The 56,193-nt window shown below is 34.3% G+C and carries 68 protein-coding genes, 2 pseudogenes and 1 riboswitch (2 of these 71 only partly in view); of the genes and pseudogenes, 43 read left to right on the plus strand and 27 right to left on the minus strand.

All coding sequences use genetic code 11. The features are described from left to right. From DN408_RS02985 to DN408_RS03005, 5 genes are all read left to right on the plus strand, one after another. Positions 1–106: the 3' end of a 6-phospho-beta-glucosidase gene (locus DN408_RS02985; protein ID WP_002125662.1), read on the plus strand. 1,334 nt of this gene lie to the left of the window's left edge; the window shows 106 of its 1,440 coding nt (coding positions 1,335–1,440); its start codon lies off the left edge, out of view; the stop codon is at positions 104–106. 416 nt (positions 107–522) lie between these two features. Beyond that, entirely contained in the window at positions 523–1,083 is a 561-nt protein-coding gene (locus DN408_RS02990; RefSeq protein WP_002125663.1) for a GNAT family N-acetyltransferase, read from the plus strand. Between the two features lie 392 nt (positions 1,084–1,475). Next, positions 1,476–1,934 carry a MarR family winged helix-turn-helix transcriptional regulator gene (locus DN408_RS02995; RefSeq protein ID WP_002125665.1) on the plus strand — a complete coding sequence of 153 codons (459 nt, stop codon included), beginning with the start codon at positions 1,476–1,478 and terminating at the stop codon, positions 1,932–1,934. A gap of 45 nt (positions 1,935–1,979) precedes the next feature. Beyond that, positions 1,980–2,513 (plus strand): CDP-diacylglycerol--serine O-phosphatidyltransferase, encoded by a 534-nt coding sequence (pssA, locus tag DN408_RS03000; protein WP_002125668.1) that lies wholly within the window; start codon positions 1,980–1,982, stop codon positions 2,511–2,513. 38 nt (positions 2,514–2,551) lie between these two features. Then, positions 2,552–2,923, plus strand: coding sequence for an ATP synthase subunit I (locus tag DN408_RS03005; RefSeq protein WP_002125670.1), 372 nt, complete (start codon positions 2,552–2,554; stop codon positions 2,921–2,923). 260 nt (positions 2,924–3,183) lie between these two features. Here DN408_RS03005 and DN408_RS03010 read toward each other — a convergent pair whose 3' ends face one another. Continuing rightward, positions 3,184–3,285: a YjcZ family sporulation protein gene (locus tag DN408_RS03010; RefSeq protein WP_000505688.1), complete on the minus strand. Its 102-nt coding sequence runs from the start codon at positions 3,283–3,285 to the stop codon at positions 3,184–3,186. A 286-nt stretch (positions 3,286–3,571) separates the two neighbouring features. Between DN408_RS03010 and DN408_RS03015 the strand changes: the two genes are divergently transcribed. Together DN408_RS03015 and DN408_RS03020 are read left to right on the plus strand one after the other, a co-directional pair. Further along, entirely contained in the window at positions 3,572–3,772 is a 201-nt protein-coding gene (locus tag DN408_RS03015) for a hypothetical protein (protein WP_002158997.1), read from the plus strand. Positions 3,773–4,032: 260 nt separating this feature from the next. Continuing rightward, entirely contained in the window at positions 4,033–4,491 is a 459-nt protein-coding gene (locus tag DN408_RS03020; RefSeq protein WP_000389113.1) for a putative iron-sulfur cluster-binding metallochaperone, read from the plus strand. Between the two features lie 119 nt (positions 4,492–4,610). Here DN408_RS03020 and DN408_RS03025 read toward each other — a convergent pair whose 3' ends face one another. Further along, a complete protein-coding gene (locus DN408_RS03025; protein WP_002064068.1) occupies positions 4,611–4,934 on the minus strand; it encodes a hypothetical protein in 324 nt (107 codons plus the stop codon). A 999-nt stretch (positions 4,935–5,933) separates the two neighbouring features. On the opposite strand from DN408_RS03025, the gene DN408_RS03030 reads away from it, so the two are divergent. Then, on the plus strand, positions 5,934–6,239 hold the full coding sequence (locus tag DN408_RS03030; RefSeq protein WP_002134718.1) for a hypothetical protein: 306 nt from the start codon (positions 5,934–5,936) through the stop codon (positions 6,237–6,239). Positions 6,240–6,300: 61 nt separating this feature from the next. On the opposite strand, the gene DN408_RS03035 is transcribed toward DN408_RS03030, so the two are convergent. Further along, positions 6,301–6,522, minus strand: coding sequence for a hypothetical protein (locus DN408_RS03035; protein WP_016093184.1), 222 nt, complete (start codon positions 6,520–6,522; stop codon positions 6,301–6,303). Positions 6,523–6,534: 12 nt separating this feature from the next. After that, positions 6,535–6,738 (minus strand): hypothetical protein, encoded by a 204-nt coding sequence (locus tag DN408_RS31870; protein WP_078179223.1) that lies wholly within the window; start codon positions 6,736–6,738, stop codon positions 6,535–6,537. Between the two features lie 156 nt (positions 6,739–6,894). Between DN408_RS31870 and DN408_RS03045 the strand changes: the two are divergent. Beyond that, a pseudogene (locus DN408_RS03045) lies at positions 6,895–7,082 on the plus strand (N-acetylmuramoyl-L-alanine amidase C-terminal domain-containing protein); the annotation flags it as partial. Between the two features lie 78 nt (positions 7,083–7,160). Here DN408_RS03045 and DN408_RS31875 read toward each other — a convergent pair. Next, positions 7,161–7,283 (minus strand): hypothetical protein, encoded by a 123-nt coding sequence (locus DN408_RS31875; RefSeq protein WP_003187628.1) that lies wholly within the window; start codon positions 7,281–7,283, stop codon positions 7,161–7,163. A gap of 93 nt (positions 7,284–7,376) precedes the next feature. Then, a complete protein-coding gene (locus DN408_RS03050; RefSeq protein ID WP_002125679.1) occupies positions 7,377–7,718 on the minus strand; it encodes a YolD-like family protein in 342 nt (113 codons plus the stop codon). 155 nt (positions 7,719–7,873) lie between these two features. Here DN408_RS03050 and DN408_RS03055 point away from each other — a divergent pair, with 155 nt between their 5' ends. Both DN408_RS03055 and DN408_RS03060 read left to right on the plus strand, forming a co-directional pair. Beyond that, positions 7,874–8,179 carry a barstar family protein gene (locus tag DN408_RS03055; protein WP_002064072.1) on the plus strand — a complete coding sequence of 102 codons (306 nt, stop codon included), beginning with the start codon at positions 7,874–7,876 and terminating at the stop codon, positions 8,177–8,179. A 119-nt stretch (positions 8,180–8,298) separates the two neighbouring features. Then, positions 8,299–8,562, plus strand: coding sequence for a DUF3937 family protein (locus DN408_RS03060; protein ID WP_002169007.1), 264 nt, complete (start codon positions 8,299–8,301; stop codon positions 8,560–8,562). Positions 8,563–9,177: 615 nt separating this feature from the next. Here the strand turns inward: DN408_RS03060 and DN408_RS03065 are convergent. Continuing rightward, on the minus strand, positions 9,178–10,353 hold the full coding sequence (locus DN408_RS03065; protein ID WP_078178440.1) for an MFS transporter: 1,176 nt from the start codon (positions 10,351–10,353) through the stop codon (positions 9,178–9,180). Between the two features lie 287 nt (positions 10,354–10,640). Next, entirely contained in the window at positions 10,641–10,952 is a 312-nt protein-coding gene (locus DN408_RS03070; RefSeq protein WP_002011018.1) for an ArsR/SmtB family transcription factor, read from the minus strand. 194 nt (positions 10,953–11,146) lie between these two features. Between DN408_RS03070 and DN408_RS03075 the strand changes: the two genes are divergently transcribed. Continuing rightward, positions 11,147–11,731: a CGNR zinc finger domain-containing protein gene (locus DN408_RS03075; protein WP_016126648.1), complete on the plus strand. Its 585-nt coding sequence runs from the start codon at positions 11,147–11,149 to the stop codon at positions 11,729–11,731. A gap of 166 nt (positions 11,732–11,897) precedes the next feature. After that, positions 11,898–12,452 carry an HPP family protein gene (locus DN408_RS03080; protein WP_002125693.1) on the plus strand — a complete coding sequence of 185 codons (555 nt, stop codon included), beginning with the start codon at positions 11,898–11,900 and terminating at the stop codon, positions 12,450–12,452. A gap of 167 nt (positions 12,453–12,619) precedes the next feature. Here the strand turns inward: DN408_RS03080 and DN408_RS03085 are convergent, their stop codons facing one another. From DN408_RS03085 to dhaS, 3 genes are all read right to left on the minus strand, one after another. Further along, positions 12,620–12,727: a YjcZ family sporulation protein gene (locus DN408_RS03085; RefSeq protein ID WP_000505673.1), complete on the minus strand. Its 108-nt coding sequence runs from the start codon at positions 12,725–12,727 to the stop codon at positions 12,620–12,622. Positions 12,728–13,021: 294 nt separating this feature from the next. Continuing rightward, on the minus strand, positions 13,022–14,020 hold the full coding sequence (gene dhaQ / locus DN408_RS03090) for a DhaKLM operon coactivator DhaQ (RefSeq protein ID WP_078178441.1): 999 nt from the start codon (positions 14,018–14,020) through the stop codon (positions 13,022–13,024). Between the two features lie 19 nt (positions 14,021–14,039). Beyond that, positions 14,040–14,606 carry a dihydroxyacetone kinase transcriptional activator DhaS gene (dhaS, locus tag DN408_RS03095; protein ID WP_061689901.1) on the minus strand — a complete coding sequence of 189 codons (567 nt, stop codon included), beginning with the start codon at positions 14,604–14,606 and terminating at the stop codon, positions 14,040–14,042. Between the two features lie 178 nt (positions 14,607–14,784). Here dhaS and dhaK point away from each other — a divergent pair, with 178 nt between their 5' ends. Beyond that, positions 14,785–16,536: a dihydroxyacetone kinase subunit DhaK gene (dhaK, locus tag DN408_RS03105; protein WP_078178442.1), complete on the plus strand. Its 1,752-nt coding sequence runs from the start codon at positions 14,785–14,787 to the stop codon at positions 16,534–16,536. A gap of 55 nt (positions 16,537–16,591) precedes the next feature. On the opposite strand, the gene DN408_RS03110 is transcribed toward dhaK, so the two are convergent. Both DN408_RS03110 and DN408_RS03115 read right to left on the minus strand, forming a co-directional pair. Further along, positions 16,592–17,143, minus strand: a complete 552-nt coding sequence (locus tag DN408_RS03110; protein ID WP_078178443.1) for a DUF4352 domain-containing protein — start codon at positions 17,141–17,143, stop codon at positions 16,592–16,594. A 222-nt stretch (positions 17,144–17,365) separates the two neighbouring features. Beyond that, positions 17,366–17,572 carry a hypothetical protein gene (locus DN408_RS03115; protein WP_002186538.1) on the minus strand — a complete coding sequence of 69 codons (207 nt, stop codon included), beginning with the start codon at positions 17,570–17,572 and terminating at the stop codon, positions 17,366–17,368. A 266-nt stretch (positions 17,573–17,838) separates the two neighbouring features. Continuing rightward, a riboswitch (SAM riboswitch) is annotated at positions 17,839–17,944 on the plus strand. 82 nt (positions 17,945–18,026) lie between these two features. On the opposite strand from DN408_RS03115, the gene DN408_RS03120 reads away from it, so the two are divergent. The 3 genes from DN408_RS03120 to DN408_RS03130 all read left to right on the plus strand — a co-directional run bounded on the left by DN408_RS03120 (position 18,027) and on the right by DN408_RS03130 (position 22,845). Continuing rightward, on the plus strand, positions 18,027–19,085 hold the full coding sequence (locus DN408_RS03120) for an LLM class flavin-dependent oxidoreductase (protein ID WP_078178444.1): 1,059 nt from the start codon (positions 18,027–18,029) through the stop codon (positions 19,083–19,085). After that, positions 19,078–20,034, plus strand: a complete 957-nt coding sequence (locus tag DN408_RS03125) for an ATP-grasp domain-containing protein (protein ID WP_078178445.1) — start codon at positions 19,078–19,080, stop codon at positions 20,032–20,034. The genes DN408_RS03120 and DN408_RS03125 overlap by 8 nt, the downstream gene beginning before the upstream one ends. A gap of 426 nt (positions 20,035–20,460) precedes the next feature. Then, the gene (locus DN408_RS03130) at positions 20,461–22,845 is read left to right on the plus strand and encodes an immune inhibitor A domain-containing protein (RefSeq protein ID WP_179957881.1); all 2,385 of its coding nucleotides are present in this window, start codon (positions 20,461–20,463) and stop codon (positions 22,843–22,845) included. A 172-nt stretch (positions 22,846–23,017) separates the two neighbouring features. Here DN408_RS03130 and DN408_RS03135 read toward each other — a convergent pair whose 3' ends face one another. Beyond that, entirely contained in the window at positions 23,018–23,548 is a 531-nt protein-coding gene (locus DN408_RS03135; protein WP_033730911.1) for a cysteine hydrolase family protein, read from the minus strand. 481 nt (positions 23,549–24,029) lie between these two features. Between DN408_RS03135 and DN408_RS03140 the strand changes: the two genes are divergently transcribed. The 3 genes from DN408_RS03140 to DN408_RS03150 all read left to right on the plus strand — a co-directional run bounded on the left by DN408_RS03140 (position 24,030) and on the right by DN408_RS03150 (position 26,849). Continuing rightward, the gene (locus tag DN408_RS03140) at positions 24,030–25,766 is read left to right on the plus strand and encodes an S-layer homology domain-containing protein (protein ID WP_147739952.1); all 1,737 of its coding nucleotides are present in this window, start codon (positions 24,030–24,032) and stop codon (positions 25,764–25,766) included. 140 nt (positions 25,767–25,906) lie between these two features. Continuing rightward, on the plus strand, positions 25,907–26,221 hold the full coding sequence (locus tag DN408_RS03145) for a PadR family transcriptional regulator (RefSeq protein ID WP_001078071.1): 315 nt from the start codon (positions 25,907–25,909) through the stop codon (positions 26,219–26,221). A gap of 16 nt (positions 26,222–26,237) precedes the next feature. Beyond that, the gene (locus tag DN408_RS03150; protein WP_002186530.1) at positions 26,238–26,849 is read left to right on the plus strand and encodes a DUF2812 domain-containing protein; all 612 of its coding nucleotides are present in this window, start codon (positions 26,238–26,240) and stop codon (positions 26,847–26,849) included. A 113-nt stretch (positions 26,850–26,962) separates the two neighbouring features. Here DN408_RS03150 and DN408_RS03155 read toward each other — a convergent pair. Further along, positions 26,963–27,277, minus strand: a pseudogene (locus DN408_RS03155) (Tn3 family transposase); the annotation flags it as partial. A gap of 105 nt (positions 27,278–27,382) precedes the next feature. Here DN408_RS03155 and DN408_RS03160 point away from each other — a divergent pair. After that, positions 27,383–28,852, plus strand: coding sequence for a glutamate decarboxylase (locus DN408_RS03160; protein ID WP_016126657.1), 1,470 nt, complete (start codon positions 27,383–27,385; stop codon positions 28,850–28,852). A 145-nt stretch (positions 28,853–28,997) separates the two neighbouring features. On the opposite strand, the gene DN408_RS03165 is transcribed toward DN408_RS03160, so the two are convergent. Continuing rightward, the gene (locus DN408_RS03165; RefSeq protein ID WP_000505688.1) at positions 28,998–29,099 is read right to left on the minus strand and encodes a YjcZ family sporulation protein; all 102 of its coding nucleotides are present in this window, start codon (positions 29,097–29,099) and stop codon (positions 28,998–29,000) included. Between the two features lie 219 nt (positions 29,100–29,318). Then, entirely contained in the window at positions 29,319–29,972 is a 654-nt protein-coding gene (locus DN408_RS03170) for a DUF2306 domain-containing protein (protein WP_078178448.1), read from the minus strand. Positions 29,973–30,217: 245 nt separating this feature from the next. Here DN408_RS03170 and DN408_RS03175 point away from each other — a divergent pair, with 245 nt between their 5' ends. Beyond that, the gene (locus tag DN408_RS03175) at positions 30,218–30,361 is read left to right on the plus strand and encodes a methylenomycin A resistance protein (RefSeq protein WP_233154281.1); all 144 of its coding nucleotides are present in this window, start codon (positions 30,218–30,220) and stop codon (positions 30,359–30,361) included. Between the two features lie 518 nt (positions 30,362–30,879). Here DN408_RS03175 and DN408_RS03185 read toward each other — a convergent pair. Beyond that, entirely contained in the window at positions 30,880–32,469 is a 1,590-nt protein-coding gene (locus DN408_RS03185) for a bifunctional metallophosphatase/5'-nucleotidase (protein ID WP_003193611.1), read from the minus strand. Positions 32,470–33,293: 824 nt separating this feature from the next. Here DN408_RS03185 and DN408_RS03195 point away from each other — a divergent pair. The 9 genes from DN408_RS03195 to DN408_RS03235 all read left to right on the plus strand — a co-directional run bounded on the left by DN408_RS03195 (position 33,294) and on the right by DN408_RS03235 (position 41,517). Then, positions 33,294–33,764, plus strand: coding sequence for a helix-turn-helix domain-containing protein (locus DN408_RS03195; RefSeq protein ID WP_078178449.1), 471 nt, complete (start codon positions 33,294–33,296; stop codon positions 33,762–33,764). Next, the gene (locus DN408_RS03200) at positions 33,734–34,270 is read left to right on the plus strand and encodes a tyrosine-type recombinase/integrase (RefSeq protein ID WP_078178450.1); all 537 of its coding nucleotides are present in this window, start codon (positions 33,734–33,736) and stop codon (positions 34,268–34,270) included. The genes DN408_RS03195 and DN408_RS03200 overlap by 31 nt, the downstream gene beginning before the upstream one ends. Before the next feature lie 91 nt (positions 34,271–34,361). Beyond that, positions 34,362–34,499, plus strand: a complete 138-nt coding sequence (locus DN408_RS03205; protein WP_078178451.1) for a recombinase family protein — start codon at positions 34,362–34,364, stop codon at positions 34,497–34,499. Between the two features lie 35 nt (positions 34,500–34,534). Next, positions 34,535–35,104, plus strand: coding sequence for a YdeI/OmpD-associated family protein (locus DN408_RS03210; protein WP_078178452.1), 570 nt, complete (start codon positions 34,535–34,537; stop codon positions 35,102–35,104). Between the two features lie 16 nt (positions 35,105–35,120). Further along, positions 35,121–36,035, plus strand: a complete 915-nt coding sequence (locus DN408_RS03215) for a helix-turn-helix transcriptional regulator (protein WP_078178453.1) — start codon at positions 35,121–35,123, stop codon at positions 36,033–36,035. Between the two features lie 78 nt (positions 36,036–36,113). Beyond that, on the plus strand, positions 36,114–36,614 hold the full coding sequence (locus DN408_RS03220; protein ID WP_078178454.1) for a DinB family protein: 501 nt from the start codon (positions 36,114–36,116) through the stop codon (positions 36,612–36,614). 834 nt (positions 36,615–37,448) lie between these two features. Further along, positions 37,449–39,590, plus strand: a complete 2,142-nt coding sequence (locus DN408_RS03225) for a M60 family metallopeptidase (protein ID WP_233154282.1) — start codon at positions 37,449–37,451, stop codon at positions 39,588–39,590. A gap of 503 nt (positions 39,591–40,093) precedes the next feature. Next, positions 40,094–40,540 carry a MarR family winged helix-turn-helix transcriptional regulator gene (locus DN408_RS03230; RefSeq protein WP_000817662.1) on the plus strand — a complete coding sequence of 149 codons (447 nt, stop codon included), beginning with the start codon at positions 40,094–40,096 and terminating at the stop codon, positions 40,538–40,540. 32 nt (positions 40,541–40,572) lie between these two features. Further along, positions 40,573–41,517: an acetyl-CoA carboxylase carboxyltransferase subunit alpha gene (locus DN408_RS03235; RefSeq protein WP_000050726.1), complete on the plus strand. Its 945-nt coding sequence runs from the start codon at positions 40,573–40,575 to the stop codon at positions 41,515–41,517. Positions 41,518–41,961: 444 nt separating this feature from the next. Here the strand turns inward: DN408_RS03235 and DN408_RS03240 are convergent, their stop codons facing one another. Beyond that, positions 41,962–42,069, minus strand: a complete 108-nt coding sequence (locus DN408_RS03240; protein WP_078178455.1) for a YjcZ family sporulation protein — start codon at positions 42,067–42,069, stop codon at positions 41,962–41,964. 265 nt (positions 42,070–42,334) lie between these two features. Further along, entirely contained in the window at positions 42,335–42,805 is a 471-nt protein-coding gene (locus DN408_RS03245) for a hypothetical protein (RefSeq protein ID WP_144512629.1), read from the minus strand. 273 nt (positions 42,806–43,078) lie between these two features. Here DN408_RS03245 and DN408_RS03250 point away from each other — a divergent pair, with 273 nt between their 5' ends. The 3 genes from DN408_RS03250 (at position 43,079) to DN408_RS03260 (ending at position 44,046) form a co-directional block, all read left to right on the plus strand. Continuing rightward, positions 43,079–43,468 (plus strand): YflT domain-containing protein, encoded by a 390-nt coding sequence (locus tag DN408_RS03250; RefSeq protein WP_000448809.1) that lies wholly within the window; start codon positions 43,079–43,081, stop codon positions 43,466–43,468. 50 nt (positions 43,469–43,518) lie between these two features. Further along, the gene (locus DN408_RS03255; RefSeq protein WP_000004264.1) at positions 43,519–43,719 is read left to right on the plus strand and encodes a CsbD family protein; all 201 of its coding nucleotides are present in this window, start codon (positions 43,519–43,521) and stop codon (positions 43,717–43,719) included. Positions 43,720–43,794: 75 nt separating this feature from the next. Beyond that, the gene (locus DN408_RS03260; RefSeq protein WP_000522906.1) at positions 43,795–44,046 is read left to right on the plus strand and encodes a GlsB/YeaQ/YmgE family stress response membrane protein; all 252 of its coding nucleotides are present in this window, start codon (positions 43,795–43,797) and stop codon (positions 44,044–44,046) included. Between the two features lie 265 nt (positions 44,047–44,311). Here DN408_RS03260 and DN408_RS03265 read toward each other — a convergent pair whose 3' ends face one another. Beyond that, the gene (locus DN408_RS03265) at positions 44,312–44,512 is read right to left on the minus strand and encodes a methyltransferase (protein ID WP_002140674.1); all 201 of its coding nucleotides are present in this window, start codon (positions 44,510–44,512) and stop codon (positions 44,312–44,314) included. A 197-nt stretch (positions 44,513–44,709) separates the two neighbouring features. On the opposite strand from DN408_RS03265, the gene rsbV reads away from it, so the two are divergent. The 5 genes from rsbV (at position 44,710) to DN408_RS03290 (ending at position 48,100) form a co-directional block, all read left to right on the plus strand. Then, the gene (gene rsbV, locus DN408_RS03270; protein WP_002011067.1) at positions 44,710–45,048 is read left to right on the plus strand and encodes an anti sigma b factor antagonist RsbV; all 339 of its coding nucleotides are present in this window, start codon (positions 44,710–44,712) and stop codon (positions 45,046–45,048) included. Positions 45,049–45,054: 6 nt separating this feature from the next. After that, positions 45,055–45,537, plus strand: a complete 483-nt coding sequence (rsbW, locus tag DN408_RS03275; protein ID WP_063217526.1) for an anti-sigma B factor RsbW — start codon at positions 45,055–45,057, stop codon at positions 45,535–45,537. Further along, the gene (gene sigB, locus DN408_RS03280; RefSeq protein ID WP_002188580.1) at positions 45,500–46,276 is read left to right on the plus strand and encodes an RNA polymerase sigma factor SigB; all 777 of its coding nucleotides are present in this window, start codon (positions 45,500–45,502) and stop codon (positions 46,274–46,276) included. The genes rsbW and sigB overlap by 38 nt, the downstream gene beginning before the upstream one ends. A gap of 70 nt (positions 46,277–46,346) precedes the next feature. Then, positions 46,347–46,787 carry a ferritin-like domain-containing protein gene (locus DN408_RS03285; RefSeq protein WP_002186521.1) on the plus strand — a complete coding sequence of 147 codons (441 nt, stop codon included), beginning with the start codon at positions 46,347–46,349 and terminating at the stop codon, positions 46,785–46,787. Between the two features lie 173 nt (positions 46,788–46,960). Beyond that, positions 46,961–48,100 carry a fused response regulator/phosphatase gene (locus DN408_RS03290; RefSeq protein WP_147739953.1) on the plus strand — a complete coding sequence of 380 codons (1,140 nt, stop codon included), beginning with the start codon at positions 46,961–46,963 and terminating at the stop codon, positions 48,098–48,100. Here DN408_RS03290 and DN408_RS03295 read toward each other — a convergent pair. From DN408_RS03295 to DN408_RS03305, 3 genes are all read right to left on the minus strand, one after another. Then, positions 48,085–48,942 (minus strand): CheR family methyltransferase, encoded by an 858-nt coding sequence (locus DN408_RS03295; protein ID WP_002168988.1) that lies wholly within the window; start codon positions 48,940–48,942, stop codon positions 48,085–48,087. The two genes, DN408_RS03290 and DN408_RS03295, sit on opposite strands and share 16 nt — an antisense overlap. Before the next feature lie 16 nt (positions 48,943–48,958). After that, the gene (locus tag DN408_RS03300) at positions 48,959–51,649 is read right to left on the minus strand and encodes a response regulator (RefSeq protein WP_147739954.1); all 2,691 of its coding nucleotides are present in this window, start codon (positions 51,647–51,649) and stop codon (positions 48,959–48,961) included. Between the two features lie 206 nt (positions 51,650–51,855). Next, positions 51,856–52,107: a hypothetical protein gene (locus DN408_RS03305; protein ID WP_002011075.1), complete on the minus strand. Its 252-nt coding sequence runs from the start codon at positions 52,105–52,107 to the stop codon at positions 51,856–51,858. A 236-nt stretch (positions 52,108–52,343) separates the two neighbouring features. Between DN408_RS03305 and DN408_RS31290 the strand changes: the two genes are divergently transcribed. The 4 genes from DN408_RS31290 (at position 52,344) to DN408_RS03320 (ending at position 53,972) form a co-directional block, all read left to right on the plus strand. Further along, positions 52,344–52,484, plus strand: coding sequence for a hypothetical protein (locus tag DN408_RS31290; RefSeq protein WP_002186518.1), 141 nt, complete (start codon positions 52,344–52,346; stop codon positions 52,482–52,484). Between the two features lie 36 nt (positions 52,485–52,520). Beyond that, positions 52,521–53,051 (plus strand): general stress protein, encoded by a 531-nt coding sequence (locus DN408_RS03310; RefSeq protein WP_078178459.1) that lies wholly within the window; start codon positions 52,521–52,523, stop codon positions 53,049–53,051. A 288-nt stretch (positions 53,052–53,339) separates the two neighbouring features. Then, entirely contained in the window at positions 53,340–53,567 is a 228-nt protein-coding gene (locus DN408_RS03315; protein WP_078178460.1) for a DUF4028 family protein, read from the plus strand. Between the two features lie 93 nt (positions 53,568–53,660). Further along, positions 53,661–53,972, plus strand: a complete 312-nt coding sequence (locus tag DN408_RS03320) for a YbjQ family protein (RefSeq protein WP_000637510.1) — start codon at positions 53,661–53,663, stop codon at positions 53,970–53,972. A gap of 119 nt (positions 53,973–54,091) precedes the next feature. On the opposite strand, the gene DN408_RS03325 is transcribed toward DN408_RS03320, so the two are convergent. The 3 genes from DN408_RS03325 to DN408_RS03335 form a co-directional block, all read right to left on the minus strand. Next, positions 54,092–55,273, minus strand: a complete 1,182-nt coding sequence (locus DN408_RS03325; RefSeq protein ID WP_078178461.1) for an MFS transporter — start codon at positions 55,271–55,273, stop codon at positions 54,092–54,094. Between the two features lie 76 nt (positions 55,274–55,349). After that, positions 55,350–56,030, minus strand: a complete 681-nt coding sequence (locus DN408_RS03330; RefSeq protein ID WP_078178462.1) for a FadR/GntR family transcriptional regulator — start codon at positions 56,028–56,030, stop codon at positions 55,350–55,352. A gap of 159 nt (positions 56,031–56,189) precedes the next feature. Further along, on the minus strand, positions 56,190–56,193 hold the final stretch of the coding sequence (locus tag DN408_RS03335; RefSeq protein ID WP_078178463.1) for a zinc-dependent alcohol dehydrogenase family protein. Its footprint extends 989 nt past the window's final position; the window shows 4 of its 993 coding nt (coding positions 990–993); the start codon falls outside the window, past its right edge — the gene reads right to left on this strand; its stop codon occupies positions 56,190–56,192.

Consider the following 56,193-nt stretch of genomic DNA (forward strand, 5'->3'; position numbering starts at 1 on the left):
TGATAAAGATAATGAAGGAAAAGGTTCATTAAAAAGATTGAAAAAGAACAGTTTCAATTGGTATAAAGAAGTAATTGAGACGAATGGTGAGAGTTTGGAGTCTTAAGTATAATGTGATATGAACATAAGTTTGCCGAAACGGCAAGCTTATGTTTTTTGGTTGCGGCAAACTTATGCTTCTAGGATTTGAAGAATATTTTTAATGCCGCTTTTAAATAAAGTCACGGTGTTTATAAAAAAGACGTGATGTTTTGTCCTTTTGAATCTGTTTATCTAAAGAGATGTTTTTATAGTGAAAAGAAGGTCTGGACTGAAAGGCGGATTAAGGAACTGTTGAGTAGCAATAAAGTTACTCCACTAAAGGGCCATATAATGGAATGGATTCTTGTCAAAATTGAAAATATTTGAAATAATTGTTATTAGGTTGAAGGAGATCGATTGCAGAAAAAGGTGATACGACTTTCTCTTACTTAAGAATTCTGGAATAGTTAAAAAATCCGATTAATTATATTCCGAAAGGGTGTGTGTAATATATTATCAACTAACGTTTTTACTTATAAATCTAAAGATGGAAAAACAGTAACAATTAGAGAAGCTAAAGAACAGGATGCAGAAAGAATGCTAGATTCTGCTTCAAAAGCTTTAATAAACGCTCCATACATGCTAAGTACGGTTGAGGATGTAAAAAAGACGAGTGTTGATGCTATTCAAAAAACGTTAAAAGCTTATTATGAAAATCCAAATTATGTAAAGTTTATTGCTGAAGTTGATGGTAAGTTAGTCGGTGCAATCGATTTTAAGAACGGAAACAAAGAAAAAATTAGTCATCAAGGGGCTTTTGCGATGACCATACTACCTGAATATCGAAATTATGGTATTGGAAGAGCTCTTCTAGAAACGCTAATCAATTGGGCTAAAAATAACAGTAAGATTGAAAAAATTTCTCTTGAGGTAATGGAGGATAATTTAGGGGCAATCCAGTTATATAAGAATCTAGGCTTTTTTGAAGAGGGTAGAAAAGTAAAGGGTGTAAAATTGGATGGCGACTATCAAGATTTAATATTAATGGCTTTATTTGTTTGAAATTGAACCTTATTCAACAATAGGGCGAGATTGTTGGGCAAACACAGGTAGAAAAAGGAGTAAACTTTTAAAAAAAATTATTCACAAACAATAAATAACCCCAAGCATTTTAATCAAACTTTATTACAAACCAACAGCATTCACGGCAAGCTTATGGGTTAATAACTAATCCACGGCAAAGATATGCTTTCTTTAGTGGCAACTTTGTGGGTAAAGTCACATGTAAAAAGAAGACATCAATTAAGATGTCTTCTTTTTTGTAAGATGGTAAGTGAAGGATGGAGCGATATTTCCCTTTACACGAACATAAAGGTATAATATAGTTTAGTTAAGTTAACTAAACTATATTCCGAAACGAAATAAAATAACAGCATGACTGGAGGAAGAATGCTATGACTAGATCGTATAAAGAAGTAATTAATGAAATGAATCGAGCCTACAATGACTTCTACATTTTACTATTTCAGGAGTTAAAGGATGAGTTCGGTCTTACAGGGCAGCAAGAGAGCATGCTATTTTATATCAATTTAAATGAAAACACGACAGCAAATAACATTGCGAGTACTTTTAATATATCGAAAAGTGCTGTGAGCCAAGTTTTATCGAAATTGGAAAAACAGAAGATGATTTCGAAACAAGTAAACCCTAATAATAAACGGGAGTATTTCCTTACACTTGGTCCAAACGGTAGTAAGTATATAGAGCGGTTGTCTGAGTTAGATGACGTATTAATTGAGAAATACTTTTCTAAAATCGATATAAATGCTTTAGAGCAAATGACTGATACGTTAATGAAAATAAATAAAGTTATATTGGAAGAAAAACAGAAGGCTATTGATTCTAATGAGTAAGAAAGTCTACATGAAGGGATTAGTAGAAAGGAGGAAAATCCTGTTATGAGTTACATACCAAATATGATCACGATAGCAAATTTTGTATGTGGGCTTTTGGCTATTTATGCTGTTTTCGTTCACGATATGTATTTGGGAGCAGTTTTTATTATTACAGGAATGTTATTTGATTTTTTTGATGGCATGGTCGCTCGGAAACTTGATGCTGTTTCGGAAATAGGTGGAGAGTTAGACTCATTTGCGGATTTAGTTACTTTTGGTGTAGCACCGTCTATTCTTGCATATAGTGTCGCTTTAAAAGATTTGCAGTCCATCGGGATGTTATGTGCGCTTGCTTACAGTGTTTGTGGCATGCTTCGACTTGCGAGATTTAACACGCAACAAAGCAAACTTCCGACATTTATCGGAATGCCCATTCCATTTGCGGCAATGTGTCTTCTCATTTTATGCTTTTTGAATAATCCAGTTTCCGTGGCGTTTGGCACATGCATACTCGCTTATTTAATGGTGAGTAAAATAAAATTCCCTCATTTTAAAAAAGATATATCGGAAAGCTTGAAGTCCGAAAGATGGGATTGATGATACGGAAATATAATGAGAAAGATAAGGAGCGTAACATGATTCGTATGGCACTAAGATCATTTAACATACAAATATATTGTTTGCTAGGCGTGATGTTATTGGGCTGGTTTATGACACCTTTCTCAGCCCATTTTGTAGGGATAAGCATTGGCCTTCTAGTTAGTATGTACTGCGTATGGATTTTAGGGAGGCGTATTGAAAAGTTCGGAGATAGCATTGTAAAAAAAGAAAAAGCACCGATGCTTGGAATGATGAATCGATTTGCAGCCGCGATACTCGGTGCGATTATTATGTATGAAATTGAACACCATGATTTCATGTGGACATTTGCTGCTGGAATTATGGGTGGGTATTTCTTAATTATTATTAATTTAGGATATTACAGCATGAAAGATGCGAAGAAATAAAGTGAAACTTTAATCAACACACACTAATCGGCTTTTTTAACTATATAAGTTTTGAACTTAAGGAATTAAAGTTAGTTGAGCAGCTTTGTGTAGCGGAAGGATTATTTGTATTTCACACTAAAGACCGAAAGTGATAAAGTGTTGTGTAAATAACTAATCTGGATGACTTGAATGTATAAACCTAAAAACTTTCCTTTATGGAGAGCTTTTTTATTATAGAGAAAAGACACCCATATAAGAGTGTCTTTTCCGATAGTTTTTTAGCAGAAGCAAGAAGCTCCAACAATGATCAATAAAATAAACAATACAACTAGTAAAGCAAAGCCGCCGCCACAACTACTACAACTACCACCAAATCCCATAATAGTTCCTCCTTTAATAAGAGGGGAAAACAAGGGGTCACTCATGTATTTTAACGGATTCAATTTACTTTATGTTTTTTACGCAATAATTGAGCAGGTCCTTTTGAAAATAAAGAAAAGACACCCTAAGGTGCCTTTCTCCGACTTGAACCATCTTAATTTTAATAATATTGGTCATTGAGAAAAAAGAAAAAGCCCTATATAGAGGTATCACCACACGACTAGCCAGCACTCACACCTAAAAACAGGATGGAATGATAAAATGCAAGTTTAAGGAGGGGGAAGAATGAAAAATGTACATAGATGGTTAAATTATTTTGGTTTTATATGTGTGTGCATGTCTAGCTTCGGTTTTGTTTCTCGTTGGATTTTTCGTGATGTGATTGCACTCGATCAATTACTTGTTTTGAGTATAGGAATTATTATTTTAATAACAGCATTTTTTGTAAAACGTTGTAGTAAAGAGTTACGAGGTGATAAAGGTTAATCGCCCTAAATGTAGTTTTAGAATTTCGCAATCGGAGTATATTGCTGAAAAAGGCTTATTGAATAATGACAGTTTATTTTAAGAAAGTAAATCGATAATATAGTAAATAATACTTTCCTTGACCCTGTACTATGGCACAGGGTTTATACTTTATATGAGGTGAGACAGATGCAATATCTTATTATCGAAACTTTAATAGATTCAGAAAAGAAAGTAGAAGAATATTTATAAAAATAATAAATTGTAAAGGTGGGAGAATAATGGAAGATTGTTGTAGTAACCTTAAAGGAATAAAAATTGAAAATAATGGTCATTGTCCATCATGTAAAAATAAAGCTAAGAATGTAAAGTTGATTACACTAAAATCATTGCTTAAACCATCGGCATTAGAAACATTAAATGCTAAAGAAAATCACTATTTTTGTTCAAACGAAGATTGTGATGTAGTCTATTTTGATACGAATAATAAAAAATACTTTGTATCGGACATAAAGGTAGCTGTAAATCAAAAAGATGACTCAGCAACTACACCAATTTGCTATTGTTTTGATTGGACAAAAGAAAAAATCAAACAATATGTAGAAAATGGACTTACTCCTAATCCAGTAGAGCATATTCGCGAAAACATAAGAGAAAATCGATGTGGTTGTGAAGTAAACAATCCACAAGGTAGTTGTTGTTTAGGCAATGTTACAACTTATATTAGAAAAATGTCATAAGGAACTTAAATGTTGCTTTTTTTCACCAAAATACTTTGGGGTATTTCAAGATCTCAAGTCGATGGGCATGTGGCGTTGCCTCATGCTCACCAAGCTAGTTAGTGTATGTTAAGTAAACCTTATGGATTTGTATATCTCATCCATCCACTTTCAGATTGTTTCGCTTTATACTTCCCATAAGACAGAAGCTTCATTGCCGAGCGATTGGCCGCATGAAAAACCAAGTTTAGCTTCAATTCTTCCTCCATTTCACTGGGATAGGTGGTAGATTCATAAACATAATAACCCGCCATGATACAGGGGATTACTTGCTCCGGTTCAAATCCATAAGCAGTTGCATCATCCACAACCAAATCAATGATGCATCGGTTTCCATCTTTAACTTTTTTCTGGAGTAATTTTTTTACCGATCCTGGTACTAATTCTAATATTTTATCCTTCATGTCAGTCACCTCATCTTTTATAATGTCCAGATAGCCTGGGGATATGTGTCAAACAGAATGAAGTTCCAACCGTAATTACACTGGTTTAACAAGATCTTAAGGACTATATCACCCTAAAAGAGACAATGGCTTTAAATAAAAGAAACCCCGATTGTCTGCGGGGCTCCTAAGGGTAATCGTCAAGTAATGACGTATTCGACTAATTAACGATATCATGAATTTTTTGGTAAAAATAATGGTAAATGTGTCCGAATTAATGAGGGCATCATTTGGAACAAAAACGCTATTTTAATTTCAAACAAAAGAACAGTCAGCAAAAGCTAACTGCTCGGTTCTCCAAGGGGGAACAAGGAGAAAGTAACTTAATCGGTTGTCTACAGTATTGACGGAATATTGAATTTTATTCAGGGGACTATGTTATATGATTGATAAAAAATTCCTTTATTAGCAGTAAAACTCCGAGGAGAGACAAGACTTCAATTGAGAACCAAAACATGCTTTTTTGAGGTTTTTTAAACTCCATTATTATGGAAGAAAATAAAAAGGTTGCAATCATCATGATAATTAAGAGACGGATTATATCAGACATTAATAGCACTCCTAATATTTAATCAGTTTCATTATATAGTTATTTCCAATGAGATGGAATTTAAGAATTGTTTTATTGAAATTCGAACAAAAAAGGTCCTGTTGTCTCCAACAGAACCTTTTCTAAAATGGCAAAGAGTAACTCTTACCTTACTCTTCTGCTATATAATACACAAAACACGTATAGATTTGTAGAACAAGAAATTCCAATATAATTATTTGAATAAAGTGTTTAAAAGTATCTTGTCGGGGTTTAATATAAGGAATTAAATTACAAACGTTGATTTATCAATGGATATTAATGATGAACTAGAAAGTGATAGTTAATAAAGAAATATTACAATGATAAAATATGAAATATTGCATATTCAATTGAAATAGAAATTTACAAGTAGAAAGCGAGGAATAACAATGGGGCTAGGAAACCATAGAACCGAAAATAGTTTGAGTGTAAATGACAGGTGTTCCGGGTTCTACTATTTATGCGAAGAATGTCATTGGGAATTCCATAGACACTTCGAAACAGTTAAATCACACGAGTATGTTACGGAGGCACCTAAATATACAGAATTGATAGGATTATGGGAAGTATTGAATGATCCATTATCTATGAAAGAGTTCAAGGAACTTGTTTATAAAGGATTGGATTTAAAAAGAAATGTACAAAAATTATTTAATGAAGAAGAAATAGAAGCAAACAACAAACAATTAAAGTAGCGAATTCGATGCTTTTTTATTTTACATAGAAAAAAGGAAACCGCAAAGGATCCTTTTTATATTAAGCTGCTTTATAATTTTTATTTTTAATCCTATTTCTAGTATCCATAAATGCGGCGAATGTCGCTATAGCACCACCTAAATCATAAATTTGGAATTTGTGGACAAAAGCAAGTCCTACAATGAAATTGTAGCTGTATATAAAGCATGTAATACCGAACAGCCATAACATGAACTTTAAATCTTTTAAGCTCAATCTATAATTCTTAATTTTTTTCCACATATGTATCAACTCCTATTGTTCTGAGGTTCTATAGTTTTTCTTGCAGATCTCTCGCATGTCTACGATAAAGAATAGAAAGAAGATAACAGCTGCGATGCCATTAACCCAGTAATACGTATGTCCCATCGTGAATCCATCATAGAAGGAATAGGCATTCCAAATTATAAGGATTATTGAGCAGATAGTAGAGATCATTAATGAGCCAAAACTTCTCATGCTTTTCACCTCGATTCAAAGTTTTAGAACTTTTCATACAATTATACATTTAAATAAAAAGATTTATAAAAGGAATTACCATAAGGAGGGGGTATGACTATACGCTCTAACGGGACAAACTGTTGGGAATTGTGAAGGAAACGGCGGTTCTAATGTGGATATCAATACGTTAAGTCAGGTGGATTCGATACTAACTCCTTAGATGAAGCTATTCAAGCTATGGCAGAACGAGGAATAAAAGGTAGCATTAATGTTGATTCACTTTCTGGACTATGTGTTATATCCAAACCGATGTCCTACCTAATACAGAGTTAGATAAGATTACTTGGTGGGTGGATACTTGATCAGGTGGTAAATGGTGGTATGAATATATCAAAGTTAGATAATAGTTGAAGCCGTCCTTAATCGGGCGTTTTCAACTATTATCTAAATGCTTCTTTAGTTTTCTCTATTGTGTTCTGTTCCTCTTTTGTATTTGTAAATTCGATAACCATAACAGACAGTCCAAAACCTAAACAAACAGCCTTTATCTTGCTAATTCTCACAAGAACTTACACTTTTTCTCTATCTGTATTTAACCTAGAATACAAGATTCTTTCATTTTTATTCCTGGATATATTTGAAAAACTGTATGTTTTTTATCTCAAATCAATTACATCTATAAATTTAAGGAAAACTCTGTTATAAGATGCATCAGTGCAAGTTATTAAATTCTTTATCGGATTTATGTCAGTTACAGTCACATATCTAGTAAGTAAATGACCATCTCTATAATAAGTAATCAATACCTTCTCTTCAGAAAGAAATGAACATAGTAACTTGTTTTCAATAATTTCTTGTTTGTCTTGGGCTAATTTAGGGCGCTCCACTTTTGTTTGTTTTTTAACAATATTACCAATACCGATGAATTTCTTCGGTATTGAAGCGAATGGAGTCCGCTTAATCATTCCTATTTCTTTTGGCATATGTGTATAGTTCATGTTGTACATCTCCCTGATTGCTATAAATAACTGTATCATTATATCAATTTTTGAAGATGTTAGGATTATTTATATAATTATAAAATCAACATTTAGAGGTTTTTGACTCCTTATAAAATCAACCCAATTTAACTAAGTATGATTTATATATATAATTGAGTAATGAACATGAATCAATTATTGTCATAGATGTAAGCAACATTTATAATGCAAAAGAATTGCATTTACTTCTTAAAGAGAAGCTTGAGTTTCCTGATTTGTACGTGGAAAACTGGGATGCTTTTTGGGATTGTATTACAGGATTTGTGTGTCCTTTGCCAAACAAAATGATCTTCGACGGATGGTCAAAGTTTGAAAAAAGGTTACCGAGAGATACAAAAATAATGAAAGAGTGTCTTCTTGATTATAATGAAGAGGATAGAAAGGATCCTGAATGGAAAAGCGAATTCTTATTTAATTGAATACCGTAAATATGATATAAAAATATGCAAATATACATATTGTATTTATTTGGGTTTTTGTATGTTAAAATAAAATATAAGGATGTAAGTATATAACAAACCAAAAGTAGGAATATCCAATGAATTTTGAGAGGTGTTACATGTTTAAAAATAAGAAATTAATTCGATTTTGTCTAACATTATTTGTATGTTTATCTGTAATTAATTTTACAATCAGTTATTTTCAAACATATCTTGAAACAGCAGCAGATATTAAATGGGTAATACCAGAAATTTGGAAAACTATTTTGATAGATGCTCCTGAAAGCATACTTGTTATTTTAGGTGCAATAGCTTTATATGATTTCACAAAAGAGACATCGCCAAAAGACGCATCAATCTAAATGCGTCTTTTTTATTAAAATTTATATTTTAAAGAGTTACCTAGAAGAGAACAATCTATTAATTAACAAAAAAGAAAAGACACCCTAAGGTGCCTTTCTCCGACTTGAACCATCTTAATTTTAATAATATTGGACTCCCGTCCGAATATTATTTTACCATGTTAAGTTGTTTTTGGAAATATGCCATATCGATACAATACACGTTTTAGTTTTTGAATTATTTATTTGTTTAAAAGTTGAAATTAATAAGAACCCCATAAATGATAAACCATTCCACTAACAAAAAACACTAATCCTAAAAACAAAACAATTAAAGCAAGTACTCCATTTTGATTATGTTCCATAAAATTAGCTCCTTTTAGATTTATTTTTATCCCGCTATTTGCGGGCAGTAAAACTCCCACCTCAAAATTCAGCTGGAGCAAAGAAGTTAGGTGGGAGCCCTGCTGCCCGTAAACGCCCGATTGGTGAAGGCTAATACTCAGTGGGGGGATGAACAAAACCCCCGCTGAGTAAAGTTTCACTTTATATACAAAAAAGCCTTTAGTCGTAATTATGGCTAAAGGCTTTGATCATTATACTTTTTAGTTTATAAAATTTGAAACTGAAAATGTACTAACTTGATAATGAAGCCTGGCTATTAGAATTGAAAAATTTTAGTTTTATTATAATTAACAGAAATGAGAATAGTGTGAAAATGAATCCGCTCCAAATAAGCTGGTGAATACCTAAGTTTGAAATGAACCAGCCTCCAATAGTTGTTCCTAAAGTAATTCCGAGATTGGAGAACGAAACGAATAGACTATTACCAAATTCAGGCGCTTCTTTTGCTTCGCTTATTAACCATGTTTGACCAACAATTAATCCACCAGCATGTACGATTCCCCAAATGAATACGATAAAAATCATTGGAACAAGGTAGGAACCTAAATAATAAACCAATATGTAAACAATAGAATATAGGATAGGGAATAATATTACTGTATTTACTATACTTTTTTGCAGGAGACTACCAAATAAATGATTGCCTAAAATCATAACGATACCAAATATGAATAGCATGATACTGATGAGAGATCCGTTCATGGAAGTTACTTTGGCAAGGTACTCGGCGAAGTAGCTGTATACGGAAAACATGGCTGCAAAAAGGAATGTGACGGTTAAAATATTCAACCATAATCCTGGTTTGCCGAGTATACGAATTTGTTTGCCGAATGACATTTTTTCTTTAACAGGCATAGAAGGAAGTAGGATTAGTATTCCAATGAATGCAAGAGTGTTAACAAGCGCTCCGAATAAGAAAGCAATTTCGAGTGAAAATTGGTCTGCAAGGTAAGAGGTTAGTGGTACACCTAAAGCAAAGCCAACAGTAATTCCCATGAAAACTTTTGTAACCGCTTGACCGCTCTTTTTTGGAGGGACAAGTTTAGCAGCTGTTACAAGAGCAATTGAAAAGAAGAGTGGGTGAAGTGCTGCCGGTAAAATACGAAAAATAAGCATGATTTCAAATTGTGTTGTATAAGCGTAGATTATATTTGAAATAACAAATATGAAAATTGCTGATAATAAAATTATTTTGCGATTAATACTAGAGACGAGCAGAATTAAAAACGGACCAGAAATAGCAACAACTAGTGCAAATATACTTACTAAAAATCCAGCTTGTGTAGTTGAAATTCCAAATTTTTGAGTGATTTGTGGTAATACGCCGACAATACCCATCTCGGTAGTAATAATTCCGAACACACCTATTGCGAGTGTCAGAATAAGTAAAGGATTTACTTTTTTCATTTATAAAACTCTCCATTCGTATCAGTATTTTGAAAGTAAATTCATTAACAAAGAAGCATTATTACAAGCATGATTGGATGCCAATATTATCAGGATTATGTAATTCGAAATACAATAACAGATATCTAAATAACTAGATATGATATGTTAAAAAATTTTCTCCTTTCTATGTTTCTTGCTTTTATAGGTAGTGCAATTTTATAAAAAAATAATTGATGCCTGTAAAAAAGCAGAATGTGTGAAAGCTAATAATCAATTAGTATGCAGATTGATTATTAGCTTTCATTTTATAATTCGTTTTGAACGTATTCAGAAAACTCTCGTATTGTTTTTTCATTTCGGCGATAGTATGTCCATTTTCCAATTCGGTCAGAGTCTAGTAGTCCTGCTTTTTTCATAGTTAATAAATAACTAGAAATAACCGATTGGGCTAAGCCAGTTTTAAGCTGGATATCTCCTACACATACTCCAACTTGAAAGTTAAGGCCTTGCTCTAGATAAGGTTTTTCATCGAAATGGTTTTCTGGATTTTTCAACCATGATAAAATTTGACATCTTGTTTCATTTGACAATGCTTTATAAATTAATAAAGGTTCCATAAGGATATTATATCTACTTTTATAGATTTGTAAATGGGTTTTGGTGATTTTAAGGGGAGAAGGCGTATGTAGATTCCTTTAAATGTGGATGAGATGTTCTAGTAATAGGGCTTTTTTCTGGATGTGAATTTATAAAAAGTTGCACCGTCATATTGCTTTAGAATATGATTGGTTAAAGAGTAGGTGATGAGTACATGCAGGAAACAAAACAATTCCCGCTTATATCTGGAAATCTCTCATTAGATTTAGTGAATACAGAGTTAGTTAGGCGTGGACAACGTTATGATTTATTAATAACAGATGAAGATGTATTAGAATGGCTACATGTAATAAAGGCTAATCTTCCTTTTTGGAATGAAAAAACACTTATAGGAATTCAAGAGCGAGTGAATCAAGTTACATCTAGCATATTAGAGGTAAGAGAAGTACTGAGAAAACAGTTTGAGGCAATTGCTGATCTGCACGAAATTTCTAATGATTTTATTGCGTATTTAGAAAAACAAATTGAGAAGGCACCATTTACATATAAAGTCATTGAACAGCGTCTAGTACCTATCCCAGTTGGAGAAATTGAGGATGTACTTGTATCGTTAATTGCATTTGATGCTTTAACGTTAATAGCAGAAAATAAGCTTATTTCTCTTAAAAGGTGTTCAAACCCCGACTGTGTTTTATTATTTATAGATAAAAGTGGAAAACGAAAATGGTGTTCTATGAAAATATGTGGGAACCGGAAAAAAGTAGCAAAATTTCAGGTTCGAAAATCTGAAGAGGTTTAGGAATCAGCTTATAGCAGTTGATTCTTTTTTTTTGTATCTTTTAACTAACCTCTAAAATGAATATTTACAGGTTAGTTAATTCGGGTTATAATTATTGGTAAATAAAGTGAGACTTTAGTCAGTGGGATGTCCATCCCTGCGAATAGCGCGATAAAGGAGGAAAACGATGGATAATATAACAGCAGCTAAGCAGAAAGAGGCTCAACCAATAAGTGTACGATATTTTGCAAAAATGAAAGGGAAAGGGAGAAGTCCATTACAAGTAAATATAAAGGATTCTTTAACGGGACTACTGGGGGGATTTTTAACAATTCTCACCTTAACATATTTAACGAGTATAACTTCTACAGAATTACTAATGGCTCCATTTGGAGCGAGTTGTGTATTAGCGTTTGGAGTTTGGAATGCACCGCTATCTCAGCCGCGTAATATTATTGGAGGACATTTGATTTCAACTTTCATTGGTCTATCAATATATCATTTGTTTGGGAATGAATATTGGACAATTGCTTTAGCAGTCGGGGTGTCGATTGCTATTATGATGTTAACAAGAACAACGCATCCTCCGGCAGGGGCTGATCCAATTGTCGTTATTTTAGGAGCAAATAGTTGGAGTTATTTAGTAACGCCGGTTTTAGTTGGTTCCGTTGTTATTGTAGTTATTGCTTTATTTATTAATAATATGAGTAGTAAAAGGAACTATCCAACTTTTTGGATATAGTTTGTAAAGTGAAAAACAATTTAAGTAAGTACTTTATTTTTACTATGTTTCATTTTTTATATAGAAAAAGCCTTTAGTCGTAATTATGACCAAAGGCTTTCATTCTCATTCTTTTTAGTTTACAAAGAAAAGACACCCATATAAGAGTGTCTTTTCCGATAGTTTGTTTAGCAGAAGCAAGAAGCTCCAACTATGATTAATAAAATAAACAATACTACTAATAAAGCAAAGCCGCCAGAAAATCCACAGCCGCCACAACTACCACCAAATCCCATAATAGTTCCTCCTTTAATAAGAGGGGAAAACAAGGGGTCACTCATGTATTTTAACGGATTCAATTTACTTTATGTTTTTTACGCAATAATTGAGCAGGTCCTTTTGAAAATAAAAAAAAGACACATTAAGGTGCCTTTCTCCGACTGGATAACCGCATTTCGAAACTGGCGGATAACTTGCAAATAGTATGTATGCTTCGATTTATTTACAGATACCTAAGGTTTATACATTCTTCATATAAGTCAGTACTTTTGATTACTAAACGTTCAATCATCATAATGTTTAGTTTATTGTTACCAACCACTCGCTCTAACATCCGCCTTCAACCACTTCACCCAATCCGAATCTTCTATTTTAAGCAAACTGAGCGAAACACCTTTCATATCTAAAGAAGTGAGAAGGGTACCAACCTTTACGAACTTCACATGTAAGCCTTCCAGCTCACATAAACGGCGAATATCGTTTGCGAAAATGTATTGTTCCATTAATGGTGTCGCACCGAGTCCGTTAATGAGGATGGCAAAGTTGTCACCTTTTCTCCAGCGATAAATGCTTTTTAGTTTGTTCATAAGTTCAATCGCTAATATTTCAGAAGAGGATAGTGCTTCTTTGCGGTAACCTTTTTCGCCATGAATACCAACGCCGTAAAAGACTTCATCGTCGTTTAATGTGAATGAAGCTTTTCCTTGTACTGGATCGTTTGCAGGTGAAAGGGCGACTCCTAATGTGTGTAAGTTTTGGATGACAGATTGGCCAAGTGCTGTTAGTTCTTCTAAAGAATGACCGCTCTCAGCGGCCGCGCCTACTATTTTTTGAACGAAAACGGTGCCAGCTACGCCGCGTCTTCTTTTATTAAAAGAAGCATCATCTTCAATTGAAACGTCGTCATTTACGATGATGTGGTCAATTTGTCTTCCTTCTTCTTTGGCGATTTGTTCTGCAGCTAAAAAGTTTTCTACGTCATCTTTAAAGTTTTTAATAATGAATAAAATACTTTTATCTTGTGGCATTAAGCGAGTTGCCGCCACAATTTGTTCCACTGTAGGCGGAGTGAAGATACTGCCGTTTACTGCCGCCGTAAGCATTCCGTTTCCTACATAACCTATATCAGCAGGTTCGTGTCCGCTACCACCGCCGCTTATGATAACAACGTCTTGTTTCAGTTTTTCTATATCTTTTACATAAATGATGTTATTTGTTTCGTCGTAATTTACTTTTTCGTTATGTTCAAAAAAAAAGCCATGCAGCATATCTTGAACAATATTTTCTACATCATTCATAATCTTTTTCATTGCTTTTGCCACCCTTTAATTACTTTGCTGATTGCTCCAGTAATAGTAGTAATTGATTGTTTATCATATTTTTCATGAGAGAAGACATAATGGACGGATCTACTTCACATTTACTTTCAATCCAATCTTTTATCGTCCCAACGAAGCCGTGACTATAAAAAGAGGCAATCGTATTTTTTGTCTCATCAGAAAGGCTGAATCCACAGCTCATCGATAGTTCATCAATAATCTTCATATATAAGTTTTTCGTATGCTCAAATAAATAGTGATTAAACGAGTTTTGTTCAATGACTTTAAAAGCATTTCGGTAAAATTTTTGATTTTCATAAAAGTAATCAAATAATAAATCGAAAATGTTTTCCCATGTTTCATAATCAAGAAAGTCTATAATATTTTCTTTCGTTTCTTCTTTATAAATCCAGCTTAATAGTTCGAATTTATCTTTAAAATGATAATAAAAAGTTTGCCTACGCATTTGACAGTGTAACATAATATCGCTCACTGATATTTTATGAAACGATTCTGTTTCCATTAAATGTTTCAATGAGTTCGCGATTATCTTTTTAGAAATTATAGAAGAGGTCATCTGAATCATCCCTAGAATGTTAGTAATATAAAAATCCTATCTATAAATGAGAGCGGTGTCTTTAGACAGATTGTCCATTTTGTCCGTTTACTATAAAACGCTTTCATTTTAACATGAGTAGTAAGAAGAAGATTTCAAATATATCACAATATATTAAAGGAATTGAGGGAGAATCACAATGAAAAAGATTATAAACAAACCAGAAACATTAGTAATGGAAATGTGCAACGGAATGGTGATGGCTCATCCAGAGCTTGAGTTTTTGAAAAAATATAAAGTTATTAAGAAGAAAGAAATGAATGAAAATAAAGTAACGTTAATTAGTGGCGGCGGTAGTGGTCATGAGCCAGCGCATGCAGGTCTAGTCGGAAAAGGAATGCTGGATGCAGCAGTGTGCGGAGATGTGTTTGCTTCTCCTTCACAAATTCAGGTATATCAGGCGATTAAAGAGACAGCTAGTAAAAAAGGTACGTTATTAATTATTAAAAATTATAGCGGCGATATTATGAATTTCAAAAACGGTGCACATTTAGCGACTGAAGATGGAATTGAAGTCGACTACGTAAAAGTAGACGATGATATTGCGGTAGAAGATAGCCTGTATACAGTAGGACGCCGCGGTGTTGCGGGAGTTATTTTAGTGCATAAAATTGCCGGCGCAGCAGCGGAAGCAGGAATGGATTTAGGAGCGGTGAAAGCTGTAGCGGAAAAAGCAGCGGCTAACGTGCGTACAATCGGTTTAGCATTAACTTCTTGTACAGTTCCAGCGAGCGGATCACCTACTTTTACACTTGAAGAAGATGAAATGGAATACGGCGTAGGTATTCACGGTGAACCAGGTATTAAACGTGAAAAAACGCTGTCAGCAGATGAATTAGCTAACCGTATGACAAATGATTTAATAAAAGATTTAGGAGTAAAAGATGGCGAGGAAATTGCGCTTCTTGTAAATGGTTTTGGCGGCACACCACTGCAAGAACTATACTTATTTAACAACGCAGTTACGAGAGAATTAGCTGCTAGAAACATTAAAATTAATAGAGTATTCGTCGGTAATTATATGACGAGTATCGATATGGCTGGTATGTCTTTAACAGTGATGAAGTTAGATGACGAGTTAAAAACGTTGTTATCGAAAGAGTGTAATACACCAGCGTTTAAAGTAGATGGACCAGTTGAAAGTGTAGAGTACGTGAATGTGCTTGAAGATGTAGAAGAGAAGGAAGTTTCCTTCGAAATAGAAACAGCGGAAGAGCACGCTGTTATTAAAAATAATGTCAGTACATTAAATAACATGATCTATCTCGTTGATAAAATGAGTGACATTATTATTAAAAATGAAGTACCGTTCTGTGAGTTAGATACACATGCAGGTGACGGCGACTTCGGAATGAGTGTTGCAAAAGGATTTAAGCAATTAAAGCGTGAGTGGCATTCTATTTTAGGACAAGAGAATGTAACGATTGGATCATTCCTTGACGGTTGTTCAATGATTATTATGGAACATTGCGGCGGCGCTTCTGGTCCAATTTGGGGCGGAGCATTCCGCGCAGCTAGTAAAGCGGCAGGTGAAAAACGTGAGCTAACAGCTAAAGAGTTCGCTGAAATGTTGCAAGCAGCACTTCAAGGCATACAATCTATCGGTGAAAGATCATTCGGTAGAGGAGCGGTAGTTGGTGATAAAACGCTTGTTGATGCACTTGCTCCATGTGTAGATTCTTGGTTAGCTAGCGCTTCAAACGAAGTAGACGTGAAAACTGCCTTTGAAAAAGGAGCAGAAGCAGCGGTTAAAGGAGCAGAGTATACGAAAGAAATCGTAGCTCGTATGGGCCGCGCTGGTACAGTTGGTGAAAGAAGCTTAGGCTATCCAGATGCAGGTGCACATGCACTTGGAGTTATCTTTACGGAGATTGCGGGTAGTTTGAGATAGTAATTAGAAAGTCCCTCTGCCTTAGGTAGAGGGACTTTTATATTGTATTTTAGATTTAGTTTTTTTGTGATTGCAGCTTATCGATTTTCCAGTGTGCTCCTAGAGGATCTAAAGAGCTTTCAATATAAAACATATATTCATCTGCGGTACTTGGTACTTCAAAAGCTATTTTTAATTCTACCGTTTCATTTGGTTTAACTTGTATATCAGAAGGGTTTTGATCAAGCACCTTTCCTTCATAGGCCTTTCCGTCTTTTTCATCTTTTAAGTTATATTTTAATTCTGATAGTCCAATCGTTTGACCTCGTACATTTTTTACAGAGACATTAACAACGACGGAATCGTTACTAGCATTTAAATATGCACTTTGAACGGTGGCCAAGTAATAGCCTCCTTTAACACTCTCACCAACTAATAAAATACCTTGTTCCAAGCGGCTCATATCTTCTTTTTCTTCAAAATTTATTAATTCTTCATTTTCATTTTTTGCGGTTGGTTCTTCTATTGGACCATTTTCAACGGCACTATCTTTTTTATCTTGTGTGCAAGCAGCCGTAACACTGGCTAATGCTAGAATTAAAGTAAGTAATATGAATAATTTCCTCATAAAATTTATCTGTCTCCTTAAGTTTCGCAATTTGGTGCAACTATACATATTATAAAGAGATTCTATTAAGATTAACATAATGTCTCATTATTGGCTCAAAATAGGGGGTCCTTTAGACACCTTATTCTTGTTTTTTATTAATATGATTGGTGTATTTACTCTAGTTGTAGCGAAATCGTCCGTTGTTATCATTCCTACTGTAAATATGTAATTAGTATTATTTTATTCTTTAAATATCTCCGGTTTTTCAACTCTAAATGATTGCACCTCACCGCACTCTAAACAAAATGTGGTTAATAGTTTGGAACGTTTCCCTCCTGAAAAGAATCTACTAGATTCATCCTCACAAACATATGCATGATAAGCAGATCCAATCCTTCCTTCTTTAAATGTAGTAGAACCACAATTCTCGCATCGTTTATTTTTCATGTTACTAACACCTCATTAGGTTGATATTTATTTTGGCGTATTCTCTATCTCCTTTACGATAGAAGTAAAGCAACTTGGTTATAAATGATGTTTTCGACATGATACAACATACCCCTTTATATATCCGCAAGTAAAACAACATAATACCCTATAAATCTCTATAACAATATGATGTTTCATATATCATTTAATGTTTATCGGAAAAATAAGTATTAAACGATTGATTTTTATTATTCTGATGATTATAATAAATGGAAATCAAACAATTCTTATGTTGAGAAGTGGAGGGACGGGCCCTATGAAACTTCGGCAACCTCGTTTTAGACGAAAGGTGCCAAATCCTGCAGGTGAAAAACACCTGAAAGATAAGGGCGGTTCATTTAGTCAAGAAGGCTACTCTTATTTCGTTAAGAGTAGCTTTTTTTATGGTTAAAAGTTAAAGGGGGAATAGGTAGTGGAGTATGGTTTTTGGTTGCCGATTTTTGGGGGATGGCTTCGAAATGTAGATGATGAATCTATGCCGCCTACGTTTGAGTATGCAAAACAAACAGCGCAAGCGGCAGAACAATTAGGTTTTTCAACAACACTTATAGCAGAATTAAATTTAAATGATATAAAAGGTGTTTCAGCACCAAGTTTAGAAGCGTGGACAACTGCGGCAGCACTTGCTGCGGTAACGGATCGATTAGAGATTATGACAGCTGTAAGACCTGGCTTCCACAATCCAGCAGTTACAGCGAAAATGGCAGCAAATATCGATCAATTAAGTAATGGCCGTTTTACATTGAATGTAGTTTCAGCATGGTGGGAAGAAGAAGCGAAGCAGTACGGCGGGGTATTTACCGCACATGATGAACGGTATGATCGCACAGAGGAATTTGTAACAGTTTTGAAAGAGCTTTGGAAAGAAGAAGAGTTTTCTTATAAAGGGAACTTTTATGAGCTTCATCATACACATTTAAGTCCAAAACCTGTGCAGAAACAAGGAATTAAGCTTTATGCAGGTGGTGAGAGTGAGAGAGGAAAAGAGGTCATTGTAAATCACGCGGATGCATATGTAATGCATGGGGGAACAGTGGAAGAAGTATTTGTGAAAATAGAAGATATGAAGAATCGTAGAAAGAAAGTTACAGAGGAGCCATTGCAGTCATTCGGGCTCGCGGCTTACGTCATTTGTCGTGATACAGAAGAAGAGACGTTAGAAGAATGGAGACGTATAACGGATGTGAAAGACGATGCTCTAGGTTATGCGGGTTACCAAGATTTTATTAGTAAATCGCATTTGGAACAGCAAGTGAAGCTAAATGATTATTCTGTATCTAATCGCGGGTTACGTCCTAATTTAATCGGAACACCAGAACAAATTGCAGAAAGGATACTTGCTTTTGAAAAAGTGGGTGTTACGTTATTACTTTTACAATTTTCTCCACAGCTTGAAGAGATGAAACGATTTTCTGAAAAAGTGATGCCGTTAGTTGAAGCAAAAAGAAAGGAATTGATTACAAATGAGTAAAATTTACATATTACATGAGAATAAGGAATGGACGAATCATTTAGTGAAAAGGTTGGAAGAACTGGGGTTACCTTATGAGGAATGGTTTTTGGATGAAGGAACTGTTTCGTTAGAACAAGAACCTCCCCAAGGTGTTTTTTATAGCCGCATGAGTGCTTCTTCACATACGAGAGGGCATCGATATGCACCTGAGTTGACTGAAGGAGTTCTTGCTTGGTTAGAGGGATACGGACGAACAGTATTTAATGGGTCTCGTGCATTACGCCTTGAAGTAAGTAAATTGAATCAATATGCAGCATTAAGAAATTTTGGGATACAAGTGCCGAAAACAATTGGTGCTGTTGGCCGTGATAATATAGTAAAAGCAGCAAAGGAGTTAGGGGAAGTGCCATTCATTACAAAACATAACCGTGCAGGTAAAGGTCTTGGTGTTCAACTGTTTCATTCCATTGATGCTTTAGAGCAATATTTGGATGGTCCGACATTTGAAGAGCCCATTGATGGAATTACTTTAATCCAGCAGTATATTGAAGCGCCAGAACCATATATTACACGTTGTGAGTTTGTAGGCGGTCAGTTTGTATATGCAGTTGAAGTAGATACATCAGAAGGATTTGAGCTTTGTCCAGCAGATGCGTGCTCTATTCACGATGCTTTTTGCCCAGTAGGAGAAGAGAGTAAGAAAGAGTCGTCAACAAAATTTGAAATTATATCGGACTTCCAAGAGCCAATTATTGAACAATACAAAGAATTTTTGAAAGAAAATGAAATTACTGTCGCTGGTATTGAATTTATTCGCAGTTCGGATGGAACAATTTATACGTATGATATTAATACAAACACAAACTATAATTCTGACGCAGAGTCTGTAGCTAATCAATTTGGTATGCTTGAGCTTGCTAAATTCCTTGGAATAGAATTAGAAAAACAAGTAGAGTCAGTTAAATAATATTGATTAAAAAATAAGGTTCTGGTGCAAACCTTTGCTAAATTAATAGTATCAGTATGTCCAATTTTAAGAGCGTACTTACAAGGTTTTTAGAGTTTTTGCACCAGCAAGAAAAGTATCAGTTTATATTAAAAAATAGCCCAAGTTCGAATAAGGAACTTGGGCTGTTTGTATGTTGTATTTTCTTTCCTAGCACTACTCCATCGCATCAAGATAAAAGAACGAGTGATTCCATTGTATGGTTATGTGCAAAACATAAACTAGTAGAAATTTTGTATTTTTTTATCCTATGTATCCCCACCCTGCACAAAAAAATATTTCTCAACATTTAATTGTTGAAAAACATTGAATATTCTCTATAAAGAGAATATTATGTTGCTATCGGCAAAAAAAACGATAATTCGCAGACACTGGGGAGGAAATGCATTGAAAAAGAATAAGAAGTTAAAACCATTATCAGTTTTAGCAACAGCGGCAGTACTAAGTAGTAGTTTTGCTTTTGGAAGTCATGCGGCGTATGCTGATTCGCCATCATCTCTACCAATAGATGAGCATTTAATACCGGAGGAGCGTTTGGCAGAAGCGCTAAAACAACGGGGCGTAATTGATCAATCTGCATCACAAGCTGAGACGTCAAAGGCTGTCGAAAAATATGTTGAGAAAAAGAAAGGGGAAAACCCTGGTAAAGAAATCTTGACAGGAGATAGTCTTACGCAAGAAGCTTCTGATTTTATGAAAAAAGTAAAAGATGCAAAAATGAAGGAAAATGAACAGGCGCAACAGCCAACAGTAGGGCCAGTAGCTGGACAAGGTGCAGGATTGAATTCTAGTAAATTAAATGGAAAAGTACCTACTGCACCAGCGAAGCAAGAAGAGTACAACGGTGCTGTTCGAAAAGATAAAGTACTTGTTTTACTTGTAGAATTTAGCGATTTTAAGCATAACAATATTGATCAAGAGCCAGGATACATGTATTCTAAGGACTTCAATCGTGAACATTATCAAAAAATGTTATTTGGTAATGAACCATTTACGTTATTTGATGGATCGAAGATTAACACATTTAAACAATATTATGAAGAACAATCTGGCGGCAGCTACACAGTGGATGGAACTGTAACGGAATGGCTTACTGTTCCAGGAAAAGCTTCAGATTATGGTGCGGATGCAGGTACTGGCCATGATAACAAAGGTCCTTTAGGGCCGCGTGATCTTGTGAAAGAAGCATTAAAAGCAGCGGTAGCAAAAGGAATTAACTTAGCTGATTATGACCAATTTGATCAATACGATCAAAATGGTGATGGAAATAAAAACGAGCCAGATGGCATTATTGATCATTTAATGGTTGTACATGCTGGCGTTGGTCAAGAAGCTGGCGGCGGTAAATTGAAAGATGATGCGATTTGGTCTCATCGTTCAAAACTTGGATCAAAACCATATGCGATTGATGGCACAAAATCTTCTGTTTCGAATTGGGGCGGAAAGATGGCTGCATACGATTATACAATCGAGCCTGAAGATGGAGCAGTTGGTGTGTTTGCGCATGAGTATGGTCATGATTTAGGATTACCAGATGAATACGATACGAAGTACTCAGGACAAGGTGAACCTGTTGAGTCATGGTCTATTATGAGTGGCGGCAGCTGGGCTGGAAAAATTGCAGGAACAGAGCCAACAAGTTTCTCACCACAAAATAAAGAGTTTTTCCAAAAGAATATGAATGGCAACTGGGCGAATATCGTTGAGGTAGATTATGATAAACTTCGCACGGGAGTCGGTGTTGCAACATATTTAGATCAAAGTGTTACAAAATCAAAACGACCAGGAATCGTTCGTGTTAACTTGCCAGACAAAGATATTAAAAATATCGAGTCAGCATTTGGTAAGAAGTTTTATTACAGTACAAAAGGAAATGACATTCATACAACACTTGAGACACCAGTATTTGACTTAACAAATGCAAAGGATGCTAAGTTTGATTATAAGGCATTCTACGAACTTGAAGCGAAGTATGATTTCCTTGACGTATATGCGATTGCAGAAGATGGAACGAAGACACGTATTGATAGAATGGGCGAAAAAGATGTAAAAGGCGGCGTGGATACAACTGATGGTAAGTGGGTTGATAAATCATACGATTTAAGCCAATTTAAAGGGAAAAAAGTAAAACTGCAATTTGAGTATTTAACAGATATTGCAGTAGCTTATAAAGGATTTGCGTTAGATAATGCTGCATTAACTGTAGATGGCAAAGTTGTTTTCTCGGATGATGCAGAAGGCCAGCCAGCAATGACGTTAAAAGGATTTACTGTATCTAACGGATTGGAACAGAAAAAAAATAACTACTACGTAGAGTGGAGAAATTACGCTGGTTCTGACACGGCGTTAAAACATGCGCGTGGTCCAGTCTTTAATACAGGAATGGTTGTATGGTATGCGGATCAAAGCTTTACAGATAACTGGGTAGGTGTTCATCCAGGTGAAGGATTCTTAGGAGTAGTAGATTCTCATCCAGAGGCAATCGTAGGTACATTAAACGGACAACCGACTGTGAAGAGCAGTACGCGTTATCAAATTGCCGATGCGGCATTCTCATTTGATCAAGCGCCAGCATGGAGAGTAGACTCGCCAACTCGCGGTATCTTTGACTATAAAGGATTACCAGGAGTTGCAAAATTTGATGATTCTAAGCAGTACATCAACAGCGCTATTCCAGATGCAGGACGTAAGTTGCCGAAATTAGGATTGAAGTTTGAAGTAGTAGGTCAAGCTGAAGACAAATCTGCAGGTGCAGTTTGGATTCATCGATAGAATAAGGTGAAACTATGAGAGCTGTCCATAAGTTGGTGAAACTGACTTATGGACAGCTCTCTTCTTATTGTGGAAACGAGGCAGCTTAGTTTAGGAAGCAGTTCACTGGAAAGCAATTCTTTGAAAGTGTCTATAGTAAAAAATATATAGACTATCAAATATAGAAATGGAATCAAAACTCTATACTTTCGGAATTTTTTACGCAGGCAAACCATTGACCTATTATCTCGTTATGATGCTTAATAATTTGAGACGCCGATAATATTGTAGAATTATATGTACTATGTCCATTCTTTACAAGAGTAACGTCATACCCTAAGCTGTATGCACGCCGGCATGTTGCATCTATGCAAATTTCAGATTGAATTCCTGCTATAACAACTCGTTTTATATTTCTCATTTCCAGCTCTTGTTGAAGACTCGTTTTATGAAAAGAATCCGGATGATTCTTTTCAAGAACGACATCTCCTGTTGCTGGAGCAATTGATTTATGAATTTCCCATCCAGGTGTCCCTTGGCTAAGCAAGGAACCAGACTTCCCGTTAAACTTCATATAAAAAATAGGGGCTGAAGCAGAACGGGCTTTAGAAATCAATAATTGAATAACTCTTAATAATTCCGTTCTATTATATAGGACTTTTTTCTCTTCAAATGAACCTACCTGTACATCAATAATAAGGAATGCTGTACAGCTTTTCATCATAAATACCCTCCTAATACGTGGTCCAAAAATACAAAAGTGAAATATATGCAAACTCCAATGCTATGCACATTTAATGTATCCAAAAGTTCCAAAGAATATTGCATGGAGGTATGAAGTGGATTCCAATAATTACAATTAGTAAAAACTGTTTTAAATAAAGGACATGAAATTGGCAATCATACAATGAATTATGTTAAAAGGTATGTTCTCAGGATTATATTGCGATTTTAATGGGGATAGCATTGTTTTTATAGGCTACATTTTAGCGAAGTAAAAGCTCGAGAAACGATATTATTTATATATTTGCAAGTAAAACAGCATAATATCAGTATGAATCTCTATAACAATATGAGTTTTTGCATATTTTAAAATTTATTATATCCTTCGAAAACTTTTAATTGTATAATGTCTTTTGTCATATTCTTTTTAGATTTTTCGACAAAAAATAACAAAAATAGAAGACGTATTGGGAGAATGCATTATGTACATAAAACTATTAAAATCAATTACATCATTATCACTTATTGGTGGTGCTTTATTATATACAAATGGCAGTGATGTGAAAGCTGCTGAAACGGGTACTTTTTCGGATGTACCTACATCGCACTGGTCTTATCCTGCGATTAAAGACTTAGCGAGCAAAAATATTATTTCAGGTTATGGAAATGGGATGTTTGGTTTTGGTGATGTTGCGACGAGGGAGCAAGTTGCAGCTTTAATTTATCGTGTGTTAGTACCGAATAAGCAAGGTGGTACGTTTAGTAATGATGCTGCTCGTTATGTATTACAAGATGGGTCTACTTTAAATAATCCGTATCGTGATATTCGCTCAGGTTCTACAATGTTTCCGGAAGAGGTTTTAACGTTAACGAAATTGGGGGTTTTTAAAGGTGATGGAAATGGCGGTTTTAGACCGAAAGATTCTGTTAGCCGCGCAGAAATGGCGCAAATTATTAAAAATGCGTTCCAAGTTTCAGCTAAACAAAAACATACATTTAATGATGTTCCAAATGGATTTTGGGCAGAAAATGCGATTAGTGCGGTGCAGTCAAACGGGATTGCATCTGGTACAGGAGACGGGAAATTTGAACCAGCTAAAACGGTAACGCGTGAACAGTATGCACAGTTTTTATATAATGCATTGAAATATAAAAAGCCTGAGGTTGCGGTGCAAGATACGGGAGATGCGGCATTATTAGCAGCATTCAAAAATGAAGTACAAACGCGTATTAATACGTATGAAACGAATATTACACTTCCATATAAAACGAAAAACAGTAATACAAAAGAAGTGATGAATACACTTTTTAACGCATATGAAGAAGTCGCAAATAAAAATGAGTATACAAATTATAATAGATCGAATATTTCATACTCACTATCTGGATCACCTGGAAATTATACATTTACGCTAAATATTACATATCGCGAAACGAAAGAACAAACAGAGTATGTGATGAAACAAGCGAAAGCGATCGTTTCTTCTATTATTCAAACGGGAATGGATGATCATGAAAAAGTGAAGGCGGTTCATGATTATGTTGTAAAACATGTTTCTTACGATACGTCTTATAAAGCGTATACAGCATATGAGGCACTCGCGAATCGTTCTGCCGTTTGCCAAGGTTACACACTATTAACCTATCAATTATTAAAAGAAGCTGGAATTGAGAATCATTTTGTAGTAGGAACTGGAGACGGTCAGCCTCATGCTTGGAATTTAGTTAAAATCGATAGCAAGTGGTATCACCTTGATACAACATTTGATGATCCAGTGCCAAATGAACAAGGCCGCGTAACGTATTCTTATTTCAACTTATCTGACGAGCAAATTGCAAGAAATCATGAGTGGAACCGCGGGGACTATCCGCAAGCTACAACAAACTATTATAGTACATTAACAAATAAAATTGCGACAGGTGGTACGAAAACACCTGCATATCAGCAAATATTAAAAGATACAAAGTTAAATTATTTAGGAAATGAATATATCGCAAATAACTATAATGAATTCAAAAATAAAATGCAGCAACGTTATAGCACAAAGTCAGCAAAGATTGAAATTCTTTATAAACAATCAATGGATGGCGCATTGCAAGATGTGAAAAAAGTAATTGGAGAAATCGGTTATCCGCAAGGAGCGAACCGTGTTTCTTATAAAGCTGAGCCGTATAATGCGAAAGAAGGATATTCTTTAGTGACGATTACGTTTATGTAAAAAAGCAACCTAGATCCTATGAGATCTAGGTTGTTTTTTTGTACCTAAATTTGACATGTACAGTTAGACTGTATAAAATAAAACTATACAGTTCAACTATATAGTTTAGCTATATATTAATCGTTACACTGGAGGTCTTTATGAATAGAGATAAAAATTTACCATTAACGGAAACAACGTATTACGTTCTTTTAGCTTTATTAGAGCCAGCACACGGATATTTAATTATGCAAAAGGTTGAGGAACTTAGTAATCATCAAGTGAAAATCGCAGCGGGTACATTGTATGGTGCGGTTGAAAATTTATTAAAGCAACAATTAATAGAATCGGTAAAAAGTGAAGATAAACGAAGAAAAGTGTATGTCATTACTGAGCGGGGGAAAGAAGTATTACATTTAGACTTTATGAGGATGCAGCACATTATTGGGGTTACAAAAAGCTTATTAAATGTATAGTTAGGAGGAAGCGAAGATGTGGAGATTGAAATTCTTTTTAGACTTTGAGAAAGAGGAAAAATGGTTAGAAGAGATGGCTTGGAAAGGCTATCAACTAAAAAGTAATACATTTGGTTATAAATTTAAAATCGCAGAACCAGAGGATGCGACAATTAAAATAGATTATAGAATATTTTATAGACGAAGTGATTTTATTAATTATTGTACGTTATTTGAAGATAGCGGCTGGAAGCATATAGCCGGTAAATGGTGGGCAGGCACGCAATATTTTAAAAAGATAGATGAGGAAAGTGAAGATGACATTTTTTCAGATCAAATGTCACGAGCAGGGAAGTATAAACGTTTATCTAAGACATTTTTAGAATTAGCAATATGTTATTTTCCTCTATTAATGCTATTTATGTTTAATAATACAATTGATTTAGGAGTGATGTTAAATCCGAAAGGCCTATACTATACACCAGGATTATGGGATATGCACGGCGCAGCATTTTTAGGATCATTCTTATTTGAAACGCCATTTGCATTAATGAGGGGCATTTCATGGTTGTTTATCCCAGCTGCGATTGGTATGTTTTTCTTTTTCTCATATAAAGCAAATCGATTGTATGAAGAGAGAAAATACTAGGAGGACCCCCTTAAAGCTGATGCTTTGAGGGGGATTCTTTTGAATTTGTAAATGGTGTACTTGGTTAGCTTGATGGGCATGGGGTAGAGTCAGGAAAATGCGGATTTACAACGCTAAGAAAGTTTCAATGGTCTTAGAGAATCTAATGAGACCACTTTCTCTGAATTAAAATGGTATTCTCCTAGTAAATTGATATGTTCCCAACCTAAAGGTGACATATGATGCAATCAGTCTTCATTAAAACTACCTATCCGTTTTTGATATTTAACTGCTTTTGTTAGATGTAAAGTATTCCAGATACTGATGGCATTGATAATTATGTTTAAGGCACTGGCCCTTTGCAATTGATGCTGTATGGTTTGTTCCCTAAGCTCACCTTGTTTTCCGAAGAAAATAGCTCTTGCAAGTCCATTCATGGCTTCTCCTTTAATTCGAATGGTGGCAGCACCTTTTATTAGAATTGTCCCCTTGGTGTAACAAATGCTTTTTTGTAAATAATATGTTTGTTAAACAATTAATTAAGGGGGACTTGTATGCCACAGGATCGAAAAGCAGAAGTTCAAAACGATGCATACGAAGGAAAAGAGATCATGCCAGATAATCTACAATATCTACCGCGTCACGTGCAAATGGAGCTGCCTCACGAATTTTCTGTAAATCCTCTGTTTGCCCGCGAAGGAGAATCAGTCGTTCCGCGCTTTCACATGCCTGATGAAGGCATGTTACCAGAAACAGCGTATCAAATCGTCCATGATGAAATTGCTCTTGATGGCAATGCCCGCTTGAATCTTGCAACATTCGTTAGCACATGGATGGAGCCTGCCGCAGAGCACTTATATGCCAAATCATTCGACAAGAACATGATTGACAAGGATGAATATCCACAGACAGCCGAAATTGAGGAGCGGTGTGTCCGCATTTTAGCAAACCTCTGGCATTCGCCCACTCCCCTTACGACTATGGGCGTTTCAACAACTGGATCGTCGGAAGCATGTATGCTCGGGGGGCTTGCGTTAAAGAGACGCTGGCAAAATGCACGCAAAAGCGAAGGGAAGCCGGTGGATCGGCCCAATATTGTGTTTAGTTCTGCTGTTCAAGTCGTGTGGGAAAAATTCGCGAACTATTGGGAGGTTGAACCACGCTATGTGAAGGTTAGCCCAGAGCATCCCCGATTGGATCCTCAGGGGGTCCTCGCTGCCGTGGATGAAAATACGATTGGTGTGGTACCGATTCTCGGTGAGACTTATACCGGGGTTTACGAGCCGGTTGCCGCCATTGCGAAAGCGTTGGACGATTTACAGGAGAGGACGGGCCTCGACATTCCCATGCATGTGGATGCGGCTTCGGGGGGATTTATAGCACCGTTTCTTCAACCAGATTTAGTCTGGGATTTTCAATTACCGAGGGTGAAGTCCATCAATGTATCCGGACATAAATATGGATTAGTCTACCCTGGGTTGGGTTGGATAATTTGGCGGGAAGCTGAAGATCTCCCTGAGGATCTAATCTTCCGCGTCTCCTATTTGGGCGGGAACATGCCGACTTTTGCCCTGAATTTCTCTCGTCCTGGCGCACAAGTGCTCCTGCAATATTACAATTACCTGCGTTTGGGGAAAAGTGGGTACTACGATGTCCAAAGGGCTTCTCAGAAAGTCGCTCTTTTTCTTAGCAAGGCGATTCAGAAGATGGAACCGTTCGAACTTTTGTCTGATGGTTCGGATATTCCGGTTTTCGCTTGGCGATTGAAAGATGGTTACACATTAAACTGGAATCTTTATGATTTATCTCGACAATTGCGTGTGTTCGGCTGGCAAGTACCCGCCTATCCATTGCCTCCAGATATGGAAGCGGTGACGATTATGCGCGTTGTGGTTCGAAATGGATTTTCCATGGATCTCGCGCATTTATTTTTGAGGAACCTCAAACAGACCGTTGCCTTTCTGGATTCCCTGGACGGGCCTATGCCACATGATACGAAATGTGATAATGGGTTTCATCACTAAATGAAAAAAGCCTAATTTCTTCATATTTAATTGAGAAATTAGGCTTTTAATATTGAAATTTCCTTAACGTTGTAAATCAGCATTTTTCTGACGCACCCCATAAAGAAAAGACACCCATATATGAGTGTCTTTTCTAATAGTTTGTTTAGCAGAAGCAGCTAGCTCCAACTATGATTAATAAAATAAATAATACAACTAATAAAGCAAAGCCACCGCCACAACTACTACAACTACCACCAAAGCCCATAATAGTTCTTCCTCCTTTAGATAAGAGGAGAAAACAAGGTGTCACTCATGTATTTTAACGGATTCAATTTACTGTATGTTTTTACGCATGAATTGAGCAGGTCCTTTTGAAAATAAAAAAAAGACACACTAAGGTGATCTTCTTATGTAGGGCGGGAAGACATCGGCCTTCCTTTCGGGTTGCCATCAAGGGATTCAGTCGAGTTACGTATAAATTGCATCAAAAATGTAAATCAGCATTTTTCTGTTGTTGTCCTTTATTAAGACTTTGTCTTATAAATAATTCTGCAATGATTAAATTTGGCACCCACGCTAACCAAGCAATAACAGCATAACTAAGTTCGAAATGCTCCAGTCCAAATAGCAATACAAATAAAGGTAGCCAAATTCTTAATGTAACTGCCGCAAAGGTTAAGGAATAATTTCTGATCATCCAATTCCGATGGTCTTGAATTTTTTTATTCTTAACTTTGTTTAATGCTTGATATGCCGATGTTAGCCAAAATACGGATAACAAACCGAAACCAAGCTTTCCTACTAATCCTCCCGTAGCGTAAAAGGATAAATAAAGTCCTGAAACGCAGCCAAATAATACACCAATCATATAGATTTTTCCAATCATTCGATGGCGACTGATATTCTTTTCTCTAAATTTTGTGGATAATGTAAAAGGACCAATTACTAATGCTACTACACTAGTTGCAATATGTATAAATAACATAATGTACCAAAATGCACTCATTTTAGATAGAAACATAAGCTTCATTTGAACAAACCCTGCTTGAAATCCATCCATAATAAAATATTGGAAAACAGCATAACCAGCTACTAAAATAGCTGAAAAAGTAAATATAAACCAAGTTTTTTTATTCATAATTTCACCACCTCCTTACAACATTTAAGGGAATTAGAACATATATTGCTGTTTATCTAGGGTTAAAAGAGAACTTAATTAACTTCTTTTACTTCTTTCGGCAGGGCATCATGTTCAATTCAGTTTTCGACTAAGCTATTAAACAGTTCAGGATTTGCTAAAGAAATTCCATGATTAATTTTAGAAATAATACCACCTAATTAATCATACAACAAAAAAGGATGTTCTGGTGAATTTATCCATATATGCCATATTTGTTATTAGAAATTATTTTCTCAATAATCAATTTAGGAGTAGGTGTCACGGTTCCAGTAATGACCGCAATAGTTATGCAAGCAGCAGGCCCATCTTATGCAAATATGGCTGGAGCAACCTTAAATGTAAATTGACACCAGATAATTGCTCGTTTAGTAGGGGTACCACCTCATCGCCATCAAGTTAAAAAAATTAATTATCCCCAAAACGAAAAAAACGAGCTGAATTCACATAAATAACTGTAGAGAGATAAAAATTTCGTTCTGGGGGTACTATAAAATTTTAGCTTGATGGCGGATGGTGTAGCACCAACAAAACGCGAATTTCGTACGTTAAGCAAAGTTTTTAAAAGAAAAAGCCGTTTTTCTGAACATGTGAGAGCTATATAGTATTGTAGGTGGAAAGTATATCCAGATAATTCAAATCGGTCCAAATTAATGTAAACGTCAAATAACCCCAAAATAAACAATAAAAGTTGATTTTGGGGTTATTTTTTGTTGGCTTTACTTTTTTTCGGTACTTTGCATATCGATGGTAAATCCGTTGACCACGGTAGGACTTTATTTCAAACCCACACAAGAAAAATTAGATTACCTGCACACTAAAAAGTATAGCGAACAGGTAATCTAGGTATTTTGAGATTAATGAAAAGCTAATTTATTTTTTGAATTCTTCCATCAATAATAGGCTGAATTGGTTCTTTTGCTTGTTTTATATAATCTACTAATGCTTCAAAATCAGTTGGTCCTGTTTCAGCATCTTTCCCATTTTTAAAGGACACAAATCCATCTCCACCTGAAGCTAGAAATGCGTTCGCAACGACGCTGTAAGTTTTAGAAGGAATAATTTCTTCTCCATTTGTTAAGCGAATACTTGTGACTTTTTCTCCATTTGGCTTGTTCGCATCCCAAGTGTATTGGATCCCTGAAATTTGAAGCATTCTTGTTATGTCTTTTTGCCATTGTTGATTTAAAATATCACGAATGTCTTGACCCGTTAAATTAACTTTTATTAATTGATTTCCGAATGGTTGAATGCCATATACCTCTCCCCATGTAATATCACCAGCATCTAAGTCATTACGAATACCACCAGGGTTCATAAGAGCAATTTGGGATTGCATTGTTGCACGCTGAGCATCAGTGATTAAATTGCCGAGAGTAGATTCGCCGGCCGTATTTTGTTTTCGATCTAGTGGAGCTGTAGATTTACCAACAACCTCATTGACAAGAGGTGCGATTTTTTCTTGATATTTCTCCATCTTTTTCTTTATTTTTTTATCAGGCTCTATGCCTTCATGGTAGGTTGTAATAATTTCTGCTTTTTTCTCAACAATATCTTTTGTCTTACGATCAATTTTTACATCAACATCAGCAAAAGCCATTCCATAAGAATTTGCTTGTACGACAAGTTTATTATTAACAGTTCCATTTACATAGGTGTGGCTATGCCCCCCAAAAATAACATCGACTTCTGGATCAGTCTCATTTGCTAGTCGGACGAGATCACCATTTGTTACGCCGTTCTCATCTGTTGTACCTCCGTTATGTGCAAGAACAACGATAGATTTAACGCCAAGTTCTTTTAATTTCTTTACGGATTTGTTAATGGCTTCAACTTCATCTGTAATTTCTACATTCTTTAGCATAGTGGGCATAACAAGGTTAGGAACATCTGTTGTTACGACTCCGATAAAGCCAACAGGAACTCCTTGTACCTTTTTTATAGTAAATGGTGGTAAAAATAGACGACCGGTGGATTTATTATAGAAATTTGCGGCAACATATGGGAATTTTGCTCCTTTAAAATTCCCTGTTTTTTCATGGTATCCACCATAAATAAGGCGGTGCATTTCTTCAATACCTTCATCAAATTCATGATTTCCTATGGTTCCAACATCAAATTTTAAATCATTTAGAAATTCAATCGTGGGTTCGTCTTGTAATAATGCTGAAACAGGAGGACTTGCTCCAACAACATCGCCAGCATGAACCTTTAATGTATTCGGATTTTGTTTTTCATGATCACGTAAATAAGCCGCTAAGTACTCGATTCCCCCTGCATCTTTATTGTTAATTTTCTTTACAGTGTCTAGTTGCCCATGAAAATCGTTAATACCGAGCATTTGTACATCTATGTAGCGGTTTGGTTCTGTAGTTGCTTGAGCTGGAGGCGCAGCAAATACACTTGAAAAAGTAACTGTACTTAATGCTAAAGCAACTGGAATGATTTTTTTCAACATAAAATTTTCTCTCCCCTTATTACAATCTGACATCATACGATACAATCTGACATCAATCGATATAATTTTAATAGATTAAGAAGATTATTTCTATAAAAATTCTACTAATTATAAAAATTAATAAGATTTTATTGTTTTCCGACAAAAGACTCATTCCTCAAAAATGTGAAGGTGTGAAATACCAATTTTAGGTAGGAGGTGAATATCGGTATGCATGAGCCTACGTTTTTTTGATTAGGATATAAAGAAAAAGTGCCACCGGCACTCCAAATATATATATAATCAAAACGCACACCATTGGAGCCAATGGCATGCGCTACATAAATTGTTAGATATTCGCACACATCTGTTTTACAAACTATTCACAGGAAAACAGATTCATATAGATGAAATGACAGAATCAGAGTAAACGTAAAATAGGGTGAGTGCAAAATTATGGATGTTACTTTTACATTGTTCTTTGTGAGGCAGCCTTACACATCCGTCAACTTAAGAAATTGGTAGTTCTCCAAAACAAAGAAAATAAGCTAAGTTCTTATAAACAACTGTAAAATAATAAAATTTTCGTTTTGGGGACACTTCAAAATATTAGCTTGATGGACGTGTGGTAGCACCAACATTTCGCGGATTCTGTACGTTAAGGTAAAATCCCTTGATATAACAATGTTTTCGTTATGGGGTTCAGACGAGATACGTGCAAAGTTACTTGATTACAAACAAAAATTAGTATTTTATTTTTATAAAAAAGACTTCTGCTTTCACGTTTGCGTGATATAATAGGACTAACAAATCACGCAAACGTGAAAGTTAAGGGGAGAAAACGAATGATTGCAGAAAGAATTTATAAAGGAATGAATCCAGAAAAAACATGGGATCTAGCTATATTTAAAGTAAGGGAAGGTCTTTATTATCTAACATGGGAGAACCCCAAAAAAAGTTTTAAAGGCTTAGCAGATAGTGAATTTTTAAGTGTGGAAGAGTTGGAAATTTCATGGGAGAATTCTAATATAAATAATCTTATAGTTTTTAAGGGTGATGAGAAGATAATATTGGATGAATTACTGTATAACATGGAAGATTTTCCTTTTAGGGATGTAAACTGGGGAGATCTTGATTTATCAAATAATGAAATTATGAGTAGCACTGAAGCTTGCGAAGAATGGGGAATAGATTCATCTACTTTACGTAAAAGAATAGGTGATTTTCCTGAAGGTACGATTCGTAAGATCGCTACCACATATGCAGTTACTAAATTTGGCATGAGATGTGTTTTTGGGTCAAAAAAAATGATATGAAATGGTCGCTCAAACGTCATTGTTCAGATCGTGATTACATTTTATTTCTAATTGGTATTAATACGGGGTTACGTGTAAGTGATTTACTTAAAATGGAAACGAGTGAAATTTTAAAACTGAAGCGAAAAAAACGAAAAGAATTTAAAGTAAAAGAAGGAAAGACAAAAAAGGAACGTATCATAAATATTACATCCATTTTTGAGGAAGTATTGCCATATGCTGAAAATTTAAAAAGCACCTGGGTATTTCCTTCTCGAAAAGGTGATAAGCCCATTAGTAAAATTCAAGCCTATAGACAGTTACAAAAAGCCGGAGATTTTGCCGGAGTAGAATCTTTAGGGACTCATACCATGCGCAAAACCTTCGGCTATTGGTTTTACAAGCAAACAAAAGATATTGTTATGTTACAAGAAATATTGAATCATAGTACACCACAAATTACACTAAGATACATTGGAATTAATAAAGAAGAAAAAGATAATGTACTTGATACATTCCGAATCTAATTTGAATTTGGGTGTTTTTGCTTATCCTCCGAAAAAGGGGAATAAGACAAAATGTAATAAAGCTATTCTATCTCTATGGCTTCTTCAATGAATGGACATTATTTTTGAAGAGGAAATTTCTGAAGTAACAAAGGATCGCGAACAACTTAAAAAAATGCTAGGAGATCTACGAGAAGATGATACCATTTATGTTACCGATCTAACAAATTTATTAAACAGTTATATTTAGGACATATATTCATTTTAGAAAGGATAATTTTAAAAATGGAAATAGAGAATTTACTTAGAGTTACGACAAGGTGGGAATTAAGAGATTGGCTTGAGGAAAATTCAAAAATAGAAAGATTTTGTTGGGTGATAGTAAGTATAACTGAACAATCAGAAGTGATTCAGTACTTAGATGCAGTTGAAGAAGCATTATGTTTCGGTTGGATTGATGGCATAAAGAAGAAAATATCAGATACTGAACTTGCTCAAAGGCTTTCCCCAAGAAAGAAAAACAGTAATTGGACAGAATTAAATAAGGAAAGAGTAAGGAGATTATATCAATTAGGTTTGATGAAAGAAGAAGGACTGAGAGTTCTTCCTGATATGCGACCTGAATCTTTTACTATAGATGCAGATATTGAAACTCGTCTGAAAGAAGATGGCCAATCATATCAAAACTTTATTAATTTTCCTGATCTATACAAAAGGATTAGAATTGATACGATACAAAGTTATAGAAATGAACCTAATATTTTTAATAAAAGATTGGATAAGTTTATTGAAAATACCAGAGAAAATAAAATGTACGGTCAATGGAATGACAATGGTCGCTTAGTCAATTATTAAAGGAAGGAAATGAGAATTGAAATTAGAACGTTTGATATCAATCATATTCAAGCTCTTAAATAATGAAATTTTGTCAGCTTCTAGTTTAGCTGATGAATTTCAAGTATCACCACGGACAATTTATAGAGACATCGAAGCTATTTGTGCTGCTGGAATACCAGTTGTTTCTTACCAGGGGACTAACGGGGGATTCGGTATAATAAAGGGATACAAATTTGATAAAAGCTTAATGGGTTCTTATGACATTCTGAATTTAATTACAGTATTAAGTAGTTTATCAAATATTTTTAAAGATAAAGAAATTGAACATACGATAGATAGACTAAAATTACTGGATACAAACAGTAATAATAAGTCTTTATTGGTTGACTTGGAAAGCCATAGAACAGAACCCAATTCATTAATGAATCTGCGAAAAGCTATACATAAAAAAAAGGTAATCCACTTTAATTATGTAAGCAATAAAAATGAATTTACATCTCGTGAAGTAGAACCTATTCACCTTCATTATAAGTTCCGTAACTGGTATATATATGGTTATTGTAGAGAACGTCAGAATTATAGAGAATTTAGAGTATCACGTATGATGGATGTCACTCTGACACAAGAAAAGTTTAGACAAAATCACGAAATTAAAGAGGAAGCATTTTATTCAAACTGTAATTTGGTGGGTTTTGAGGATGTAGTAATCTGGGTAAGTCCTAATTCTTTAGCAGAAGCATTAGACCAATTCCAGAATTCTTCAAAAACCATTAACGATGACGGAAGTATGACAATTACAATTTCTGTTTATCAACCTCTACAGGCTGGATGGCTTAAATCGATTCTTTTAAGCTTTGGTAGCGGTGCTAAAATTGTAAAACCGATGGAACTGCAATCAATTTTAATAGATGAGGCAAAAAAAATAATAAAAGTTTATGAAGATATATGACAAGCTGTTGTCATATATCTTTTTTTATAATCTAGATATCAACTTTTAAAAAAACAGAACTAAAGGAGTAGTTGTTAAATGAACCATGCAAAAAATATGTATAAGTACCATCTTTGGGCTAATAAGGTGTTACTAGAAAGAATAAAAGAATTACCAAACAATGTGCTATATAAAGAGGCTAATAGTTCATATCCAAATATTGCTCAAACGTTTAGCCATATCTATGTAGTAGATGTAATGTGGTTACAAGTACTTAAAGGAATTGATATGCAAGAAGCATTTGAATCTTCTATGTCATTATTAGAAAAGACTAATTTATATTCTGTAGATGAATTTATTAAGTCTTTCGAAGAACTAGCTTCACAGTATGAAGAATGGATGAATAGCCAAAAAGATTTAGAACAAAAAATTAATTTGAATAATCCTTGGTCAGGTGCTAGAGAGACTGCATACTCAGAAATTTTATTTCATGTTGCTAATCATGGTACCTATCATCGAGGTAACATAACAACCATGCTAAGACAACAGGGGCACGCTTCAACAATGAATGACCTAGCTTTATATTGGTATCAGAGTTAGGGCAAATAGTACTTGTCAATTAATGATGGTTCATATGAGAATCCAATAAAATATTCATCTGTTTTCTATAATAAATGTCCTTTAATTAAACTAACGGGGGCATTAGCTTAATAAACCAAATTTAAAAAATCGGCTCCTTTACGTAAAAGAATCGATTTTTTTGCTACAGTTTTCTTAACGCTGTAAATCCGCATTTTCCTAACGTTACTCCTGGTAGGGGTAACGCCACATGCCCATCAAGCTAAAGTTTTATTACACCCCCAGAACGAAATTTTTAGGCTTTCTTGTAACGAAAAAGCTTATTTATCGTTTTGGGGTATTTGCTTTTCTTAGGTTGATAGCGATGTGGTGCTCCCCCATGCCCATCAACTTAAGAATTCAGAATTACCCCAAAACGAAAAAATGAACTAAATTTTCATATACACCTACGAAAAGATGAAAGTTTCGTTTTGAGGGCATCTCAAAATGTTAGCTTAATAGCGATGTGGTACTACCCTATAGACTACTATTTTAGTAAATTGAAAAAAATGTCGAAAAATAGCTAAAATTGTATAATTTTGATTGCTATACTACCTGTCCGATGTTAAATTCGTAGTTATAAGAAAGAATAAAATGGGTTCGTTCCCACTTCCTTCCCTACATAATTCTTTATTTCTTAGCTATTATTTATCATGATCTAGGATGAGGATTTCTTTCTTCGAGTAAGTTTATATTTATCAAACTTTAGAAGGTGTGTGGTGTAGAGTGAAACAAAATAGTAAAAAAAGAAATAAGGAGATAGCAATCAAAGCGTTTATAGCTGTGAATGTACTTGCTTCTCCATTTATTGGAGGAATAACAGGAATCACAAAAGTTGCAGCAGAGGAACAACAAGTATCCACCGAGCGTATTTTTCATGTGATAGGTAAGGGAAATATAGAGCAACTCAGAGATAGGGATAGACGTCAATTTAGATTTAGTCCATATGAACCAACCGGATTATATGCAAGTCCGAATGAAAAAATAACAATTCAAGTAGACGGTACACAGAATATTCAAGCTTATATAGGTACATTCTCCTATGAAGGTGCATGGTATGAGGATTCGTTAGTAAAGTCGTTTACTTTAAAACCTGGGGAAAATACAATCGAATCCCCAAACGGTGGAATGATTTATCTTTCTAATCCGGTGCAAGGTGGAACAGTGAAAGCGGAGATAAAAACAGGCGGAACAGCTACCCCGCTGTTTGAGTTAGGAAAACATACGCAACAAGATTTAGTAGACATGCTAAATAAATATCCTGATGCCCATGCGGTAGAACTAAAAGGGAAACGTTCACTCATAACCGCAAGTCCTGCAAGAGTGAAAAAATATTTAATAGATTCTAATACTGATCCTGTAGAACTTTTAAAAAAAATAGATGAATCTATTAGAATTGAAGATCGAGTTTCTGGTTTATCTGAAGAAGAAGCAGATAAGCATTATGTACACTTTGTAGAGGATACTCATTCTGAGTTATATATGTATGCATATAATAATAGAACTGCTTATATAGGAGATGCGATTCAAAATGTATTAGATATAAAGAAGTTTACAAAAGACGGATGGGGACCTTGGCATGAAATGGGTCATCAGCGACAACAAATCCCTTGGATGTGGGATGGATTAGGAGAAGTGACTACAAACATTTATAGTATGTCTGTCCAACGTGCTTTTGGAAATCCGTCGAGATTAGAAACTGGTGGAACATATAAAAAAGCATTTACTTATTTAAGTAAGCCTCAATCGGAAAAAGACTATAATAAAATTGATGATGTCTTTGTGAAAGTTACAATGTTTTGGCAACTGGACTTAGCCTTTGAAGAGGAATTTTACCCTAAATTACATCAAGCGTACCGCTCCATACCTAATGAAGAGCTTCCTAAAACGAGTGATGAGAAAATCCAAGCTTTTATTTACAATACATCTAAGGTAGCAAAACAAAATCTATTGCCATTCTTTGATAAATGGGGGCTTATCGCTACGCCGGAAACAAGACAAAAAATAGAAGCTTTGAATTATTCAACATTAACTGCGCCTATTTGGGAAGCAACTGATTCTAAACCTGTTAAAGCGAATGTCCTCAAGTTAGGCGGTCGAGTATGGGAAGATAGTAACCAAAATGGTATGCAAGATCAAAGTGAAAAAGGAATGGAAGGCGTTCGTGTTCAACTGTTAGATAAAGATGGGAACGTATTAAAAGAAGTAAAAACAAATCAAGAAGGCCACTACTTGTTTGATGGGTTAGCAGAAAATACATATCGTGTACAAGTAGAGAAACCATCCGGTTATGTCTTCGCACCAAAACAAAGTGGACAAGATGTAACGGTTGACTCCAATGTAAGTGAGACGGGAGTAACAGATGCTATTACTCTTTTACATGAAGATTTAACAATTGATGCAGGAGTAAATAAAAAAATATTCAAGGATGTCCCGCAAGGACACTGGGCATTTCAGGCGATTTATGATTTAGCGAATGAAGGAATTATTGCAGGTTATGGAAATGGAATGTTTGGTATGGGTGACGATGTAACACGTGAACAAGTAGCAGCATTAATTTACCGTGCTTTGCATATAGAAAAACAAGATAAATATGAAAATCCATACGGAGATATTGATAAAAATTCAACAATGTTTCCTGAGGAAATATTAGCTTTAACGAAGCAAGGGATTTTAAAAGGTGATGATCAAGGAAACTTTAGACCGAAAGATACAATAACACGCGCAGAAATGGCACAAGTTATTATGAAAGCTTTTAAACTAGATGTGAAGGCTCCGCATAATTTCAACGATGTTCCAACGAATTCATGGGCAAAAGATGCGATTAGTGCCGTACAATCGAACCATATTGCAGCTGGAGTTGGAGAAGGGAGATTTGCTCCAGATATGAAAGTAACACGTGAACAGTATGCACAGTTTTTATATAATGCGATTTTAAATGAGCGCTCTCATCAATAAAAGAAAATAAAGTTGAGTGTCCTATTATAACTTTATTATAAAGGAGTAGTACTGCCCGTAGAAATTTAATTAGTGCTATCCCATACACAGCAACATAAGAATTTTATAGCGCCCCCAAAACAAAAAAATGTACAATTTTTTGTTTTGGGGTATTTGCTTTTCTTAGCTTGATGGTGATGTGGTGCTCCCCCATGCCCATCAACTTAAGAATTTAGAACTCCCCCAAAAAATTATGAGTTTTTTGTTACAAGTTATCACAAAATTTTCGTTTTTGGGGTAGTTTTATTTTCTTAGCTTGATTGCGATGAGCGGTACCCCATAAAGGCCCCTGATACATAATTGATGTTCTGCCATTTGTAGAAAACAATCCACTTATACCATTTTAACAAGAAGAAATATCTCGTCCATGTTGTAATATTGGCTTACGTTAAGCTTGTGAAAAAAACATATTCATGTATAATACAATTGATGTATGATACATTAATTGTAGGAGGGTGACCTTTTTGAAAAGAGAAGATGCCTTAAAACTAAGAACAGATATTAAGAAAATGATTATAATAACTGGGGTTTTTGAATCTCAAAATTTGCCCAATGGACCATTTGAAAAACCTTTACCAACTTCTCAAATGATGGCGTTAGAGGAACTAGAGGTGGAAAAATTAACTGTTTGGCAACTATCCAATAAACTTAGATTAGAGACTTCAACTGTAAGTAGATTGGTAGATAAGTTAGTAAAAAAGGGGCTTATTTATCGTGAAGTAAATGAAAAAAATAGAAGAGAACTTTTTCTGCACCTCACAGAAAAAGGTCACATAACTGTTAATTGCTTAAGAGAGCAATCCATTACATTTTATCAAAGTATTCTCAATAATTTATCAGAATCAGAACAAAAAATAGTTGTGGATGGTTTTGAATTATTTATTGATTCTATTTCTAAGCCTTTTGATTAGAGTGAGGTAAATCATAACATTTGGAGGGTAAAATGAGTTTGGATTTTGAACGTCCTATTATTGAATTAAAAGAGAAATTTGATGAATTAAAGAAAATTATGAAAGAAAATAATGTAGATTTATCGCCAGAAATTCATGTATTAGAAAAACGTTTAAATAAAATGCAAGATAAAATTTATTCTAATATTACACCTTTTCAACGAGTTCAAATTGCAAGGCTACGTAACCGGCCCACGACATTAGACTATATACCTTTATTGTTTACAAACTTTCTCGAACTTCATGGTGATCGATTATATGGTGATGATAAAGCAATGATAGGTGGTATTGCAAAATTTAAAGGGATGCCCGTTACGGTTATTGGTCATCAAAGAGGTAGAAATACAAAGGAAAATATAGAAAGAAATTTTGGAATGGCACATCCAGAAGGTTATAGAAAAGCGCTAAGACTTATGAAACAAGCTGATAAATTTAATCGCCCTATTATTACATTTATTGATACAATAGGCGCCTATCCAGGGAAAGGGTCTGAAGAACGTGGAATTTCTGAAGCGATAGCTCGAAATCTATTTGAAATGGCTACACTTAAAGTGCCAATTGTTTGTATTGTAATTGGAGAGGCATCAAGTGGTGGAGCTCTTGGCATTAGTGTCGGTAACCATATCCATATGTTAGAGTATTCATGGTACTCGGTAATTTCGCCAGAAGGAGCAGCATCTATCCTATGGAAGGATGCTAAGTATGCTCCAGAAGCTGCTGAACATATGAAAATTTCAGCAAAAGATTTAAAACATTTAGGAATTATTGATGAAATCATTCCTGAAATTAAAGGTGGAGCACAAAATGATATAAAATCACAGGCAAAAGTGATTGAATCTGTAATCGAATCATCTCTAAAAAAATTGATACTATTATCCTCGGAAGAGCTTATACAACAGCGGTATGAAAAGTATAGACAAATAGAGAATTATAAATGAAAATATTTAAAGTCCGTATTACATTTCGGAGGATTCTCGCAAAAAAATTCTAAATATTTTGTAAGTAACCTCTTAAACTGGGATATGCTGATACTATTACTCTACAAAAGGTGTGTGATCGGTATGGAAAAGGAAAATTTGTTCAAATGGAAGCATTATCACATACCCATCAACTTAAGAAATTGATTGTTCACCAAAACGAAAAAATGAGCTGAATTCTCATAAATAACTGTAAAAAGGTGAAAATTTCGTTATGGGGGGTATCTCAAAAGCTTAGGTTGATGGCAATGTGGTGCTCCCCCTGTTAGTAGTAATTTTAATATCACTATGGATAAATTACTTTTAAAACTTTACTTCCGAGAACGATAATTATGTAAATAAGCTGTCCATATGGGCAGCTTATTTTATTTTTTGTTTAGCACGGGGATCTTTTCCGATAGTTTTTTAGCAGAAGCAAGCAGCTCCAACGATGATTAATAAAATAAACAATACAACTAATAAAGCAAATCCTCCAGCGAAGCGACAGCCGCCACAACTACCACCAAAGCCCATAACAGTTCCTCCTTTAGATAGGAGGGGGAAGACAAAGGTTCACTCATGTGTTTTAACGGATTCAATTTACTTTATGTATTTATGAATGGAGCAGGTCCTTTTGAAAATAAAGAAAAGACACCTTATAAGGTGTCTTCCTTCGATTTGAAACATTTTAAGTTTAATAATATACGGTCTCGCCACTGACCTATTAGGCTGGAATTTTATAGTGTTTCTGAACAAAATTTTGTGCTAATTTTGAATTCTTAAGTTGATGGGGATCCTTTTACGTTTTATCATTTTTAAAAAAATCCTTCATTATCTTAGCGCCTTTAATATTCACCGTCACAGCTTCTACTTTATCTTTCTTCTCATCTTTAGCAATCGTAATTTTCTCCTTATTATCAACCCATACAAGAAACTCTTCTTTTGCGTCATCTTTATATGTAACGGTAATAGTAGAATGTGCAGCTTCTCTCTTTTTTTGATCTAATGTGATTGCTTTAGGAGTTCCGCTTTGAACTGCCGAAACGATAGATTTTATCATTTCCTCGTTATCTGTTTGAGATTTGGAACTAGTATTACTTGTTGTTCTAAGCATCTCAATGTTGGTAATGTCTGCAGAGTTTAATTGAATGGTATTTTTCGTATTTTCTTGCTTAGTTGTTGGAGTATTATTTGTAGTAGAAGTGCTTGTACAACCTATTAAAGTGAAAGATAGAGCGGTTAGAGCGCATATAGATATGATTTTTTTCATAGTATCCCTCCTTACGCTTAATTATAACAATTTTCTGTTATTTTAGGTATTTATTGTAAGGAGATAATTTTGTAAATCATAGGGAGACATGTTTACTAGTTTTAATGATGTTCGTATGAATAATATGAAGCGTATATATGAAAAATATGCGGTTCATTCTCTATCAAAATCAAAATTCACATAATTTTTTTCATATTTTATGTTTAACATTTCGAAAATGGGTGTATTACATATAATATAACAAATAATTCATTTTAGAGGAGGAAGTTAAAGATGGAAACGAAGTATAGTAAACCTTTTGTATATGAATTTATTACGGAGAAAGAGGTCATGAATGCGGCGAATGATCTAGTGAAGAAAGGAATCGACCAAAAAGATATTTACGTATTAACACATGAGAAAGAAAGGACAGATAGAATCGCAGACAATGCAGACGTGAATACAATTGGAATAAAAGAAGAGGGACTTGGGACAAGTATTATTAATGTCTTTCAAAAAACGGGAGATCAGTTAAGAAATAAGATGCAAGAGTTAGGACTTAATGAGGAAGAAGCTAACTTTTATGAAGAAAAACTGGATGAAGGGAAAATCTTATTATTCGTTAAGGATTTAGAAAGAGTCGGAGAATGGTTACAAGAAAGAAGATGCACGTATTCTATTTAAATTCATACTCTTTAAATCTACAAATCTATTACGAAAAGGAGATTGGAAATATGAGTGAGAGCGGGCTAAAAGAACAAATTACTGGTAAAGTTGAAAAGAAAAAGGGACAAGTAAAAGAAGGAATTGGTGAAGTTACAGAAGATAGAGAGTTGAAAAATGAAGGGAAGTGGGAGAAGACGAAGGGAACTGTAAAAGAAAAAGTCGGAAAAGTGAAACAAAAGATAAGTGATGGATTGGATAACAAAGAATAATACATGTTTATCAAGCTTTGGTTAAACGCCAAAGCTTGATAAATCCATTATAAAAATAATATAGGAGGTCTAATTGTGGGACTTATTATTACGTGTATTGTAGGTGGACTTATTGGTATGTTAGCTGGAATGATTACAGGAAAAGACTTTCCTTTAGGTATAGTTGGTAATGTTATTGCGGGATTAATCGGATCTTGGGTAGGTAGTGCGTTATTTGGTCATTGGGGTCCTGAATGGGGAGGCATCTTTATTCTTCCAGCTTTATTAGGTGCAATCGTCTTTATTTTAATCGTTACATTCTTTTCTAGAATGCTAAGGAAAGCGTAAGTATGATAATGAATAGTAATCTTAAGTTTATTATATATAGCTATAATGTTAATGAACTGATAAAAATACATAAAAAAGCATCAATAATTTGGATGCTTTTTTATGTATTTTACATAGGAATAAGTGAGGATGATTATATATAGCTATAATGTTAATGAACTGATAAAAATACATAAAAAAGCATCCAATTAAAATAATTTGGATGCTTTTTTATGTATTTTACATAGGAATCAGTGAGGATGGCCCCACTGATTGAGATTACATATTAAGCTATCGTTACTTTTTTACAATTATTTATTCTTACGACCTGCCTCGGTTCTATATGAGATAAGTCCTCGCTATTACCTATATCAACTACAATTGTATTCGTTAGTATGTTAATAATGGAACCAATTAATTTTGTAGCATGATCGTGTCGATAAGAAAATTGAACAAAATCTCCCTTTTTAAAGCTGTGCTCTTCCATAGATAGATCCCCCTAAAAATAATGTTTATACATTATACATACACAAATTTATAAGGTTTAAACATTTGGTAGTATTTTTTTTAGTGTTAAGCTGAGAAAGGTGTAGAAAATTTATTTATAATTAAAATGAAAAAATATGTTTAAAACTAATTTTTATGGGTAATTAAATAGTAGTAGTTTGAGATAAGGGGGCGGAAATGATGAATTTGGCAATAAATATTTTGCAAAATGATTTAGGTTATACAGTACAACTTAATGGTGAGATTGATGCGTATACGGCATCAGATTTAAAAAATAAGGTAATGCCTATTGCAAGTGAGAAAGAGGTTTATATAGTAGTAGATTTTAATAAGGTAGATTATATGGATAGTACAGGTTTAGGCGTTTTTATAGCGCTATTAAAAGCAATTAAGAAAAATGATGGAAAACTAGAGTTTATTGGTGTATCTAAAAGGTTAAAAAGATTATTCGATATTACAGGACTAACAGAAATATTAAATTTGAATTCAGATTTTGAAAAAGTAGAAAGAAGGTGACTAGGGATGATGGAGAAATTTGAAAAGATAGAAATGAAAATTCCTGCAAAGGCAGAATATGTGGCTATTATTCGTTTAACAATGGCTGGTGTTGCGAATCGAATGGGCTTTGCTTATGACGATATAGAAGATATGAAAATTGCTATTAGTGAAGCATGTACAAATATTGTACAACATGCATATAAAGAAGACGTTGGAGAAATTACAATTGTCTTTGGTCTATATGAAAATCGATTAGAAATTATGGTTGCGGATAATGGGGTTAGCTTTGATTTTAGCACCTTAAAAAGTAAAGTTGGTCCGTATGATATTAATAAACCAGTAGAACATTTGCCGGAAAATGGTTTAGGTTTATATTTAATAAATACGTTAATGGATGATATACAAATTATGCATGATGAGGGCATGACAGTTTTAATGACAAAATATATACAAAGAGAGCAGGTGGAGAATGATGGAAATCCAATCTCAACCTACAAATCTTACTAAAGAAGACGTTATTAAACTAATTGCAGAATTCCAACAAAACCAATGTGATGAAGCGCAGGAAAGGTTGGTTAATCACTATAAAAATCTCGTATATTCCATTGCATATCGCTATTCAAAAGGTGGGCCAATGCATGAGGATATTATACAAGTAGGGATGTTAGGGCTCTTAGGCGCAATAAGAAGGTATGATTATTCGATAGGGAATGCTTTTGAACCGTTTGCAATACCTACGATAGTAGGGGAAATAAAGAAGTATTTACGTGATAAAACTTGGGGCGTTCATGTTCCAAGGCGAATTAAAGATTTAGGCGGGAAAATTAAACTTGCGATAGAGGAGCTAACAGATCACCTACAACGTTCACCGAAGATTATAGAGATTGCGAATCATTTAGGACTATCCGAAGAGGAAGTTCTAGAAATTATGGATGCTAAAAATAATTATCAAGTATCTTCCTTAGATGATGTAGTTGAAAATTCATCTGATGGAAGTTCGGTAGCGAGAATTGAATCTGTAGGTGAAGTAGAGCAAGGATATGAACAGACAGAAAGACGTCTCGTTTTAGATGATATTTTTAACGTATTAAATGATACGGAAAAGAGTGTTATTCATTATATATTTGGAGAAAATTTAAATCAAAAGGATACAGGAGAGCGGTTAGGTATTTCACAAATGCACGTTTCTCGTATTAAAAGACAAGCGATAAGTAAATTGAAGCAAGCAGCGTTTTTAGATACATAAAAATTTTAAATAATTATGTTTAAAACATGAGAAAAGGGGGTAGTTATTAAGTATAGGAGGAGATATAAAAATGTCACACGATGTGAAAGAACTAATCGAAGGATTGAATGAAGATTTAGCAGGAGAATACTCGGCAATTATTATGTACAACCATAATGCAGCTACAGTTTCTGGTATATATAGACAAGTGTTAAAACCTTTCTTTGAATCTGAAATTAGTGATGAACAAGGACATGCCCTATATTTAGCGGAGAAAATTAAGACGCTAGGTGGTACACCTACTACGATCCCTTTACCAGTGAAACAAGTAAAAGATGTTAGAGAAATGTTAGAATACGCTAGACAATCAGAATATGAAACAATTAAGCGTTATGAAACGAGAAAAGAACAGGCAGCGAAATTAAATATGACAGAGTTAGTTGTAAAGTTAGAAGATATGATTGCAGATGAAACAAATCATATGGAAGAATTAGATCGTCTTTTAAATGACAAAGCGATGGTGTTAAATTAATAGTGGAAATTTATAGAGTGAAAGAACAAACTCTCATTTCTAGGGGGTTTGTTCTTTTGCTGTATAGATACGTATGAGTAGGAAATTTTTATTTTATAACTGAGTATGTAATACTAGAAAAATAGAAAATGATAATAGATTTACATTTTAAATAAGAAAAGGGGAAATAACTTGTGTCCATTTTAATTGTCGATGATAATCCGGTTAACATCTTTGTAATTGAAAAAATTTTAAAACAAGCCGGATATCAGGATCTTGTATCGCTTAATTCTGCACAAGAGCTTTTCGAATACATCCATTTTGGAAAAGATTCTTCCAGGCATAATGAAATTGATTTAATACTATTAGATATCATGATGCCTGAGATTGATGGACTTGAAGTTTGTAGGCGATTACAAAACGAGGAGAAGTTTAAAGATATTCCTATTATTTTTGTAACAGCTTTAGAAGATGCGAATAAATTAGCTGAAGCGCTTGATATAGGTGCAATGGATTATATTACGAAACCTATAAATAAAGTTGAATTGTTAGCCCGTATGCGTGTGGCATTACGCTTGAAATCGGAATTAAATTGGCATAAAGAACAAGAGGAAAATCTTCGTAATGAATTAGATTTAGCTACACAAGTACAAAGAAACTTATTAAGTAGCCCATTAAGAGAAGATCATATAAAAATTGAAGCAAGTTACTTACCTTCATTCAAACTAGCTGGAGATATGTATTATTGGTATAAAATCGATGAAAACCGCTACGGTATTATATTATTAGATGTGATGGGACATGGTGTATCTGCTTCATTAGTTTGTATGTTTATTTCGTCTGTATTACGTGAAACGATTAAATGTTTAATCGATCCAGAACTCGTCATTAAAGACTTAAATAAATATATGACTCTTTTACATAATGAGAATGACAATATTCCATATTATTTTACAGCAATATACTTAGTAGTTAATACAGAAAATAGAACAATTGAATATGTAAATGCAGGACATCCTTCGGGATACGTTTTAGTTGATGAAGAGAATATAATTGAACTAGATCGTGGGAGTTGTGCGGTAGGATTTTTTGATGAAATAAAAGTCGAGAAGACAGTCATACCTTTTGAGAAAAACGCTCAAATATTATTGTTTACAGATGGTGTTCTTGAATCAATTGCAAATGATGAATTTGAGTCTGAAGAGAAGTTGCGTACTTTTACAGAAAGAAAATGGGGAGATTTAGAAGGAGAGATAGAAGGGTTTTATAAGGAAGAACAGAAGAAAACACAATCAGATGATATGATTTCATACGCTTTTTATTGTATTTTTTGATAGATTTGTTCGTTAGGATTAAATTGGATATAATGCGGCATTATATCTGAAAAACGAAGAGTTTCTTTATTTCCTAAACATAGGAACCCATTGTGTCCTAAACTTTCATAAAATAGTTGCTGTACTTGGTTTTGAAGTTTACTCGTAAAGTAAATTAAAACGTTACGGCAAAGTATAATATGAAATTCGTTAAAAGATTGATCGGTTACTAAATTATGCTGTGCAAAAATAATGTTTTGTAAAAGGGATGGATTAAAATAAGCAAAACGATTATCTGTTGAATAATAGTTAGAAAATGCTTGTGTACCACCAGCTTGTAAATAGTTTTTCGTATAAGTTTGCATTTTATTTAACGGAAGGATGCCTTGTTTTGCTTTTTCTAACACATTTGTATTCATATCTGTTGCGTAAATAACAGCTTTTTCACTTAATCCTTCTTCGTGAAGTAAGATGGACATTGATAACACTTCTTCACCAGTTGCGCATCCAGCATGCCAAATTCTAATTTCAGGATACTTTTTTAATTCAGGAATAACATGCTCTCTTAACGCTTTAAAAAAAGTAGGGTTACGGAACATTTCAGTTACATTAATGGAGAAATCATTTAATAACTGTTCTAAAAACCCTTCCTCATGAATTACTTTTTCAATTAATTTTGAAATGGTAGGGATATTAGAGAGCTGCATTCTATTACAAATTCTTCTATAAATAGATGTGCGAGCATATTGGCGAAAATCAAATCCTGACAGTTTAAATACCGCTTCCAATAGTAATTCAATTTCTAAGTTCGTACGCTTATCCATATCTACGGATGGATCAAAATTATAATACTTATTTTCCACTTAAACTAAACCTCACTTATTTTATTAACCATACACTCATTACCGAATAGAGTTGATGTAAATTTAATGGTTTACTTATATAATCTGAAGCGCCAGCAGATAAACATTTTTCTTTATCATTTGGCATTGCTTTAGCAGTTAATGCGATAATAGGTATTTCATGTAACCCTAAATTCATTCGGATATGTTCCATCGTTTCATAACCGTCCATATTTGGCATCATAATATCCATTAAGATAAGGTCAATATTTGTATTGCTTTTTAGTATTTCTAAACACTCTATGCCGTTTTGTGCAGTAATAATGTTGGCATGTTGTTTTTCTAATGCATTTTGTAATGCAAATATATTTCGATGATCATCATCGACAATTAAAATAGTTTTCTCTTGGAAGACGTTATTTGTTTCTGGAGTAACTATAGTTTCCTCAATAACTTCAGCAGGAATAACATCTTCTATCGTTGCTGCGACTTCTAAATTGGATAACTGTATATCATTTAGCCCATTTGGAAGGTTAGGAATATATACTGTGAAAGTACTGCCTTCTCCTAAATTACTCTCTAACGTAATCCAACCGCCTAATAATCTAGCAAACTCTTTACAGATAGATAATCCTAAGCCTGTACCACCATATTTCCGAATCGTTGCGCCATCTGCCTGTTGAAAGGCTTCGAAAATGAGTTGATGCTGTTCTGTAGCGATACCAATACCAGTATCTTTTACTGAAATTGTCATCCAATCTTTACTTATAGACTGCATATCATGACTCAAATTGGTTGTTTCTATCGAATCGAAATGTAAAGAGACGGATCCTTTTTCCGTGAATTTAAATGCATTGGATAATAAGTTTTTAATAATTTGTTCAATCCGTTTTGCATCTGTATAAAATAAATCAGGAATAATATCACTGTCTGCAATAGTAAGTTCGACATTTTTTTGTGCAGCAATATGTAAAAAGTGTTGCTGCATATTTGCTGCCATGTCACTTATGTTCGTTGCTTCAAAAATGACGTCTAGTTTTCCGGCTTCTACTTTAGATAAATCTAGTATGTCATTAATTAGAGTAAGTAAATCTTTTCCTGATGAATGAATGACGGTTGCTAATTCAATTTCATCATCGGATAAATGGTTATCATGATTTTCTCTTAACATTTCAGATAATAGTAAAATACTATTTAACGGTGTTCGTAATTCATGGGACATATTTGCTAGGAATTCTGATTTGTATTTTGAACTACGTAATATTTCGCTTGCTTTTTCTTCTAATTCTGATTTAGTAATTTCTAAATCAGTTGTCTTTTGTTCAGCCTCTTCAGTTCTAGACTCTAGTTGTTCATTCGTTGTTCGTAATTCTTCGGCTTGCATTTGTAGTTCTTCAGCTTGCGTTTGCAATTCTTCTGATTGAACTTGTAACTCCTCCGTCATTGCTTGTGATTCATGTAAAAGCGTTTGAATTCGCATACGTCCCATAATACTATGGATTGTTAGACCTAGGTTATCAACGGTTTGTTGAATTAAATCTTGATGTAAGTCTGAAATCTCAGTTACACTTACTAACTCCATTACTGCGATCACTTCATCTTCAAATAAGATAGGGATGACTAGTAGGTTTTGAGGGCGTATTTCTAATAAACCGCTAGTGACATAACGAAATTCTTCTGGTATTTCTCGAAGAATAAAGCTTTGTTTTTCTAAAGCACATTGCCCAATTAAACCTTCACCCATTTTAATGGATTGTTTTCCAATATCAGAACCTTGATCGGCGAAAGAAGCTTTCTTCACATAGTAGACAGTTTCTTCAACTTCTTCACGTACATAGAATGCACCGCAAGAGGTTTGCGTTTTTTGTATAATTCCACTAAGAATTTTTTTACCTAACATCTCAATAGAAGGTACACCTTGATACATTAAAATTAATTCTGCAAGCTCGGTTTGTAACCACTCTCTTTTAGATATTTCGTCTAGTAGGTGGTTCGTTGTATGAGCAAGCTCTTTTATTTCATCCCGCGTGTTTACATGAATTCTTTCAGTAATTTTTTCTTTAGAAGAAATGGATTTAATAGCTTGAATTACGTTTTTAATCGTTTTTGTAATGGAATTCGAAATATAGAGTGAAATGATAATAGAAATACAAGAAAGTAAGAACAATAAACTGTATAACCAAATCTCTAATTTATTATTTTCAGTATCTAATTGTGCAGCTCTTTTTTTCGTTAGTTGCTCCTCTACACCACGGAAGTTAGTTAGCTGCGATTGTAATGACTGAATTTGAGTCGTGTCGATTGCTTGTATGTTATTACTATTATGATTTGTAATTAATGGATGAATCTCTTTATTAATCCAACTATTAATATTTTCGTTAATCTGTTTTAATTTTTCTTGCTGAGAGGGGTTATCCTCTAATAGAGCCAAAAGATCTTGATAATGTTTTTCGTAATCCTTTTCCGCAGTGTTAAGGGATTGCACGTAATTTGCGTTATTAGAAGTAATAAATCCTTTCGCTTTATTTTCAATTGTTAGCAATTCTTTCTCCACTTGATTCGTTAAATTAAGAACTTTAAAATCGTGATCAATAATAAAATTACGAGATTTTTGTAAATTGGAAATCTCATTGTTTAACATAATGAAAGAAATAAGTAAGAACAAAATCATAACTAAATAACCAGCCATAATTTTGTAGCGAATACTAAATTTTGCTTTCGATTTCATTAAAAATTCCTACCTTCAAGATTATTAAAAGTTTTCTATTGTAAAGAATGAAAAACGTAATATATATTATATCAGTTTTCATAAGGCCAAACTAGAAATCCCCCTATTGTATTAGGGGGTCTCGTTTTGAATAGAGGAAATCATTTTGAAATATAAAAACATATATGAAAAGTAACAATCGAGGGAATCGGGGGATAATAAAACTTTTAAGAAGGAAAGAGTGTGCTTAAAGCTTTTTTTGCATCTATTCCTTCAAAGATAAATAATACAAGCTCTCTCTTTTTTACAGTAAGGAAAAAGGATATTAATGTGCTTAAGCTTTTAATAGAAGTAAGTGTTCCGTGTTTACTTATAAATAGATTAGTTTGAAATGTTGTCATTAAAGCATAAAAATGATGAATCTGCGTTATTGTAGGTGTTTCATTATAAAGAATAGTAGTAGATTGGATTGCATTCATCGAAATATTCCTTTCTGTATAGTAAGCATAACAATATAAACATACCCGTTTTAAAAAATGTTAAACATATAAATAAGAAAAAATATAATTATAGTTTTTTAGGTTTAGAAAGGGTTACGAAGGGTATACATATACTACAAAGAGATTGACTGAAGATGAATTGTAAGATTTCTATGTTTAGTAGATTAGTCTATCAAAATATAATTTTACTTTAAATAAAAAGGAGTCTGGTATACATGAATGAAATGATGGTTGATATTACATTTGATTTAATTTACTTGTTAAGTAGTTCGCTTGTAATGCTTTTACTATTCGCTTTTTTCGTAAATGGTTATGTTAATAAGAAGGTTAGTGTATACAGAAATGAAGAAAGATAAAGATACATTATATAAAACTTTAGGAGGTTAATAGTTATGGATGTAGATAGAAAAATAGTAGGTATTTTTAGAACAATTGATGATGCGGCATTCGTTATTAATGAATTAAAAGATAAAGGATACTCGGCGGGTAACATTTCAGCTATTGCGAAGGATCAAAAGGAAATTGAACATCTGGAAGAAAAATCGGGTGAAAAAGTGAATAGTGAAACGGCACATAAAGCGGATATCTTTTCAGCGACAGGGTTTGTGGCAGGAGGAGTAGCAGGCGGACTCGGTGGTTTATTAACAGGTCTTGGTATACTTGCTGTTTCTGGAATGGGTCCAATCGTAGCAGCGGGACCTATCGCAGCAGCTATTGGAGGAGCCGGTATTGGCGGAGGAGCTGGAAGTTTAATAGGAGCATTTATCGGATTAGGAATTCCCGAAGAACATGCTAAGAAATATGAAGAATACATTTACGATGGAAATATATTAATTTTAGTAGATGCAAAATTAGATGATAAGTTAGAAATCTATAAAATATTTGATAAACATAATGCTTATAACTCTGATTACTTTAAATAGTATGTACTTCATATATCATTTTTTGATCTTACAACTTTGGCGCGGCCGAGGAGTCGTATGAATATAAGAGAGGAAGGGCTTATAGTAAAAGATCAAGTTCTATTCTGTTATCCCGCTATTTGTGGGCAGTAAGACCCCCACCTCAAAATTCAGCGAAAGCAAAGAAGTTAGGTGGGGGTCGGGCTGCCCGTAAAAGCCCGATTGGTTCAACTAATAATCAGTGGGGGATGAACAAAACCCCCACTGATTAAAGTTTCACTTTATTGAAAAGGGAAGAGGTGTCTTTTCGTGATTGTAAAAATATTAAAGGATAGTAGTAATAGTTTCCTTTGTACGGTTCAAAATAAAAATGGAGAGAAGTATGTGAAGAAATGGTTTAGTAAACATGAAAACAATGAAGAATTAGGGCGACCAACCTTTAAAGAAGTAGAAAAGGACTGGAAAGAAAATAGAGAATCATTTGTGTATCCCGATATTAAAGCGCTTCATTCTTACAAAACTGTCACATTCATGTAAGGTAATTGAATAGATTCGTTACTTTTTTCATGTCATAATAAAGACATAAGAAAGCTAATCAAAAAACTATAAGTTATTAGGAGAGTGTCAGTCATGATTGTAACAACAACGTCTGGAATCCAAGGTAAAGAAATTATTGAGTATATTGATATTGTAAATGGTGAAGCTATTATGGGTGCAAATATTGTTCGTGATTTATTCGCTTCCGTTCGTGATGTTGTCGGTGGCCGTGCTGGTTCTTATGAAAGCAAGCTAAAAGAAGCTCGTGATATCGCGATGGATGAAATGAAAGAACTTGCAAAACAAAAAGGTGCGAACGCTATCGTTGGTATTGACGTAGATTATGAAGTTGTTCGCGATGGAATGTTAATGGTTGCTGTAAGTGGTACAGCTGTACGTATATAATTAAATAAAAAACAGGCTCACCCCTTGAAGCGTATGCTTTAAGGGGATTTTTTTGTTTTCAAGTAGTAGAAGTAAAAAGAATGAGCTTGATCCTTTAGGAAAAAGCTCATTCTTTTTATTTAAGCTATAAGATCTTTTGCTTCTACTTTCTTTTTGTTCATGACTAAAGTTAAAATGAACAAAATTAAGTTTAAAAGTGCCATTATAATAAAAATTTGCGTATAACCATCAAAATAGTCACGAGCGATTCCTACTAGGACAGGAATGAATCCGCCCATAATATATCCTCCTGACTGCATCATAGCGGTCCATGCACTCGCATCTTCTGAAGTTTTTGTTTCATATAGCGGTAGCATGAGAGCGAGTGGGAATACGCCGCCGAGTCCGATACCTAGTAAAATAGAAGGAATCCATGGTGTAGTTAGTGGGTAAATCATAAGCGATAGACCTACGAGTACGAAGCATATACTCCCTAATAACCAAAGTGCTCGGTTTTTATAAATATCCGCTAATGTTGGAATTAAAAAGCTGCATATCATTTGAACAACTGTAAAAACAGTTATGAGAGTACCAGCTTGTTCGCTACTGACACCCATATTTTGATTTGCGGGCGCAAGCCAAGTCGTAATGGAGTAAAAGATTCCTGATTGTAGTCCGAAAAAGATTGTGAACAACCATGCTTTTTTATTTCTTAAAGGTAAACTATTATTCTTTTTATCTTGTGTACTCGTATTCTTTTTTCGTTTCATAACCGGATACCAAAATATAATAGCGATAATAGTAAGTACACCCCAAAAAGCGAGTGCCATATTCCAATCGTCTTTTAATACATGTTGTAAAGGAATCGTTAACCCTGCACTTAAAGAAGCACCAGTTCCCATACCTACTGAATATATGCCAATCATTAAGCCGATTTTCGTAGGGAATTTTTCTTTAATAAAACCTGATAGTAACGGACCTGCAAGTGCAATTCCAATGCCGATAAATAAAGAGCTCGCGAATAATGTGGAAATGGAAAAGGTAAAAGCTCTCATGCATGTTGCCAAGCCAATTAAAATAAGACAAGCCATAATTGATTTTTCTGCCCCGTATTTCCTAATTACCTTCCCAGTCAGTAAGGCGAATGTCCCCATACAAAAAACAGGAATAGCTGTTAAAAAGCTAACGGAAAAATTGCTTATATTTAAGTCTTGTCGGATTGTTTCTAATACAGGTGAAACAGATGTAATTCCGATACGTAAATTAATGGAAACAAAAAATAGTGCTAGTATATACAAATAAGTTCGTCCTTGATGTTTCAATTTGATTTTCTCCTCTCATAAACATCAGATGTTATTGAGTATATCATCTGATGTTTAAGTGTAATATATAAGGAGCTTATTTCAGCTCCAAATTTTGAACGACGTATGTTCGTGCCTCTTCGGCATTTTGTTTTAAAATAGCTTGGAATAATTTTTCATGAATTTCAGAGTTATCTTCATAGTTCACTGTATTTAATATTAATTGGCTTAAAATGTGGCGAAGGGCAGGTACGAAAGATTGATACAAATCAAGTAGAACTTCGTTTTTGCTCGCCTTTGCAATTGCTAGATGAAACTGAATGTCTGCATCTATGTATGCTACATAATTTCCTTCTTGAAGGGCATGTTTTCTTTTATTCAAATGCCCTTTTAAGTATAAAAGATCCTCTTCACTTCGGCGCTGTGCCGCTAACATAGCTACTTCTTTATCTAACATATTTCTTGCTTCATACACATGATTAATATTAGCTGCTTGCAGTCGTTTTTCAAATGAATCTTGCGTTGTATTTAGTGAGACAATACGAGTACCTTGTCCTTGTCGAACTTCTAATATGCCGGCATGTACTAATATCTTTATGCTTTCTCGCAGCGTTGAACGTCCTACTCCTAACTCTTCCATTAATTGCGGCTCTGTAGGGAGGCGATCGCCAACTTCATACTCGCCAGAAAAGATTTTTTCTTGTAGACGTTCCAACACTTCATCGACTAATTTCCGCCGTGAAACTTTTGAAAAAGATTTCTTTTCGTTTATATTCATCTGCTCATCTCCTGTTATATTCGCTTTTATGATAACCAATTTAAGTTCTGTTGACAATGTTATTTTTTAGGTAGTTGAAGCGGGATACTAAAATCGGGTTTATAAGACATAAAAAATCTATTTTGAAAAAATCAATCAAAATAGATCCTTCAATTGCATTTAA

It is taken from the genome of Bacillus sp. AR13-1 (assembly GCF_008042285.1).
Classification (GTDB): Bacteria; Bacillota; Bacilli; order Bacillales; family Bacillaceae_G; genus Bacillus_A; species Bacillus_A mycoides.

Bases quoted from the DNA above. Each gene is read 5' to 3' on its own strand.
- sigB (WP_002188580.1), top strand. From the start codon at position 45,500: ATGATGGAAATCCAATCTCAACCTACAAATCTTACTAAAGAAGACGTT.
- DN408_RS03200 (WP_078178450.1), top strand. From the start codon at position 33,734: ATGTGTTTTTGGGTCAAAAAAAATGATATGAAATGGTCGCTCAAACGT.
- DN408_RS03125 (WP_078178445.1), top strand. From the start codon at position 19,078: ATGAGTAAAATTTACATATTACATGAGAATAAGGAATGGACGAATCAT.
- pssA (WP_002125668.1), top strand. From the start codon at position 1,980: ATGAGTTACATACCAAATATGATCACGATAGCAAATTTTGTATGTGGG.
- rsbV (WP_002011067.1), top strand. From the start codon at position 44,710: ATGATGAATTTGGCAATAAATATTTTGCAAAATGATTTAGGTTATACA.
- DN408_RS03015 (WP_002158997.1), top strand. From the start codon at position 3,572: ATGAAAAATGTACATAGATGGTTAAATTATTTTGGTTTTATATGTGTG.
- DN408_RS03165 (WP_000505688.1), bottom strand. From the start codon at position 29,099: ATGGGCTTTGGTGGTAGTTGTAGTAGTTGTGGCGGTGGCTTTGCTTTA.
- DN408_RS03030 (WP_002134718.1), top strand. From the start codon at position 5,934: ATGGGGCTAGGAAACCATAGAACCGAAAATAGTTTGAGTGTAAATGAC.
- DN408_RS03285 (WP_002186521.1), top strand. From the start codon at position 46,347: ATGTCACACGATGTGAAAGAACTAATCGAAGGATTGAATGAAGATTTA.
- DN408_RS03175 (WP_233154281.1), top strand. From the start codon at position 30,218: ATGCCATATTTGTTATTAGAAATTATTTTCTCAATAATCAATTTAGGA.
- DN408_RS03235 (WP_000050726.1), top strand. From the start codon at position 40,573: ATGAGTTTGGATTTTGAACGTCCTATTATTGAATTAAAAGAGAAATTT.
- DN408_RS03070 (WP_002011018.1), bottom strand. From the start codon at position 10,952: ATGGAACCTTTATTAATTTATAAAGCATTGTCAAATGAAACAAGATGT.
- DN408_RS02995 (WP_002125665.1), top strand. From the start codon at position 1,476: ATGACTAGATCGTATAAAGAAGTAATTAATGAAATGAATCGAGCCTAC.
- DN408_RS03265 (WP_002140674.1), bottom strand. From the start codon at position 44,512: ATGGAAGAGCACAGCTTTAAAAAGGGAGATTTTGTTCAATTTTCTTAT.
- DN408_RS03185 (WP_003193611.1), bottom strand. From the start codon at position 32,469: ATGTTGAAAAAAATCATTCCAGTTGCTTTAGCATTAAGTACAGTTACT.
- DN408_RS03115 (WP_002186538.1), bottom strand. From the start codon at position 17,572: ATGAAAAATAAACGATGCGAGAATTGTGGTTCTACTACATTTAAAGAA.
- DN408_RS03305 (WP_002011075.1), bottom strand. From the start codon at position 52,107: ATGAATGCAATCCAATCTACTACTATTCTTTATAATGAAACACCTACA.
- DN408_RS03035 (WP_016093184.1), bottom strand. From the start codon at position 6,522: ATGTGGAAAAAAATTAAGAATTATAGATTGAGCTTAAAAGATTTAAAG.
- DN408_RS03140 (WP_147739952.1), top strand. From the start codon at position 24,030: ATGTACATAAAACTATTAAAATCAATTACATCATTATCACTTATTGGT.
- DN408_RS03135 (WP_033730911.1), bottom strand. From the start codon at position 23,548: ATGATGAAAAGCTGTACAGCATTCCTTATTATTGATGTACAGGTAGGT.
- DN408_RS03080 (WP_002125693.1), top strand. From the start codon at position 11,898: ATGGATAATATAACAGCAGCTAAGCAGAAAGAGGCTCAACCAATAAGT.
- DN408_RS03310 (WP_078178459.1), top strand. From the start codon at position 52,521: ATGGATGTAGATAGAAAAATAGTAGGTATTTTTAGAACAATTGATGAT.
- DN408_RS03025 (WP_002064068.1), bottom strand. From the start codon at position 4,934: ATGAAGGATAAAATATTAGAATTAGTACCAGGATCGGTAAAAAAATTA.
- DN408_RS03240 (WP_078178455.1), bottom strand. From the start codon at position 42,069: ATGGGCTTTGGTGGTAGTTGTGGCGGCTGTCGCTTCGCTGGAGGATTT.
- DN408_RS03255 (WP_000004264.1), top strand. From the start codon at position 43,519: ATGAGTGAGAGCGGGCTAAAAGAACAAATTACTGGTAAAGTTGAAAAG.
- DN408_RS03195 (WP_078178449.1), top strand. From the start codon at position 33,294: ATGATTGCAGAAAGAATTTATAAAGGAATGAATCCAGAAAAAACATGG.
- DN408_RS31870 (WP_078179223.1), bottom strand. From the start codon at position 6,738: ATGAGAAGTTTTGGCTCATTAATGATCTCTACTATCTGCTCAATAATC.
- DN408_RS03075 (WP_016126648.1), top strand. From the start codon at position 11,147: ATGCAGGAAACAAAACAATTCCCGCTTATATCTGGAAATCTCTCATTA.
- DN408_RS31290 (WP_002186518.1), top strand. From the start codon at position 52,344: ATGAATGAAATGATGGTTGATATTACATTTGATTTAATTTACTTGTTA.
- DN408_RS03320 (WP_000637510.1), top strand. From the start codon at position 53,661: ATGATTGTAACAACAACGTCTGGAATCCAAGGTAAAGAAATTATTGAG.
- dhaK (WP_078178442.1), top strand. From the start codon at position 14,785: ATGAAAAAGATTATAAACAAACCAGAAACATTAGTAATGGAAATGTGC.
- DN408_RS03330 (WP_078178462.1), bottom strand. From the start codon at position 56,030: ATGAATATAAACGAAAAGAAATCTTTTTCAAAAGTTTCACGGCGGAAA.
- DN408_RS03110 (WP_078178443.1), bottom strand. From the start codon at position 17,143: ATGAGGAAATTATTCATATTACTTACTTTAATTCTAGCATTAGCCAGT.
- dhaS (WP_061689901.1), bottom strand. From the start codon at position 14,606: ATGACCTCTTCTATAATTTCTAAAAAGATAATCGCGAACTCATTGAAA.
- DN408_RS03010 (WP_000505688.1), bottom strand. From the start codon at position 3,285: ATGGGATTTGGTGGTAGTTGTAGTAGTTGTGGCGGCGGCTTTGCTTTA.
- DN408_RS03085 (WP_000505673.1), bottom strand. From the start codon at position 12,727: ATGGGATTTGGTGGTAGTTGTGGCGGCTGTGGATTTTCTGGCGGCTTT.
- rsbW (WP_063217526.1), top strand. From the start codon at position 45,055: ATGATGGAGAAATTTGAAAAGATAGAAATGAAAATTCCTGCAAAGGCA.
- DN408_RS03150 (WP_002186530.1), top strand. From the start codon at position 26,238: ATGTGGAGATTGAAATTCTTTTTAGACTTTGAGAAAGAGGAAAAATGG.
- DN408_RS03300 (WP_147739954.1), bottom strand. From the start codon at position 51,649: ATGAAATCGAAAGCAAAATTTAGTATTCGCTACAAAATTATGGCTGGT.
- DN408_RS03210 (WP_078178452.1), top strand. From the start codon at position 34,535: ATGGAAATAGAGAATTTACTTAGAGTTACGACAAGGTGGGAATTAAGA.
- DN408_RS03220 (WP_078178454.1), top strand. From the start codon at position 36,114: ATGAACCATGCAAAAAATATGTATAAGTACCATCTTTGGGCTAATAAG.
- DN408_RS03050 (WP_002125679.1), bottom strand. From the start codon at position 7,718: ATGAACTATACACATATGCCAAAAGAAATAGGAATGATTAAGCGGACT.
- DN408_RS03205 (WP_078178451.1), top strand. From the start codon at position 34,362: ATGGACATTATTTTTGAAGAGGAAATTTCTGAAGTAACAAAGGATCGC.
- DN408_RS03145 (WP_001078071.1), top strand. From the start codon at position 25,907: ATGAATAGAGATAAAAATTTACCATTAACGGAAACAACGTATTACGTT.
- DN408_RS03160 (WP_016126657.1), top strand. From the start codon at position 27,383: ATGCCACAGGATCGAAAAGCAGAAGTTCAAAACGATGCATACGAAGGA.
- DN408_RS03005 (WP_002125670.1), top strand. From the start codon at position 2,552: ATGATTCGTATGGCACTAAGATCATTTAACATACAAATATATTGTTTG.
- DN408_RS03170 (WP_078178448.1), bottom strand. From the start codon at position 29,972: ATGAATAAAAAAACTTGGTTTATATTTACTTTTTCAGCTATTTTAGTA.
- DN408_RS03065 (WP_078178440.1), bottom strand. From the start codon at position 10,353: ATGAAAAAAGTAAATCCTTTACTTATTCTGACACTCGCAATAGGTGTG.
- DN408_RS03020 (WP_000389113.1), top strand. From the start codon at position 4,033: ATGGAAGATTGTTGTAGTAACCTTAAAGGAATAAAAATTGAAAATAAT.
- DN408_RS03250 (WP_000448809.1), top strand. From the start codon at position 43,079: ATGGAAACGAAGTATAGTAAACCTTTTGTATATGAATTTATTACGGAG.
- DN408_RS03060 (WP_002169007.1), top strand. From the start codon at position 8,299: ATGAATTTTGAGAGGTGTTACATGTTTAAAAATAAGAAATTAATTCGA.
- DN408_RS03245 (WP_144512629.1), bottom strand. From the start codon at position 42,805: ATGAAAAAAATCATATCTATATGCGCTCTAACCGCTCTATCTTTCACT.
- dhaQ (WP_078178441.1), bottom strand. From the start codon at position 14,020: ATGAAAAAGATTATGAATGATGTAGAAAATATTGTTCAAGATATGCTG.